Annotated in this window: 53 protein-coding genes (1 of these 53 running past the window's edge); 26 read left to right on the plus strand and 27 right to left on the minus strand. The window is 64.1% G+C overall.

The annotated features are described in order from the left end of the window. The first annotated feature begins 118 nt into the window (after nt 1-118). From ubiE to coaBC, 3 genes are all read left to right on the plus strand, one after another. A complete protein-coding gene (gene ubiE, locus CK219_RS08120) occupies nt 119-895 on the plus strand; it encodes a bifunctional demethylmenaquinone methyltransferase/2-methoxy-6-polyprenyl-1,4-benzoquinol methylase UbiE (RefSeq protein ID WP_095766266.1) in 777 nt (258 codons plus the stop codon). A 43-nt stretch (nt 896-938) separates the two neighbouring features. After that, nucleotides 939-2,513 carry a 2-polyprenylphenol 6-hydroxylase gene (ubiB, locus tag CK219_RS08125; protein ID WP_095766267.1) on the plus strand — a complete coding sequence of 525 codons (1,575 nt, stop codon included), beginning with the start codon at nt 939-941 and terminating at the stop codon, nt 2,511-2,513. 71 nt (nt 2,514-2,584) lie between these two features. After that, nucleotides 2,585-4,060 (plus strand): bifunctional phosphopantothenoylcysteine decarboxylase/phosphopantothenate--cysteine ligase CoaBC, encoded by a 1,476-nt coding sequence (gene coaBC / locus CK219_RS08130; RefSeq protein WP_210199994.1) that lies wholly within the window; start codon nt 2,585-2,587, stop codon nt 4,058-4,060. 49 nt (nt 4,061-4,109) lie between these two features. Here coaBC and CK219_RS08135 read toward each other — a convergent pair whose 3' ends face one another. From CK219_RS08135 to CK219_RS08165, 6 genes are all read right to left on the minus strand, one after another. After that, nucleotides 4,110-5,576 carry an MFS transporter gene (locus CK219_RS08135; protein ID WP_245340423.1) on the minus strand — a complete coding sequence of 489 codons (1,467 nt, stop codon included), beginning with the start codon at nt 5,574-5,576 and terminating at the stop codon, nt 4,110-4,112. Between the two features lie 222 nt (nt 5,577-5,798). Next, entirely contained in the window at nt 5,799-6,275 is a 477-nt protein-coding gene (locus CK219_RS08140) for a DUF992 domain-containing protein (protein ID WP_095766268.1), read from the minus strand. Nucleotides 6,276-6,499: 224 nt separating this feature from the next. After that, nucleotides 6,500-7,351, minus strand: a complete 852-nt coding sequence (locus CK219_RS08150) for a tetratricopeptide repeat protein (protein WP_095766270.1) — start codon at nt 7,349-7,351, stop codon at nt 6,500-6,502. Nucleotides 7,352-7,483: 132 nt separating this feature from the next. Beyond that, nucleotides 7,484-7,750, minus strand: a complete 267-nt coding sequence (gene rpsU, locus CK219_RS08155) for a 30S ribosomal protein S21 (RefSeq protein WP_027165252.1) — start codon at nt 7,748-7,750, stop codon at nt 7,484-7,486. Nucleotides 7,751-7,928: 178 nt separating this feature from the next. After that, nucleotides 7,929-8,315 (minus strand): SET domain-containing protein-lysine N-methyltransferase, encoded by a 387-nt coding sequence (locus CK219_RS08160; protein WP_095766271.1) that lies wholly within the window; start codon nt 8,313-8,315, stop codon nt 7,929-7,931. 109 nt (nt 8,316-8,424) lie between these two features. Next, nucleotides 8,425-9,183 (minus strand): SDR family oxidoreductase, encoded by a 759-nt coding sequence (locus CK219_RS08165; protein WP_095766695.1) that lies wholly within the window; start codon nt 9,181-9,183, stop codon nt 8,425-8,427. Between the two features lie 254 nt (nt 9,184-9,437). Between CK219_RS08165 and CK219_RS08170 the strand changes: the two genes are divergently transcribed. The 5 genes from CK219_RS08170 to CK219_RS08190 all read left to right on the plus strand — a co-directional run bounded on the left by CK219_RS08170 (nt 9,438) and on the right by CK219_RS08190 (nt 14,938). Next, entirely contained in the window at nt 9,438-10,691 is a 1,254-nt protein-coding gene (locus CK219_RS08170) for a sarcosine oxidase subunit beta (RefSeq protein WP_095766272.1), read from the plus strand. An 86-nt stretch (nt 10,692-10,777) separates the two neighbouring features. Further along, the gene (locus CK219_RS08175; protein WP_095766273.1) at nt 10,778-11,074 is read left to right on the plus strand and encodes a sarcosine oxidase subunit delta; all 297 of its coding nucleotides are present in this window, start codon (nt 10,778-10,780) and stop codon (nt 11,072-11,074) included. Beyond that, nucleotides 11,071-14,064, plus strand: coding sequence for a sarcosine oxidase subunit alpha (locus CK219_RS08180; protein WP_095766274.1), 2,994 nt, complete (start codon nt 11,071-11,073; stop codon nt 14,062-14,064). The genes CK219_RS08175 and CK219_RS08180 overlap by 4 nt, the downstream gene beginning before the upstream one ends. Then, entirely contained in the window at nt 14,057-14,641 is a 585-nt protein-coding gene (locus tag CK219_RS08185; RefSeq protein ID WP_095766275.1) for a sarcosine oxidase subunit gamma, read from the plus strand. Before CK219_RS08180 ends, CK219_RS08185 begins: the two co-directional genes overlap by 8 nt. 72 nt (nt 14,642-14,713) lie before the next feature. Beyond that, nucleotides 14,714-14,938, plus strand: coding sequence for a hypothetical protein (locus CK219_RS08190; protein WP_095766276.1), 225 nt, complete (start codon nt 14,714-14,716; stop codon nt 14,936-14,938). A gap of 88 nt (nt 14,939-15,026) precedes the next feature. Here the strand turns inward: CK219_RS08190 and CK219_RS08195 are convergent, their stop codons facing one another. From CK219_RS08195 to CK219_RS08220, 6 genes are all read right to left on the minus strand, one after another. Next, nucleotides 15,027-15,257, minus strand: a complete 231-nt coding sequence (locus tag CK219_RS08195) for a DUF680 domain-containing protein (RefSeq protein ID WP_095766277.1) — start codon at nt 15,255-15,257, stop codon at nt 15,027-15,029. A 168-nt stretch (nt 15,258-15,425) separates the two neighbouring features. Beyond that, nucleotides 15,426-16,070 carry a TetR/AcrR family transcriptional regulator gene (locus CK219_RS08200; RefSeq protein ID WP_095766278.1) on the minus strand — a complete coding sequence of 215 codons (645 nt, stop codon included), beginning with the start codon at nt 16,068-16,070 and terminating at the stop codon, nt 15,426-15,428. A gap of 148 nt (nt 16,071-16,218) precedes the next feature. Further along, on the minus strand, nt 16,219-16,995 hold the full coding sequence (locus tag CK219_RS08205) for an SDR family oxidoreductase (protein ID WP_095766279.1): 777 nt from the start codon (nt 16,993-16,995) through the stop codon (nt 16,219-16,221). 18 nt (nt 16,996-17,013) lie between these two features. Further along, nucleotides 17,014-18,051, minus strand: coding sequence for a phosphotransferase family protein (locus CK219_RS08210; protein WP_095766280.1), 1,038 nt, complete (start codon nt 18,049-18,051; stop codon nt 17,014-17,016). Beyond that, complete coding sequence (locus CK219_RS08215) at nt 18,048-18,533, minus strand: MaoC family dehydratase (protein ID WP_280950883.1); 486 nt, start codon at nt 18,531-18,533, stop codon at nt 18,048-18,050. The genes CK219_RS08210 and CK219_RS08215 overlap by 4 nt, the downstream gene beginning before the upstream one ends. Before the next feature lie 45 nt (nt 18,534-18,578). After that, nucleotides 18,579-19,394: an SDR family oxidoreductase gene (locus CK219_RS08220; RefSeq protein ID WP_095766282.1), complete on the minus strand. Its 816-nt coding sequence runs from the start codon at nt 19,392-19,394 to the stop codon at nt 18,579-18,581. 121 nt (nt 19,395-19,515) lie between these two features. On the opposite strand from CK219_RS08220, the gene CK219_RS08225 reads away from it, so the two are divergent. From CK219_RS08225 to CK219_RS08250, 6 genes are all read left to right on the plus strand, one after another. Next, nucleotides 19,516-20,757, plus strand: a complete 1,242-nt coding sequence (locus CK219_RS08225) for an acyl-CoA dehydrogenase family protein (protein WP_095766283.1) — start codon at nt 19,516-19,518, stop codon at nt 20,755-20,757. A gap of 5 nt (nt 20,758-20,762) precedes the next feature. Then, nucleotides 20,763-21,800, plus strand: coding sequence for a zinc-binding dehydrogenase (locus tag CK219_RS08230; RefSeq protein WP_095766284.1), 1,038 nt, complete (start codon nt 20,763-20,765; stop codon nt 21,798-21,800). A gap of 401 nt (nt 21,801-22,201) precedes the next feature. Continuing rightward, nucleotides 22,202-23,191: a glycosyltransferase 87 family protein gene (locus CK219_RS08235; RefSeq protein WP_245340424.1), complete on the plus strand. Its 990-nt coding sequence runs from the start codon at nt 22,202-22,204 to the stop codon at nt 23,189-23,191. Next, complete coding sequence (locus CK219_RS08240) at nt 23,184-24,152, plus strand: glycosyltransferase family 2 protein (protein ID WP_095766286.1); 969 nt, start codon at nt 23,184-23,186, stop codon at nt 24,150-24,152. The genes CK219_RS08235 and CK219_RS08240 overlap by 8 nt, the downstream gene beginning before the upstream one ends. After that, nucleotides 24,149-24,967, plus strand: coding sequence for a ChbG/HpnK family deacetylase (locus CK219_RS08245; protein WP_095766287.1), 819 nt, complete (start codon nt 24,149-24,151; stop codon nt 24,965-24,967). The genes CK219_RS08240 and CK219_RS08245 overlap by 4 nt, the downstream gene beginning before the upstream one ends. After that, nucleotides 24,964-25,371: a GtrA family protein gene (locus CK219_RS08250; protein ID WP_095766288.1), complete on the plus strand. Its 408-nt coding sequence runs from the start codon at nt 24,964-24,966 to the stop codon at nt 25,369-25,371. Before CK219_RS08245 ends, CK219_RS08250 begins: the two co-directional genes overlap by 4 nt. Before the next feature lie 83 nt (nt 25,372-25,454). Here the strand turns inward: CK219_RS08250 and CK219_RS08255 are convergent, their stop codons facing one another. Beyond that, the gene (locus CK219_RS08255) at nt 25,455-26,279 is read right to left on the minus strand and encodes a MurR/RpiR family transcriptional regulator (RefSeq protein ID WP_095766289.1); all 825 of its coding nucleotides are present in this window, start codon (nt 26,277-26,279) and stop codon (nt 25,455-25,457) included. A gap of 145 nt (nt 26,280-26,424) precedes the next feature. Here CK219_RS08255 and CK219_RS08260 point away from each other — a divergent pair, with 145 nt between their 5' ends. The 12 genes from CK219_RS08260 to CK219_RS08315 all read left to right on the plus strand — a co-directional run bounded on the left by CK219_RS08260 (nt 26,425) and on the right by CK219_RS08315 (nt 40,840). Beyond that, nucleotides 26,425-27,243 (plus strand): N-formylglutamate amidohydrolase, encoded by an 819-nt coding sequence (locus tag CK219_RS08260; protein ID WP_095766290.1) that lies wholly within the window; start codon nt 26,425-26,427, stop codon nt 27,241-27,243. 23 nt (nt 27,244-27,266) lie between these two features. Further along, a complete protein-coding gene (locus CK219_RS08265) occupies nt 27,267-28,802 on the plus strand; it encodes an amino acid permease (RefSeq protein ID WP_095766291.1) in 1,536 nt (511 codons plus the stop codon). A gap of 86 nt (nt 28,803-28,888) precedes the next feature. Further along, nucleotides 28,889-30,259 carry a glutamine synthetase family protein gene (locus CK219_RS08270; RefSeq protein ID WP_095766696.1) on the plus strand — a complete coding sequence of 457 codons (1,371 nt, stop codon included), beginning with the start codon at nt 28,889-28,891 and terminating at the stop codon, nt 30,257-30,259. A 188-nt stretch (nt 30,260-30,447) separates the two neighbouring features. Continuing rightward, entirely contained in the window at nt 30,448-31,836 is a 1,389-nt protein-coding gene (locus CK219_RS08275; protein ID WP_095766292.1) for an aldehyde dehydrogenase family protein, read from the plus strand. An 18-nt stretch (nt 31,837-31,854) separates the two neighbouring features. Next, nucleotides 31,855-33,027, plus strand: a complete 1,173-nt coding sequence (locus CK219_RS08280; protein WP_095766293.1) for an iron-containing alcohol dehydrogenase — start codon at nt 31,855-31,857, stop codon at nt 33,025-33,027. A 246-nt stretch (nt 33,028-33,273) separates the two neighbouring features. Continuing rightward, entirely contained in the window at nt 33,274-34,380 is a 1,107-nt protein-coding gene (locus tag CK219_RS08285) for an ABC transporter substrate-binding protein (protein WP_095766294.1), read from the plus strand. Between the two features lie 187 nt (nt 34,381-34,567). After that, nucleotides 34,568-35,362, plus strand: a complete 795-nt coding sequence (locus CK219_RS08290; RefSeq protein WP_224524636.1) for an ABC transporter permease subunit — start codon at nt 34,568-34,570, stop codon at nt 35,360-35,362. Further along, nucleotides 35,359-36,150 carry an ABC transporter permease gene (locus CK219_RS08295; RefSeq protein WP_095766296.1) on the plus strand — a complete coding sequence of 264 codons (792 nt, stop codon included), beginning with the start codon at nt 35,359-35,361 and terminating at the stop codon, nt 36,148-36,150. The genes CK219_RS08290 and CK219_RS08295 overlap by 4 nt, the downstream gene beginning before the upstream one ends. A 16-nt stretch (nt 36,151-36,166) precedes the next feature. Next, nucleotides 36,167-37,231 (plus strand): ABC transporter ATP-binding protein, encoded by a 1,065-nt coding sequence (locus tag CK219_RS08300; RefSeq protein WP_095766297.1) that lies wholly within the window; start codon nt 36,167-36,169, stop codon nt 37,229-37,231. A gap of 176 nt (nt 37,232-37,407) precedes the next feature. After that, on the plus strand, nt 37,408-38,961 hold the full coding sequence (locus tag CK219_RS08305; protein WP_095766298.1) for a sodium:proton antiporter: 1,554 nt from the start codon (nt 37,408-37,410) through the stop codon (nt 38,959-38,961). Nucleotides 38,962-39,069: 108 nt separating this feature from the next. Continuing rightward, nucleotides 39,070-39,987 carry an endonuclease/exonuclease/phosphatase family protein gene (locus tag CK219_RS08310; protein WP_095766299.1) on the plus strand — a complete coding sequence of 306 codons (918 nt, stop codon included), beginning with the start codon at nt 39,070-39,072 and terminating at the stop codon, nt 39,985-39,987. A 7-nt stretch (nt 39,988-39,994) separates the two neighbouring features. Further along, nucleotides 39,995-40,840 (plus strand): EamA family transporter, encoded by an 846-nt coding sequence (locus tag CK219_RS08315; protein ID WP_095766300.1) that lies wholly within the window; start codon nt 39,995-39,997, stop codon nt 40,838-40,840. A 10-nt stretch (nt 40,841-40,850) separates the two neighbouring features. Here the strand turns inward: CK219_RS08315 and CK219_RS08320 are convergent, their stop codons facing one another. The 14 genes from CK219_RS08320 to CK219_RS08390 all read right to left on the minus strand — a co-directional run. Beyond that, nucleotides 40,851-42,068, minus strand: a complete 1,218-nt coding sequence (locus CK219_RS08320; RefSeq protein ID WP_095766301.1) for an MFS transporter — start codon at nt 42,066-42,068, stop codon at nt 40,851-40,853. A 93-nt stretch (nt 42,069-42,161) separates the two neighbouring features. Beyond that, a complete protein-coding gene (locus tag CK219_RS08325) occupies nt 42,162-42,479 on the minus strand; it encodes a Dabb family protein (protein WP_095766302.1) in 318 nt (105 codons plus the stop codon). A gap of 10 nt (nt 42,480-42,489) precedes the next feature. Then, complete coding sequence (locus CK219_RS08330) at nt 42,490-44,118, minus strand: choline dehydrogenase (protein WP_095766303.1); 1,629 nt, start codon at nt 44,116-44,118, stop codon at nt 42,490-42,492. Nucleotides 44,119-44,124: 6 nt separating this feature from the next. Then, nucleotides 44,125-44,886 carry a 3-ketoacyl-ACP reductase gene (locus CK219_RS08335; protein WP_095766304.1) on the minus strand — a complete coding sequence of 254 codons (762 nt, stop codon included), beginning with the start codon at nt 44,884-44,886 and terminating at the stop codon, nt 44,125-44,127. A 208-nt stretch (nt 44,887-45,094) separates the two neighbouring features. Next, nucleotides 45,095-46,597, minus strand: coding sequence for a GMC family oxidoreductase (locus CK219_RS08345; RefSeq protein WP_095766305.1), 1,503 nt, complete (start codon nt 46,595-46,597; stop codon nt 45,095-45,097). Nucleotides 46,598-46,603: 6 nt separating this feature from the next. After that, on the minus strand, nt 46,604-47,719 hold the full coding sequence (locus CK219_RS08350; protein WP_095766306.1) for an ABC transporter ATP-binding protein: 1,116 nt from the start codon (nt 47,717-47,719) through the stop codon (nt 46,604-46,606). A gap of 21 nt (nt 47,720-47,740) precedes the next feature. Then, a complete protein-coding gene (locus tag CK219_RS08355; protein WP_095766307.1) occupies nt 47,741-48,685 on the minus strand; it encodes a carbohydrate ABC transporter permease in 945 nt (314 codons plus the stop codon). Then, nucleotides 48,682-49,641, minus strand: coding sequence for a sugar ABC transporter permease (locus CK219_RS08360; RefSeq protein ID WP_095766308.1), 960 nt, complete (start codon nt 49,639-49,641; stop codon nt 48,682-48,684). Before CK219_RS08360 ends, CK219_RS08355 begins: the two co-directional genes overlap by 4 nt. Nucleotides 49,642-49,765: 124 nt before the next feature. Further along, entirely contained in the window at nt 49,766-51,019 is a 1,254-nt protein-coding gene (locus CK219_RS08365) for an ABC transporter substrate-binding protein (protein ID WP_095766309.1), read from the minus strand. Nucleotides 51,020-51,077: 58 nt separating this feature from the next. Continuing rightward, entirely contained in the window at nt 51,078-52,589 is a 1,512-nt protein-coding gene (locus tag CK219_RS08370) for an aldehyde dehydrogenase family protein (RefSeq protein ID WP_095766698.1), read from the minus strand. Nucleotides 52,590-52,599: 10 nt separating this feature from the next. Further along, complete coding sequence (locus tag CK219_RS08375; protein WP_095766697.1) at nt 52,600-53,373, minus strand: enoyl-CoA hydratase/isomerase family protein; 774 nt, start codon at nt 53,371-53,373, stop codon at nt 52,600-52,602. Then, nucleotides 53,366-54,967 (minus strand): acyl CoA:acetate/3-ketoacid CoA transferase, encoded by a 1,602-nt coding sequence (locus CK219_RS08380; RefSeq protein WP_095766310.1) that lies wholly within the window; start codon nt 54,965-54,967, stop codon nt 53,366-53,368. The genes CK219_RS08375 and CK219_RS08380 overlap by 8 nt, the downstream gene beginning before the upstream one ends. Further along, nucleotides 54,964-55,980: a Gfo/Idh/MocA family oxidoreductase gene (locus CK219_RS08385; protein ID WP_095766311.1), complete on the minus strand. Its 1,017-nt coding sequence runs from the start codon at nt 55,978-55,980 to the stop codon at nt 54,964-54,966. The genes CK219_RS08380 and CK219_RS08385 overlap by 4 nt, the downstream gene beginning before the upstream one ends. Continuing rightward, nucleotides 55,977-56,751 carry the 3' portion of a LacI family DNA-binding transcriptional regulator gene (locus tag CK219_RS08390; protein WP_095766312.1) on the minus strand. It continues 269 nt past the right edge of the window, so the window shows 775 of its 1,044 coding nt (coding positions 270-1,044); the start codon falls outside the window, past its right edge; the stop codon is at nt 55,977-55,979. Before CK219_RS08390 ends, CK219_RS08385 begins: the two co-directional genes overlap by 4 nt.

Consider the following 56,751-nt stretch of genomic DNA (forward strand, 5'->3'; position numbering starts at 1 on the left):
TCATGCGTGGCCTTTCCCTGCCGGGTTTTGAAGGCGCGGCCGAAAACCGCGCCTTGGACAATAGCGTCGGCACCATCGATCGGCTATGGTCCCGCCGGTTTTATGGCGGATCAAAATAATGTCGGTTGAGAGAACCACGGCCGCGGGCGGCATGGAAACCTCCTATGGTTTCAGGAAGGTCGGGGAAGGCGAGAAGCAGCCCCTGGTCAACGACGTCTTCCATAAGGTGGCCAATCGATACGACCTGATGAACGATCTGATGTCGGCCGGGTTGCATCGGCTGTGGAAGGACGCGATGGTTGCCTGGCTGAACCCTCCCAAAAAGGTGGGTTGGAAGGTGCTCGATGTCGCCGGCGGCACCGGCGATATCGCCTTTCGCATCATCGAGGCCAGCCAGCGCCAGGCCCATGCCACGGTGCTCGACATCAACGGCTCGATGCTGGCCGTCGGCCGCGACCGCGCCGAGAAGCTGGGGCTTGCCGCAAACACCGACTTCGTCGAGGCCAATGCCGAGGAATTGCCGTTCGAGGACGACAGCTTCGATGCCTATACGGTTGCGTTCGGTATACGCAACGTGCCGCGCATCGAGGTCGCTCTTGACGAAGCCTATCGGGTGCTGAAGCGGGGCGGACGGTTTCTGTGCCTGGAGTTCTCCGAGGTCGACATGCCGCTGCTCGACAAGGCCTATGAGGCCTGGTCGTTCAACGCCATCCCCAAAATCGGCAAGGCGGTGACCGGCGATGGCGAGCCCTATTCCTATCTCGTCGAATCCATCCGCAAGTTCCCCAACCAGCAGAATTTCGCAGCAATGATCACCCGCGCCGGCTTCGACCGCGTCACCTTCCGCAACTATTCGGGCGGCATCGCCGCCCTTCATTCCGGCTGGAAGCTTTGAGGCGCGGCACCTTGCAGCAGGTCCCTTTGAAGCAGGCAGCGCTATGAGCAGCGTCGCTGCCGCCTTCAGGCTCGCCAGGGCCGGCTGGGTGTTGGTCCGCGAGGGCGTCGTCGCGGCGCTGCCGGGCGAAGAGCTTTCCGGAATGCCGAAATTCGGCTGGCGCGTGGCGCGGCTTTTCACCCGCCGCCGGGCGCTGAGCTATCAGCGGGGCGACAGGCTGGCGCGGGCGGTGGTGCGGCTCGGACCTTCCTACGTCAAGCTCGGCCAGTTCCTGGCGACGCGGCCCGATGTCGTCGGCAACGACATGGCGCTGGACCTCGCGCTTTTGCAGGACAAGATGCATACCTTCCCGAGAGCGGAGGCGGTCCATGCGATCGAAGCCTCGCTCGGTCGCAGGATCGACGATCTCTATTCGAGCTTCGGCGAACCAGTGGCGGCGGCCTCTATCGCGCAGGTGCACGGCGCCGAAATCGTGCGCGAGGGTAGCGCTTCGCAGGTGGCGGTGAAAGTTATCCGGCCCGGCGTGCGGCATCGCTTCTTCCAGGATCTCGAAAGCTATTTCCTTGCCGCCCGCCTGCAGGAGAAATACATCCCCGCGTCGCGTCGCCTGCGCCCGGTCGAAGTGACCGAGACGCTGGCACAGACCACCAGAATCGAGATGGATCTGAGGCTCGAGGCAGCCGCGCTTTCCGAACTCGGCGAGAACACCAAGGACGATCCGGGCTTCCGCGTGCCGGCGGTCGACTGGGAGCGGACCGGCCGCGATGTCCTCACCATGGAGTGGATCGACGGCATCAAGATGAACGATCTCGCCGGTCTTGCCGACGCCGGCCACGACCTCAAGGCGATCGCCGCCAATCTGGTCCAGTCGTTCCTCAGGCACACGTTGCGCGACGGCTTCTTCCATGCCGACATGCATCCTGGGAATCTGTTCGTCGAGGCGAACGGCACCATCGTCGCGGTCGATCTCGGCATTGCCGGCCGGCTCGGCAAGAAGGAGCGACGCTTCCTCGCAGAGATCCTCTACGGCTTCATCGTGCGCGACTATCAGCGCGTCGCCGAGGTGCATTTCGAGGCGGGCTACGTGCCGCGCCAACACAATGTCTCGGCCTTCGCGCAGGCGATCCGCGCCATCGGCGAGCCGATCCACGGCCAGTCGGCGGAAACCATCTCGATGGCGAAGCTGCTGACGCTGCTGTTCGAAGTCACCGAGCTGTTCGATATGGCGACGCGGACCGAGCTGGTGCTTTTGCAGAAGACCATGGTGGTTGTCGAAGGCGTCGCCCGCACGCTCGATCCGGCCTTCAACATGTGGAAGACGTCCGAGCCTGTGGTCAGCGACTGGATCGCGGGCAATCTCGGCCCGCGCGGCATGCTCACCGACGCGCGCGACGCGGGCAGAGCCCTTGTGTCGCTGGCAAGGCAGGCGCCGGATCTTGTGGCCCGCACCGAGCGGCTGTCACGCGAGATCGATTTGATGGCGGAAAACGGCCTGCGCTTCGACGAAGCGACCGCGCGCGCGATAGGCAGGGCGGAAGCGCGCCACACCCGCTCCGGCCGCGTGGCGCTGTGGGTGATCGCGCTGACGCTGGTCTATATCACTTGGAAGTTGCTCTGACCGCATGCGGCTTGTCGCCGGTTGATTGCATTGCTATCATTGCAAGCGCTACCTCATGCGAGTGCAATCACATGGCCAGCATCACGATCCGCAATCTGGATGACGAGGTGAAGGACCTGCTCCGGCAACTCGCGGCCGAAAATGGCTGCTCGATGGAGGAGCAGGCTCGGGTAATGATACGCGCCGCGGTCGAAGGCCGGGCAGGGCAGGCCGACCGTATCGGGCAGATCGAAGAAAAGCTGCGTGCGCTGACAGGCTTAAAGGGGCAGGCGGTGCCAGTTGTCGCCGCATCCGCCAAATCAGTTTCGCGAGGCTCGCTCTCCGGCAAGCGCATCCTGCTCATTATCGGCGGCGGCATCGCGGCTTACAAGGCGCTCGACCTGATCCGGCGGCTGCGCGAGCGGGGCGCTTCGGTGCGGGTGGTGATGACGTCGGCAGCGCAGGAATTCGTCACCACGCTGTCGGTCGGCGCGCTTTCGGCCGACCATGTCTTCACCGAGCTGTTCGACCGCAAGGACGAGCACGATGTCGGCCATATCAGGCTGTCGCGCGAGGCCGATCTGTTGGTTGTCGCGCCGGCCACCGCCGACCTGATGGCGAAGCTCGCCAACGGCCATGCCAACGACCTCGCCTCGACGGTGCTTCTGGCCACCGACAAGAAGGTGCTGATGGCGCCGGCGATGAACCCGAAAATGTGGGCGCATCCGGCAACGCGGCGCAATCGGGCGACCTTGCTCAAGGACGGCATCATCTTTGTCGGTCCCGGCAAGGGCGAGATGGCCGAGAGCAACGAAGCGGGCGAGGGCCGCATGGCCGAACCGCTGGAGATCGTCGCTGCGATCGAGGCTATGCTCGATGAGAAGCCGAAGCCGCTTGCCGGCCGCAGGATCATCGTCACCTCCGGTCCGACGCATGAGCCGATCGATCCGGTGCGCTACATCGCCAACCGCTCCTCGGGCAAGCAGGGCCATGCCATCGCGGCCGCGCTGGCTAAGCTCGGCGCCGATGTCAGGCTTGTCTCTGGCCCGGTCACCGTCGCCGATCCGGCCGGTGTCGCGACCACCCACGTCGAAACGGCCGCGCAGATGAAGCAAGCGGTCGAGAGCCTGCTGCCGGCGGATGCCGCCGTGTTCGTCGCGGCGGTTGCCGACTGGCGCACGGAAAACACCGCCGGCGAGAAGATCAAGAAGGTGGCGGGCAAAGGGCCGCCTTCGCTGCAGATGGTCGAGAACCCGGACATCCTGGCCGGCATCGGCCATCACGCGGAGCGACCAAGCCTCGTCGTCGGCTTCGCCGCCGAGACGCAGGACCTCATCGCCAATGCCGAGGCGAAGCTCAGGAAAAAGGGCGCGGACTTCATCGTCGCCAATGACGTCTCGCATGAAAGCGGCATCGGTCCATCCGGCGTGATGGGCGGCGACCGCAACAAGGTGCGCATCGTCTCCAGGACCGGCGTCGAGGAATGGCCGGAAATGGGCAAGGATGAGGTGGCGGCGCGGCTCGCCGCGCTGATTGCGGAGCGGCTGCAGCAGACTGTCGTCGTCTGAGACCGAGCGGCAAGCGGGCACTTCGGCCGCGGCCGCCGTGACATCCCCGTCAACCCGCTGCCAATCTCGGCCGGTTTGTCGCTGAAAATATCCTCAGCGCCGCCAGGCAGCCGAACACGCCGAGGGGCACGAAGGCCAGAAACAGCCAGCCGGCGACGCCTGCGGCCGCTTCACGGTTCAGACCTTCCGAGAAGCCGGTGGCATTGGCGACGATGCCGGCAAGCGCTGCGCCTACCGCATAGCCGATGCGCTGCATGGTCGGCACGGCGGCCGAGGCGATGGTCTGCTCACCGTCGCGGGCCGAGGCGACGATGACGCGCGTGAGGAAGGGCCAGCAAACGCCGAAGCCGCCGCCCTGCAAAAGGGCGCAGAGCAGGATCAGCGGGATCGAGCCTGCCGGGATTGTGTAGGCGAAGCCGGCGAGGCCGGAGGCGATCATCAAGGCGCCGACGACGATGATCAGCCTCTCGCGCTCCAGCGGTGCATTGGCGATGAGGATCGACAGGATCGACCAGGCGATCGATTCTGCGGCGATGATGTAGCCGGTGGTCAGGATCGGAATGCCGTGCAACGTGGTCAGAAGCAGCGGCCCGTAAATGGTGAAGGTGCAGGTCGCCACGGAGAAAGCCGCAACCATCGTCATGCCGCTGCCAAGCGGCGAGCGCCATGAAAACAGAGGCGACGGGAAGAGCCGGGATTGCGGTCTAAGCGCATCCACGTGGAAGAAAAGCGCCAGGCCGGTCAGGCCGAGGAAGAGGAGCAGCGACGAGCGCAACAGGGCGATATCGATGCCGGCGGCGGCGATCAGCACGACGCTGAGGGCGAGACAGGCAAGCGCGGGATAGGGAAAGGGCGGTGCCTTGCCGCCGCTCGCCTGCGGCTTCCTCGCTTCAGGTGTGTCGAGCACGACGAAGCTTGCCAGCGCCATCGCCGCGCCGCCGAAGGTGAATACGCCGAAAGCCCAGCGCCACGACAGGAATTCGGTCATGAGAGCGCCTAGCATCGGGCCGCTGAAGGCGGCGACGCCCCAGATCGCGGACATGATGCCGAAGAGCTGCGGCCAGATGTTGCGTGGAAACAGGCGCTCGACCGAGACGAAAGCCAGCGATACCAGCGCGCCGCCGCCAAGCCCTTCGACCAGTCGCCCGACGAGGAACAACGGCATGGAAGGCGCCGCCGCGCAGATCAGCGCGCCGGTCGCATAGAGCAGGGCCGCGACCATCATGTTGGAGCGCAGGGCGACATAACTGACCAGCCGGCCCGCAGCGGCGCCGGCGACGATCGCGCCGAGCTCGTAGATCGCCAGCGACCAGCCGACCAGCTGCACGCCCGCCAGTTCGCCGACCATGGCCGGCATCACCGTCGCCACCATTGTTTCGTTGGTGGCATGCAGCAGGATGCCGAGGCTGACGAAGCAGAAGCGCGCCAGATCGCCGCTTGCCCACAGCGCCCGCCAATCCACCCTGTTGCTGGCCACCCTGTTGCTGGCCACCTTGTTGCCGCTCGCTGCCGTCACGCCGATCTCCTGCTTGTTTTGCGCACCTCATCCGCGTTGCGAACGAGGGGCAAGATCCAGTTCGGCAGGGCTTGTAGAACCTCAAGCGCAGTTGAGCTCAAGAGGCTTTTTCGCGGATTTCGAGGCAAGCCACCATTGGCGCCGAAGGGCTTTCCAAAGCACTCGGCCCGGAACAGATGTTCCGGGCCGAGTGCGGCGCAATGAATTTGAAAAGCCGAGGGCTCACTTGTAGGAGTGGACGAGGTCCAGCGACGCTACGGTGACGGCCAGGTTGAGGCCGGTCTGTGCCTGGACGCTGAGCGGCTCCAGCATGAAGGCGCTGTTCAAGCCGCCGACCAAGACGTTGGCGCCGCCGCCGGTCACCACGCTGGCCTCGGCGTTGACGCCGTAATAGCTGCCAGCGAGATCGCCCGCGTCATGGCTGCGGGTGGCGGCAAGCACCGCCCAGACGAGTTGGCCCTGATGCGTCTTGCCGACGTCGACGCCAAGCTTGGAGATCATCCCGGTATAAATCTCGGCCGGGCCGTGATGGGAAGGGCGGAAGACGCAGGAGACGCCCTTGTTCGACGTGATGACATAGCCGACACCGCCGTCGATGGTGCAATCGAGCGTGCCGAGCCGGAGCGTGCCGGCGCTGACCGGAGAAGCGAGGACCGTGGCGGCAAGCGCGGCAGCGGCACAGGCAAGTGTCTTGATCATTGGAAAGTCCCTTTCGCGAAAATCTTGGCCCCGACTTAAATGATCGAGGTGCACGGAGCGTTCCGCCGAAACTTTGACGCGAACATGGCAAGGGTTAACGCATTGCCCGGGGCGGTTAACGGATCGCTATCGGCGTCTCCGCAGCGCATCATCGCGGCCGCCGACGGTGACCGGGAACGACGCCCAAGCGCCGTGCAATACACCCTTCCGGCGTCGGCTTGAGATCAGCTGGCGTTGCCGCCGGTGCGCGACAGACCGTCCTTGGCCGGCTGGTAGTTGGGGTCGAGGTGGACAGCCTCGCGGTAGGACTTGGCGGCCCTGCCCTTGTCGCCGCGCTTTTCGTAGATCAGCGCCTGGTTGGCCCAGGCCTCGGCGTTCTTGCCGTCGAGCTTGATGGCCATGTTGAAGTCGGAGAAGGCGTTGTCCTCGTCGCCTGTCGCCAGATAGGAGAGGCCGCGGCCGTTGTAGGGTTCGGCGGCGTCCGGCGCCAGCGAGATCGCGGTCGAGAAATCCTCGATGGCGAATTTGTGCTGGCCCTGGCTCTGATAGATCAGGCCGCGATTGTGGTAGGCGCGGGCATCGGTGGTGTCGAGTTGGATCGCCTTCTGGAAGTCGTTGAAGGCATCTTGGGTGCGGCCCGCCTTGCGGTAGAGATTGCCGCGGCCGATATAGGCTGCGTCGTAGTTGGCGTTGATCTGGATCGAGCGGTTGTAGTCGGCCAAAGCGGCTTCCTGATTGCCGAGGAAGCGCTGGATCAGCGCGCGATTCGAATAGGCCTGGTAGAAGTTCGGATTGAGCTGGATCGCCTGGTTGAAGTCCTTGAGCGCCGCCTGGTACTGGCCGCCGCGGCCATAGGCCGAGCCGCGCACGTTATAGCCCTCGGGATCCTGCGGATTGCGCTGGATGACCGCCGAAAGCGAGGAGATGTTCTCGCTCGATCCCTGCGCCTTGTCGATCGAGTTGAACTCACCCGTCGGGGTCGTCTGGCATGCTGCAAGCATCAGACCCGAAAGCAGGGCCGCCGTCAGGGCGAAGCCGCGAAAAGCGGTTTTGCGCTCCACGGTAATTGCGTTCATCTTTGTCCTCACTGCCGCAGCGCCGTCAGTCCGTTCCCTCTCCGAACCGGCTCCAATACATAAACAAAAAGGTGGCGGCGATTCCGCATCGCGCCACCTTCGGTATCCTTCGAAAAGGACGAAAAATAGGCGTTATGAGCGCGGCGAGCGCGATGCGCCGGCGGCACCAGCCGGAGCCGGGCGCGGGGTCATCGGCAGCAGGCCTTCGCGCTGAGCGCGCTTGCGGGCCAGCTTGCGGGCGCGGCGCACGGCCTCGGCCTTCTCGCGGGCACGCTTCTCGGACGGCTTCTCGTAGTGACCGCGCATCTTCATTTCGCGGAAAATACCTTCGCGCTGCATCTTCTTCTTCAGCGCGCGAAGCGCCTGATCAACGTTGTTATCGCGGACGAGTACCTGCACGGGCAATCCTGTCTTCGGGTTTGAAATCATTAGGCAAACAGCCATAGCTGACATGCCTCCGCGGCGAATTGCACCGCGAATTGTGGCGGCTGATAGCAGAATCAGGCTGGGATGTCCACCTCCGATTGCGCGAACGGCGATCAAAAACCCGAGCGCTGCGCGCGCATGTTTGCTCGCGCTACGCGGTCGCCAGATGGTGGCGCGCAAAGTCCTCGAAAAACTCACCATAATCGCAGGTGATTTCCTCGCCTGCGGCGATGTCGCGAATGGCTGTGGCGCCGCCATACTGCGAGAAATCCGTGTTCGGCCGCTCCGAATGGTTCATGAAGCGGCCATTGTCCACCTCATAAACCATGAAGCCGGGCTTGTCCGGGCTCGGATAGGCATAGCGGTCGAGCAACTCGCGCAGATGCGGCGGCGCCGCCTCATATTTATCCATCGGGATCAGCCGGTCGAAATCCGGATCGAGGCGCCAGATCGAAGCGCCCTTGCGGATCGGCTCGGCGGCGAAGACCCCGACCCCTTCGATGGCGCTCTGGGCAACATAGGTTCTGATCAGCAGCATCGTTCCGGTCCGATTTCGACGGAAACGAAAATCGTCAAAATGAACGGGAATGCAAGGCCGCATCGCAACATTTTGGCGGATGGACATTTCTGTCGTCTGCCAAAATAGATCATGTCCGGTTGATCGAGACACCGCCATCGGCAAACAGCGCGGTTCCGGTGGTGAAGCTCGACGCATCCGAGGCAAGGTAAAGCGCGGAGCGGGCGATCTCTTCCGGCTGCGCCATGCGCTTCAAAGCATGAATGCCTTCGACGAAAGCGCGCGCCTCGGGCGTGGTCGTGGTTGCGCCGGGCGTGTCGGTGCCGCCGGGCAGCAGTGCGTTGACGCGCAGCCCTTGCGGACCGTATTCGGCAGCGAGCACCTGCGTCAGGCCGATCAGTCCGGCCTTGGCAGCGGCGTAGGCCGCCATGCCCGGCATCCCGGCGGTGTAGCCGACGAAGCTCGAGGTGAAGATCAGGGAGCCGCCGCCGCGCTCCAGCATGGCCGGTATCTGGTGCCTTGCGGCGAGGTAGGCGCTGGTCAGATTGGTGTCCATCGTCTCGTGCCAGGTGGCTGGCGCCATATCGGTCACCGGTCCCATCACGCCGACGGCGCCGGCATTGTTGAAGGCGATGTCGAGGCCGCCAAACCTTGCGACGGCGAATTCGACGAGCGCCTTCGCATAGGCCTCCTCCCTTACATCGCCGGCAAGCGCGGCTGCCGTGCCGCCGGCCGCTTCGATCTCGCCGACGAGCACGTCGAGCTCGGCCTGACGCCGGGCCGCGACGACCAGGGATGCGCCTTGCTCGGCAAACAGTTTGGCGGTGGCGCGGCCGATGCCGGAGCTCGCGCCGGTGACGATGGCGACCTTGTTTGTTAGGGTGAACATGTCTTTGCATCCTTCCTCTGTACCGGGCTTGCCGGCGGTTGGATGCATAGGTCGCAAATCGACATAGATGCAGCCACCCGAAAGTTGCCTTGCCGCCATCGCAGGGGGCATTGCGCGGCACTGGCGCAAAACGGCAAGCGCCGTCGCAAACAGCGCAAGGATGGCGACGCGGTTTCGCTAGTGATACACCTCGCAAGCCGGGGCAAGGGATGCCTGGCCGCAAATCCGCGAAAGCTACTGGCGCGAGGCTTAACGTGAAGAAATACTCGGTATTCGCCATTGCCCGCGAGGCGATGCGCGGCCACAGAGGCTGGGAAGAGCAGTGGACGTCGCCCGAGCCGAGGAAGGAATATGACGTTATCATCGTCGGCGCCGGCGGACACGGCCTGGCGACGGCCTATTATCTGGCGAGCGAGCACGGCATCACCAACATCGCGGTGCTGGAAAAGGGCTGGCTCGGCGGCGGCAACACCGGCCGCAACACCACCATCATCCGCTCCAACTACCTCTATGACGAAAGCGCCGGCATCTACGATCATGCGCTGAAGCTGTGGGACGGGCTCAGTCAGGAACTCAACTACAACGTTATGTATTCGCCGCGCGGCGTCATGATGCTGGCGCACAACGTGCACGATGTCCAGGTGTTCAAGCGCCATATCCATGCCAATCGCCTCAACGGCATCGACAATGAATGGCTGACGCCCGAACAGGCGAAGGAATTCTGTCCGCCGCTCAACATCTCCAGGGAGGCGCGCTATCCGGTGATGGGTGCCGCGCTGCAGCGCCGCGGCGGCACGGCGCGTCATGACGCGGTCGCCTGGGGCTATGCGCGCGGGGCTTCGGCGCGCGGCGTGCACATCATCCAGAATTGCGAGGTCACCGGCATCAAGCGCGCGGCGAACGGCGCTGTCAGCGGGGTAGAGACGACGCGCGGCTTCATCGGCGCCAAGAAGGTCGGCGTGGTCGCCGCCGGCCATTCCTCCGTCATCATGAACATGGCGGGCGTGCGCATGCCGCTCGAAAGCTATCCGCTGCAGGCGCTGGTCTCGGAGCCGGTCAAGCCGGTGGTTCCCTGTGTGGTGATGTCGAACACGGTGCACGCCTATATCTCGCAGTCGGACAAGGGCGAGCTGGTGATCGGCGCAGGCACCGACCAGTATGTCTCCTATTCGCAGACCGGCGGCCTGCATATATTGCAGCACACGCTCGACGCCATCTGCGAGATGTTCCCGATCTTCACCCGCATGAAGATGCTGCGCTCCTGGGGCGGCATCGTCGACGTGACCCCCGACCGCTCGCCCATCCTGGCGAAGACACCGGTCCAGGGCCTCTACGTCAATTGCGGCTGGGGCACCGGTGGCTTCAAGGCGACGCCCGGCTCGGGCAATGTCTTCGCGCATACGATCGCGAGGGACGAGCCGCACGCGATCAACGCGCCCTTCACGCTCGAGCGCTTCCGCACGGGGCGTCTCATCGACGAGGCCGCCGCGGCGGCTGTGGCGCACTGACGATGGGCCAAATGACCCTTATGCCGCTTTGCGATCAACCGGCCGGCGCCCGCGTCGGCCATGGCGAGTTGTAGGATCCACCGAAAATGCTTCTCATCCGCTGCCCCTATTGCGAGGAAGAGCGCCCGGAACTCGAGTTCCGCAATGCCGGCGAGGCGCATATTGCGCGCCCGACCAACATTGCCGCCGAGAGCGACGACGATTTCGAGAAATTCTTCTTCATCCGCGCCAACCCTAAAGGCGTCGTCTATGAGCGCTGGCGGCACATCCATGGCTGCGCCCGCTTCTTCAACGCGGTGCGCGATACGGTCACCGACAGGTTCGTCATGACCTACAAGGCCGGCGAGCCGAAGCCCGCGAAGCTGCCGGGAGCCTCAAAATGAACGCCGCCTTCCGCATTTCCGGCGCCGGTCGCCTCAGCCAGGCGAAGACTGCCTCCTTCAGCTTCGACGACAAGCCGTATATCGGCATCGAGGGCGACACGCTGGCCTCGGCGCTGCTCGCCAACGGCGTGCACCTGGTCGGCCGCTCGTTCAAATATCACCGTCCGCGCGGCTTCCTGTCGGCCGGCGCGGAAGAACCCAACGCGCTGGTGCAGATCGTGCGCGACGATGCGCGCAAGACGCCGAATGTGCGGGCGACAGTGCAGGAGCTCTATGACGGGCTGACGGCCAACTCGCAGAACCGCTGGCCGTCGCTTGCCTTCGACGTCGGCGCCGTCAACGACATCGCATCACCGATGTTTTCGGCCGGCTTCTACTACAAGACCTTCATGTGGCCGAAATGGGCCTGGAAGGACCTCTACGAGCCGAAGATCCGCGCTGCCGCGGGCCTCGGCGTTTCGCCGGACAAGCCGGATCCCGACCACTATGCCGCGCGCTACGCGCATTGCGAGGTGCTGGTGCTGGGCGGCGGCGCCGCCGGCATCGCGGCCGCGCTCGCCGCGGCCGAAACGGGCGTGCGGGTGATCGTCGCCGACGAGCAAGCCGAATTCGGCGGCAGCCTGCGCTTCGAGAGCGGCGCCAGGATCGACGGCCAGGACGGCTATGCGTGGGCGCAAGCGGCGATCGCGAAGCTCAAGGTGATGGACAATGTGCGCGTGCTGTCGCGCACGACCGCCTTCGGCTATTACGCGCAGAACTTCGTCGGACTGGTCGAGCGAGTCAGCGACCATCTCAAGAGCCCGGGCCGGGAGCTTGCGCGAGAACGCCTGTGGCAGGTTCGCGCCAAGCGCGTCGTGATCGCCACCGGCGCCATCGAGCGCCACATGGTGTTTGCCAACAACGACCGTCCGGGTGTGATGCTCGCTTCGGCGGCGCGCACCTACCTCAACCATTACGGCGTCGCGGTCGGCAGGAATATCGGCGTCTATACGGCCAACGATTCCGCCTACGCCGCCGCGATCGACCTCAAGAAGGCCGGCATCAACATCGCGGCGATCGTCGACCTGCGCGACAACCCGGCCGGACCGGTGATCGACGAGGCGAGGGCGCTCGGCATCGAGATCAATTTTGGCCGTGCGGTGGTCAGCGCCGGCGGCAAATTGCGTGTGTCGTCAATGAGCGTGCAGCCGAAGAATGGTGGCGGCGAGCGGACCATCCCGGTTGACGCGATCCTCATGTCGGCCGGCTGGACGCCATCGGTGCATCTGTTCTCGCAATCGCGCGGCAAGGTCGCCTTCAACGACGAGACCAAGCGCTTCGTGCCGGGCACCTACGCGCAGGACTGCGTCTCGGTCGGCGCCTGCAACGGTACCGACGGGCTGGCCGCCTCAGTTGACGAGGCTTACGCGGCGGGCGCCAAGGCGGCGAAGGAGGCCGACGGCAAGGTTGGCAAGGGCGCCAAGCCCAAGGTCGACGCCGGCGAGAACTGGTCGCGCGGTATGTTGGGCGCCGCGCCCGGTGCCGGCCCGGGCACGACGGTCAAGGCCTTTGTCGATTTCCAGAACGACGTCACTGCCAAGGACATCCGCCAGGCGGTGCATGAAGGCATGCACTCGATCGAGCACGTCAAGCGCTTCACCACCAACGGTATGGCGACCGACCAGGGCAAGACGTCGAACATGCACGGCCTGGCGATCGCCGCCGAGACGCTCGGCAAGCCGATCCCGCAGGTCGGCCTCACCACCTTCCGGGCACCTTACACGCCGGTGACGTTCGGCTCGATCGTCGGCCACGCGCGCGGCGCCTTGTTCGACCCGACCCGCCGCACGGCAACGCATGGCTGGGCCGCGTCGCAAGGTGCGGTGTTCGAGGATGTCGGCCACTGGAAGCGCGCCTGGTATTTCCCCAAAGCGGGCGAGGACATGCATGCCGCCGTCGACCGCGAATGCGTGACGGTGCGCAAGGCCGCCGGCCTGTTCGACGCCTCCACGCTCGGCAAGATCGAGGTGGTCGGGCCGGACGCGGCGAAGTTCATGGAACTGCTCTACACCAATCCCTGGGAGAAGCTGGAAACCGGCCGCTGCCGTTACGGCATCATGCTGCGCGAGGACGGCTTCATCTATGACGATGGCGTCGTCGGCAGGCTGGCGCCGGACCGCTTCCACGTGACGACGACCACCGGCGGCGCGCCGCGCGTCATGAACCACATGGAGGATTACCTCCAGACCGAGTTCCCGCATCTCAATGTGTGGCTGACCTCGATCACCGAGCAATGGGCTGTCATTGCCGTGCAGGGGCCCAAGTCGCGCGACATCATCGCGCCGCTGGTCGAGGGCATCGACATGTCGGACGAGGCGATGCCGCATATGTCGGTGCGCGAGGGCAAGATCTGCGGCGTGCCGACAAGGCTGTTCCGCATGTCCTTCACCGGCGAGCGCGGTTTCGAGGTCAACGTGCCGGCCGATTACGGCGAGGCCGTCTGGGAAGCGCTGTGGGCCGAAGGCCAGAAGCATGGCGCGACCGCCTACGGCACCGAGACGATGCACGTGCTGCGCGCCGAAAAGGGCTACATCATCGTCGGCCAGGATACCGACGGCACGGTGACGCCGAACGATGCAGGGCTCGACTGGGCGGTCGGCAAGAAGAAGACCGATTTCGTCGGCATCCGCGGCCTGACCCGGCCGGACCTTGTAGCCAAGGGCCGCAAGCAGCTGGTCGGCCTGAAGACCAAGGACCCGAAGGTCGTGCTGGAAGAGGGCGCGCAGATCGTCGCCGACCCGAAGCAGGCGATCCCGATGAAGATGATCGGCCACGTCACCTCCAGCTACTGGTCGGAGAATTGCAGTCGCTCGATCGCGCTGGCGCTCGTCGCCGGCGGCCGCGACCGCATGGGCCAGACGCTCTATGTGCCGATGCCGAACGGCACGATCGAGGTGGAAGTCACCGGCATGGTGTTCGTCGACGAGAAGGGAGAACGCCTCAATGGCTAAGGCCGCTGCCAAGACAAAAGCCGCTGCTGCTTCCACCTCCGTCGAGCGTCGGCCCGCGCTTGCCGGCCGCACGCTGTCGGCGCCGGGCGTCAAGGTCGAGATGCTGCCGCCGGCTGAACGCATCTCGCTGCGCGCCCCCCAGGCGTCGCTTGCCGCGCTTTCCAAGGCGCTCGGCCTCACGCTGCCGACAAAGCCCAAGACTTCGGCAACCAAGGACGGGCGCACGGCGCTGTGGCTCGGGCCCGACGAATGGATGATCATCGACGAGGCGGGCAAGGATCCGCTCGCCGACTGCGCCAAGGTGACAATGCTGCATTCGGCGGTCGGCATCTCGCATCGCAATGTCGCGATTTCGGTTGTCGGGCCGGCGGCTGCAGCGGCGGTCAATTCGGGTTGCCCGCAGGACCTGTCGCTCGAGGCTTTCCCGCTCGGTGCTGCCTCGCGCACCATTCTCGGCAAATCCGAGATCGTGCTGCTGCGCAGCGCGGCCGATACATTCCGGGTGGAATGCTGGCGTTCCTTCTCGGACTATGTCTTTACTCTGCTTTCGGAAGCGGCGGGCGACGCGGCGAACTGAGCTTCGCGGCGTCGTTTCCAAGGAACCATCGCCAGTCAATGCCGTTTCTGCGGCTTGCGAGGGAGAGTGCCGATGCCGTCCAAATCCGCGCCGAAGTCGTCCAAGAAGACAGCTGCAGTCCGTTCGCTGGAGCAGGAGCGGCGCCATGAGGTCGAGGAAGAGGAACTCGAGGAAGGCCTCGAGGACACATTTCCCGCCAGCGACCCGGTATCGATCACCAGCACTTCCATTCCCGGCAGACCGGCAAAGCCGAATAAGGCCAGGACCGCGGCAGGAACGAAACCGAGCAAGAAATAGGCTTGAGCAGGTCCTCAGGGGCGCGGGCAGAAACGAAAAAGGGCGGCCAAATGCCGCCCGTTTTCGTTCGAAGTCTTGCCAATAGTGCTCAGAGGCCGGGCACGAACCAGGGGCTGACATCGATGCCGAGCCGCGGGCTCTTCGTCGTCTTGTTGGCGTCGGCCTTTTCCACCGAACCGGTCGAGGTGCAGTCGAGCTTCACGCTGGCGTTGGTCTGAGCGCAAGCCGCGGGAGCGTGCTTGGCCGGCTGGCTTGCGCCGGCGAAAGCGGTACCCGAGAAAGCTAGCACGGTGGCGAGAGCAAGGATGGTCTTCTTCATTTTCCGTCTCCAGTCAATCTTTTTCGTACACGTACGATGCAGTGTACAAATACGGTTAATGAAGTCGGAATTCAAGGAGGAATCTGTACGTGTACGACAAATTTTTTTGAACACAGGAATCCGGCGCCGCAAATCAAGCGAAGCGGTGCAAGCCGACGATCAAAGAGATCAGCAGTTGACGGGCGTTGCGGTCAGCGGCGGAATATCCTGTGCCTGCAACCCCGCCAGCGTGAAATCGCACATGCGCTTCACATAGGCCTGGGCGTCGCCGAACGGATAGAAGGGAAAGGTGATCAAGAGCGAGATCGTACCGTGGCCGACGGTCCACAGCATGGTGGCGATGGCGCGCGGGTCGCCCTTGAGCCTGCCGGCGGCAACGCAGGCCTCGACGCGTTTGATCAGCACCTTCATGGCCGGATTGCCTTCTTCCATGTCCGCGTAGCTGCGTCCTTCAGGCAGCTTGGTCTTCTCGGTCATGAAGACGGTGCGATATTCGTTGGGGTTGCCGAGCCCGAAAGCCGCGTATTCGGTCATCACCGCCTTGAGCGCCTCGATCGGATCGTCGGCGGGATGCTCCTCGATGCGCCGCGCGAGCGTTTCGAAGGCGTCTTCGGCGAGCGCGAACAGAATGTCCTGCTTGTCGGCGAAATAGGAATAGACCGACATCGGCGCATAGCCGACCCGCTTGGCCAGCTTTCGGATGGTCAGGCCCTCATAGCCTTCTTCCTGAACCAGCTTGTGAGCCGCCGCGACCAGTTCGGAGCGAAGCTCCGCCTTCTGTTTTTCGCGGCGTTTCTGAACGCTTAGCGCCAATATATGCTTGCCTTTGTGATTGGTTGCCTGACGAAATTATATACGCCGTACGGAAACGGACAAGGGCGCCTCCAGTTCCCTTGCGTGCGCTCTGCGTTTTAACGCAATTGCGGACGAAAAACCGCTAAGGCACTTTTCCTGAAATTGCTCAGATAGCGCCAATGCCGCCGTCGAGCGCCAGAGCGTGGCCGGTCATGAAGGAATTGGCCGGGTCGGCGAGGAACAGGATGCCGGTGGTGATCTCGTCGACCTCGCCGACACGCTTCATCGGCACGCCGCGCGTGAGCTCGGCCATCGCTTCGGCTTCGGGCGCTCCGGTGAAACGCACGAAGCCGTCGACCATCGCGGTGCGGGTGTGAGCCGGGCAGACCGCGTTGATGCGTATGCCCTTGCTGGCGTATTCCACGGCAGCCGAGCGCGTCAGCCCGACGACGCCGTGCTTGGCGGCGGCATAGACCGAAAGCTTCGGCGCGCCTGAGAGGCCGGCGACCGAGGCGATGTTGACGATGACGCCGCCCTTGCCGCTTTCCCGGAATTGCCGTTCCAACTGAGGAATCTGGTGTTTCATGGCATAGAAGACGCCGAGCAGGTCGACCTCCACCACGCGGCGCGCTTCCTCCGAGGTGACCTGCGGCAGGCGTACGAAGGAGTGGACGATGCCGGCATTGTTGACGGCGATGTCGAGCCGGCCGAACTTTTGCACGGCCAGCTTCACCAGATCCTCCGAGAGCTTTTCGTCGGCGATGTTGCCGGCAAGGTGAGCCGTCTCGGCGTCGAGCGTTGCGGCGAAATCGCCAAGCGCAGACTCGTCGAGGTCGGACAGAACGAGCCGTGCCCCTTCCGCGGCGAAGGCCTTTGCCGCGCCGCTGCCGAGACCGCCGGTCGCGCCGGTGATCAGCACCGTCATCCCATCGAAACGGCCCATTCCCCGGCTTCTCCGCGTTCAGCTGTTCTCGTCAATCAGTTCCACTGCGAGCGCGGAGAGCAGTTTTACCGCCTGGCCGTAGGTCCTTGCCTTTTCCGGATTGGAGGCGTTGCCGTCCAGCGCGCGGCGGTAGACGCCCTGGCAGATCGCCGCCAGCCGGAAGAAGGAGAAGGCGAGGAAGAAGGTCCAGTTGTCTATCTTCTCGATGCCGCGCCGTCTGCAGTAGGCCTCGACATAGGCTTGCTCGGAAGGCAGGCCGGCAGCGGCGCGGTCGATGCCACCGAGGCCGCGAAAGCCCGAGGCATGCGGCAGACGCCACTGCATGCATTGATAGGCAAGGTCGGCGAAGGGATGCCCGAGCGTCGACAGCTCCCAGTCGAGCAGCGCGATGATCTTCGGCGCGCCCGGCGCGAACATCATGTTGTCCAGCCGGTAATCGCCATGGACAAGCGAGACGCGGCCGTCATCGGCAGGCATATGCGTTTCGAGCCAGGCAATCAGCCTGTCCATGTCTGTTATGGTTTCGGTTTCGGAGGCCTTGTACTGGCTGGTCCAGCGCGCGAGCTGGCGCTCGAAATAGCTGCCGGGCCGGCCGAAATCGCCAAGTCCGACGGCGTCCACATCGATATCGTGCAAGGCGGCGAGCGTCGCATTCATGGCATCGTAGATCGCGGCGCGCTCGTCATTGCCGGATGCGTCCGGCAGTGACGGATCCCAGAAGATGCGGCCGTCGAGGAACTCCATGACGTAGAACATGCGGCCGATCGGGGAGTCTTCGCCGGAAAGATGCAGCATGCGCGGCACCGGCACCGCCGTGCCGGCAAGCGCCTGCATCACCCGGAATTCCCGGTCGACCTGATGCGCGGATTTCAGCAACTGTCCCGGCGGCTTGGCGCGCAACACGTAGCGGCCGCTGGCGACTGTCAAAAGATAGGTCGGATTGGACTGCCCGGACTTGAATTTTTCAATCGCCGACAGGCCGGCAAAACCCGGGATATGCGCCTCGAGGTAGGGCGCAAGGGCCGCCTGGTCTATGGCACCGGCCTCGCCGCTCATGCGTTCTCGGGTTGGCGCTCGATCAGCGTCAAGGTCAGCCAGCGCGCCGTCAGCGCCGGCTTCTTCGAGCCTTCGATCTCGATGGTCACGTCATGCGCCGTCTGCACCCAGCCGGACGGCCTGACCTTGACGTCAGCCAGCACGAAGCGGGTGCGGATGCGCGAACCCGTCTTCACCGGCGCCAGGAAACGCAGCGTGTCGAAGCCGTGGTTGACGCCCATCTTGCTGTTTTCCAGCGGCGGCATGGTCTCGAAGGTCATTGCCGACAAAAGCGACAGCGACAGGAAGCCATGCGCGATGGTGCCGCCAAACGGCGTCTCGCGCGCGGCGCGCTCAGGATCGCAATGGATGAACTGATGGTCGTCGGTCGCATCGGCGAACTGGTCGATCATGCGCTGCGTCACCGTTCGCCAGGGCGAGACGCCGACCTCCTTGCCGACGCTTGCCAGAAGCGTATCGAGACTGATCGGTTCCACACTGATGTCCTCCGCAACCCGCCCGGATCGCGATTCCTCGAACCGGGCACCTTATTCCTTGAACAAAGTCATGCCATGCTGCACCGACTGGCCGCCGTCGATAGGCAGGATGGCGCCGGTGACATAGCTTCCGGCTCGGCTGCACAAATAAAGCGTTGCGCCGGCAATGTCATCCGCCACGCCGATGCGGCCAAGCGGAACATGGTTACCGACATGTTTCGCCTGCTCCTCGGTCGCGGTGGCAAAGGCCGTCATGCGGCTCTGGAAAGGACCGGGCGCAAAGGCGTTGACGGTGATGCGGCGGGCGGCGAACTCGATCGCCAGCGTGCGCGTCAAATGATGCACCGCCGCTTTCGAGGCGGCGTAGGAATAGGCGTCGTCGGCCAACGGCTGGGTGCCCATCACCGAGCCGAGATTGATGACGCGGGCAGGATCCTCGTCGCTCGCGGCGGCATCGAGAAGCGGCAAGAGCTCCCGCGTCAGGTGGAAGACGGCGGTGACGTTGACGCCGAACACCTTGGCCCAGGCGTGGTAGGGGAAATCCTGCAGCGGCGCGCCCCAGGAAATGCCGGCATTGTTGACCAGGATGTGCAGGCGTTCCGTGCGTGCCTTGACCTCGGCGACGAGTGCCGCAATGCCCGCTTCGCTCGACACGTCGCCGGCAAAGCCCTCGGCATGGCCGGAGCCGCCGAGCGCGTTCAATTCGTTGGCGACTTTCGCGCAATCCTCGCCCTTGCGCGAAGCGATCATCACATGAGCGCCGGCGCGCACCAGACCGGTCGCCACCATACGGCCGATGCCGGTCGCCGCGCCCGTCACCAGCGCGGCCTTGCCGGTGACGGAGAACAGCCAGTCCAGATAGCTCATCGTGTTTCTCCGCATCCTGCCCGGCAGGGGAACTCGCCCAAGGACTCGCGTTGACAAGGCTAGCCGAAGTACGGTCATCCTTGCCACGGGTAAAGATTTATCTTCGGGAAAGGCGGAAGCGATGGCGGACATGAATCTCGGCATGACCGAGCGGCTGAAGCCGATCCATCAGCGCGTGGCGGCGATGGTGCGCGACGAGATCGCGCCGCTCGGCGAAGAGTTTCTCGCCGAGGTCGGCAAGAATGGGGACCGCTGGGCCTACACGGCCAGGCAGACGGAAATCCTGGAAGGCTTGAAGAAGACGGCGCGCGAGCGCGGCTTGTGGAATTTCTGGCTCACCGATTCCAAGCGCGGCTACGGCCTTTCCACCGTCGAATACGCCTATCTGGCGGAGGAGATGGGCAAGGCGCATCTCGGCGCCGAAACCTTCAACTGCTCGGCGCCTGACACCGGCAACATGGAGGTGCTGGAGCGATACGGCTCGGAAGCGCACAAGCGCGACTGGCTGGAGCCGCTGCTCGAGGGGAAAATACGCTCGGCCTATCTGATGACCGAGCCGGACGTGGCGTCCTCGGACGCCACCAACATTTCGATGCGCTGCGAGCGCCGCGGCGAGGACTATGTGCTGAACGGCGAAAAATGGTGGGCTTCCGGAGCGGGAGATCCGCGCTGCGCCATCTATATCGTCATGATCAGGACGGGATCGGACGAGGAGCCGCAACATCGCCGGCATTCGATGATCCTGGTGCCCTCCGACAGCAAGGGCATCGCCAAGCTGCGGCCCATGCAGGTCTATGGCGATGACGACGCGCCGCATGGGCATATGCATCTGAGATTCGAGAATGTGCAGGTGCCGGCGGAGAATTTGATCCTCGGCGAGGGCAGAGGTTTCGAGATCGCGCAGAGGCGGCTGGGGCCTGGCCGCATCCATCACTGCATGCGCGCGATCGGCCAGGCCGAGATGGCGCTGGAGATGCTGTGCCAACGCTCGGTGCGGCGCGAGGCCTTCGGCCAGCCGCTGGCAAAGCTCGGCGCCAATTTCGACATCATCGCCGAATGCCGGATGGAGATCGAGATGGCGAGGCTCTTATGCCTCAAGGCTGCCTGGATGATCGATCAGGGGGACGCTCGCGCGGCCGCGCCCTGGATCAGCCAGATCAAGGTGGTGGCGCCGCGCGTCGCGCTGAAAGTCACGGACGAGGCAGTCCAGATGTTCGGTGCGCAAGGCATCAGCCAGGACACGCCGCTCGCCCGCTCGTGGACGCATTTGAGGACATTGCGGCTGGCCGACGGGCCGGACGCGGTGCACCGGCGGCAGGTGGCGCGCACGGAACTGAAGAAATACACGCAGGAAAAGGTCTGACGGCCATGACGCTTCCTTCGCAAATGCAGGGTCTGCTGCTTGTCGGCGACGGTTACACCAGGACGCCCTCGGCGGCTGCGCTGGAGGCGATGGAGCCTTACCTCCAGCCCGGCAGCATCGAGGTGCCGGCGCCCGGTCCCTCGCAGGCGCTGATCAAGGTCAGCCTCGCCTCGATCAACCCGTCCGACATCGCCTTCATCAAGGGCCAGTACGGCCAGCCGCGGGTCAAGGGCCGTCCGGCGGGCTTCGAGGGCGTCGGCATCGTCGTCGCCACGGGCGACGATCCCTATGCAAGGAGCCTTGCAGGGAAACGCGTCGCCTTCGCCACCGGCGTGTCGAACTGGGGCGCTTGGGCGGATTACGCGGTTGCCGAGGCCGTGTCCTGCATTCCGCTTATCGACACCGTGCGCGACGAGGACGGCGCAGCGATGATCGTCAATCCGCTGACGGCCTTGGCCATGTTCGACATCGTCAGAGAGGAGGGCGAAAAATCCTTCATCATGACCGCGGGCGCCAGCCAGCTCAGCAAGCTGATCATCGGCCTAGCGAAGGAGGAAGGTTTCCGCCCGATCGTCACCGTGCGTCGCGACGAGCAGATTCCGCAGCTGAAGGAGCTCGGCGCCGCCCATGTGCTCAACGAGAAAGCGGCGGATTTCGAGGCGGTCTTGCGCGAGGCGATGAAGGCCGAGCAGCCGCGCATCTTCCTCGACGCGGTCACCGGCCCGCTGGCTTCGACCATCTTCAATGCCATGCCGAAACGCGCGCGCTGGATCGTCTATGGAAGGCTCGACGCCGAGCCGACGGTGATCCGCGAGCCCGGCCAACTGATCTTCCAGCACAAGCGCGTCGAAGGGTTCTGGCTGGCCGAATGGATGCGCCAGTTCCGCGACAGGCTCGGCCCGGCGGTGCTGGAAGCGCAGAAGCGCTTTTCCGATGGACGCTGGTCGACCGACGTCACCGCGGTCGTGCCGCTCGACGAAGCGATGGCGAGGCTGCCGGCCGAGCTCGCCAAGCCAAACGGAAAGGTGTTCATCAGGCCGTGAGGCAATCGAGCGCCGATCACAGCTGTTCAGACCAGGCCAAAGCCTTGAACACAAAGCTGTGATCGACCCGACAGCGGCGGAAAAAAGCCGCTGTTGCGCCGTCATTGCCTCGCGCCGGTAACAGCCACGTTCGGATGTTTTATTCCATTCGATGTGATATCTCGCCGGCGGCGAAAACCAGGCGGCGATGGGAAAGCCGTCCTGGTCGGAATTCGGGGTGCGCTATGATGGTAACCAAGCCGGTTTTCGACCGTTTGGGGCTTTGGCTTTGGGTCGGGTCGTTTCTGCTTGTGCTTGGTCTGGCGCTATGGTCGCCCGATGCGCGTTCGGTGGTCCATATCTACAGGCATGGCAGTGAAGCTTTTCTGGATCGTCAACCGCTGTATCAGGTCGAAGTTGCCATGGGGTATCTATACGCTCCCGCCTTCGCCGTCGTCTATGTTCCCCTGCTGAAGCTCGGGCCGTATCTGGGCAATATCTTGTGGCACATGCTGGGCTTCAGCGTCCTGACCTTTGCCGCAATGCGTCAGGTGCGCAAGCTTGGCGGCCAGGAACAGACATGGCTGCTGTCCTTCGGTCTTTTCCTTGCCTTGCCGGTGGCGCTTGCAGCGCTTCGCAACGGCCAGGCGACGATCCTGCTCACCGGGGCATGCTGGTTTCTTACACTGTCGACACTCGAGGGGCGCCGGGCCGAAAGCTTCTTCTGGGCCATGCTTGCGATCATCGCCAAGCCGACCGCGATCATCATGCTGCTTCTGACGGGGGCGCTGCGTCCCCGGCTGATACCGGTGCTGGTGCTGGCGGTGCTGGTCGCGCTCGCGATGCCCTATGGCTTTGCGTCGAGCGACTACGTCAACGCGCAATATCATGATTTCTTCCGGCTTCTGACTTCGATGACGGTGGACCCGACCGGCCCATTCGTTCCGGCCGACTTCACGGCGCCTTTCATGCGATTTGGCATCCCGATTTCCGAGTTTGACGCGACGATCGTGCGCGTCGTCGCGGGTTTGCTCACGCTTTGGCTGGTGCTCCAGCTCGATCGCAGGCTGGACGCCAACATCAGCGGACTCGCCATCTTCCTCGCCGCGGCATTCTACATGTGCGTCTTCAATCCGCGGGTCGAGCAGAACACTTACGCCATGGTGGCGGTGCCTGCCGGTCTCTCCATCGCCCTACTTTGGCGGGAGAAGGGAGCCGGGGCCATATGCTGGTTCTTGGCGGCGTTCCTCTTCGTCACCGGACTGACCAGTGCCGACCTGCAACTGCACGATCTTTTCCACCCGTGGTTCCGGCCGATCAGCATCACCATAATTGGCTGCGTGCTCGTCGGCTGGTTCTGGACGCAAGACAGACAGAAGGCGCCTGCCGCCGGAGCCGTCGCGCATGGCTGAGATGCTCGACATCATCGCGCCGTTCTTCAACGAAGCCGAATCCGCCATCGCGTTTGTCGGGCTGCTCGACAAGCTGGAAGTGGCCGTGGCGGAGCGCTTCGGCATGACGGTCCGCAAGATACTCGTCGACGACGGCAGCCGCGACGGCAGCGCCGAGACGTTCGCGGCCGCGCTCTCCGGCTCCTGGGAGATCGTGCGGCTCAGCCGTAATTTCGGCAAGGAAGCGGCGGTGCTCGCCGGGCTCGATCATTCCCGTGGCGACATGGTCCTGATCATGGACTCGGACCTCCAGCATTCCATGGATATCAGCCTGAGGATGATCGGCGAGCTGGTCGAGCATCCGCAGATCGACGTCGTCTACGCGCAGAACGACCGGCGCGAGGGGAGCTGGCGGCGCAGCCAGCTGGCGCGGCTCTTCTACAGGCTGATCAACAGCAGCCAGCGCTTCGATATTCCCGAGAATGCCGGAGATTTCCGTGTCATGCGCGGCGCGGTGGCGCGTGCCTTGACCAGCGTGCGCGACAAGCGCCGCTTCAACAAGGGTCTGTTCGCCTGGGCCGGCTTCCGCCAGAAGGCTGTGCTTTACTCGCCGGAAAACCGCGGCGGCGGCACGTCGAAATGGACAAGGTTCAACCTGATCGCGTTCTCGCTTGAAGGGTTCACCTCGTTTTCCGTGATCCCGCTGCGCGTCATCAGCCTCATCGGATTGCTCGCTGCATTCGCGGGTCTGGCCTATGGCGTGAAGGTGCTCTTCGAGGTGCTGTTCTATGGCATCGCCGTGCCTGGCTACCCCAGCATCATGGTCGCCGTCGTGCTTTTTGGAGGCCTCAACCTGGCGCTGCTCGGCCTGATTGGCGAGTATGTCTGGGTCACGCTCAGCGAAAGCAAGGACCGGCCCGTCTATATCGTGCGTGACGTGCTGCATGGCAATGCCGCCGAGCAGGTTGCCCCCGGCAAATGACCCGGCCGATCCGCCTGATCGCCGACGATTACGGGCTTGCGCCGGGGGTATCGAGCGCGATCCTCGACCTCATCGAGCGCGGCCGCCTGACCGGGACCAGTTGCATGACCGGCTTTCCCGAATGGGAAGAGGCGGCGGCGCGCATCAGGCCGTTGCGTCAACGGGCCGCCATCGGGCTGCACCTGACCCTCACCGATCAGATAGCCGCAACCGGTTCGTCCAGCCTGGCGCCAGACGGCAAATTGCCCGGCCTTGCCTCTCTCGCGCTGCCGGTGCGGCGCGGGCGCATCGACGAGCGGGACGTTCATGCCGAGCTCGACGCCCAGTATGACCGTTTCACCGAAGCGCTCGCTGGCCCGCCCGATCACATCGACGGGCACCAGCATGTGCATTTTCTTCCCGTGGTACGGAATTGGTTGCTCGCCCGGTTTGGGGAGAGCGCGCGCAGGCCCGCACTGCGCGGCGCGCCCGGGCTTGCCGGCCTGGACGCGGCGGCCAAGATCGCGGCGATCGCCACGCTGGCCGCGGGTTTCAACAGGTCGATGCAGCGGGCCGGCTTTAACGTGATGACGCCGCTCTGCGGCATCTATAACTGGCGGCAGCCGCAAAAATTCGGTCCGACGCTGCGCGCGGCGGTCGACACCTTGCCCGAACAAGGGGTGTTCATGTGTCATCCGGGTCAAGTCGATGACATTTTACGGGCGCGAGACCCGATGCAGGGCGCGCGTGAGGTCGAGTTCACGATTCTCACTTCTGAGGATTTCGGCGCCAGCCTCGAACGGGCCGGAGTGCGCGTCATGGACGGCAAAGCATGAGCGCCGGTCAGCCGCGGCGTTCGACCGGCAACAAGATCGTCCGCTTCGCCTTGGTCGGGCTGGTCAACACCGGGATCGATCTCACCGCATTTTTCCTGCTGCTCAAGCTCGTGGTGCCGGCTCTGGCCGCCAATGTCGGTGCCTGGTTCGTCGCGGTGCTATTCTCCTTCGTGGCGAACCGCTTCTGGTCGTTCGAGCGGGACCCGGACATCCGGCTGCATCGGTCCTTCCTGCGTTTCGTCTCGCTCGGGGCGCTGATTTCGCTCGGTGTTTCGAGCCTGTCGATCGCTGTACTGGCGGGGGTTGTCGGCGTCTGGCCGGCCAAGATCCTCGGCGTCGTGGTGGCCGCCGTGCTGAACTTTTTGGCGGCGCGCTGGTCGATAGAGGGCAGGATCGTAAAGTAGCTGCTCGGCCGGCTCCGCGTCGATATAGGCGGCTTGGGGACGGATTCAGATTTCAGGTCTGTCCGACCTGAAATCATCCGGCTCTATCGCAAGCTCTCCAGGTCGCGCATGCGCTTGGCGCCGGCGGCTTCCAATTGCCTCGTCACGGCGGCGATCAGCGTTTCTGCGACGACGAAGAGTGCGGCGGACGAATCCCAGGCCGAGGGCACGGCGGTGCGTCCGGCGATCACGTGTCGGGCGAAGCGGGCGATCGGCGAAAGCCACTGGTCGGTGAAGAGAATGATCTGCACGCCGCGATGGTGAGCCTTCTCGGCAAAGCGCACGAGACTTTCCTGATAGCGGCGGATATCGAAGATCACCAGGACGTCGCGCTTGCCCATGTCGATCAGCCGGTCGCGCCAGATGCTCTCCTGGCCGGCGAGGTGATAGACATCCGGCTGGATGATGGCCAGGTGAGCGGCCATGTAGCGCGCCAGCGGATCGGTGAAACGGCCGCCGATGAGGAAGGTCTTGCCGCGCCGCTCGGCAAGTCTCGTGGCAATGTCCGCCAGCTGTCTGTCGGTGAGGTGCCGGAAGGTCTCGCGCATGTTGTCGAGCGTTGCCTCGAGCATCGGCGAGACGGCGCCGCCGGCCGAGCTTGGATTGAGCGTTCGCGAAGCGGGCGACTGCAATTGCGCCGCCAACTCATCCTGCAGCGCCGACTGGAATTCAGGGTAGTTCTGGAAGCCGAGCCTGGCGACGAAGCGCAGGATCGTCGGCGAGGACACACCGGCCGCGGCCGAGAATTCGGCGACCGTCTTCAGCCCGGTCAAGGGATAGTTGGCAATCAGCGTCTGGGCGGCGCGGCGCTCGCCGGCCGGCATCGTACCGATACGGTCCGAGATCAGTTCGGCAATGCTGGAAATCATGGTTTTCCCCCGCCTGTTCGCCCGTCGCCGCCGTTTTCCCGAATTCGCGTTTGACAAAGCCGGTCAAACTGTATGAAATCATTCATAGGGACGCAATGAGACAAAATACGTAACATTCGATACAGCGCCCCCAGGGGACGGCAGTATGGAGAGAGCACGGCCCGCCAGCCTTGCACCGTCTGAAACCGTGAGGGTGACGAACCCCGGCGGCTCAAGCCCCTTTGTCTTCACCTGCGATCACGCTTCCAACGTCCTCCCCGCCGAGTTCGGGACGCTCGGCCTGCCGGCTGCGGAGCTTTCGCGCCATATCGCCTGGGACCCGGGCGCGCTTCCCGTCGCCCGCCGCATGGCCGAAGCGCTCGATGCGACTTTGATCGAGACCCGCGTGTCGCGGCTCGTCGTCGATTGCAACCGGCCGCTCGACGCGCCGGACCTCGTGCCGCCGATTAGCGAGACGACGGCCATCCCTGGGAACACAGATCTATCCGACAAGCAGCGCGCCGCGCGCGTCGACCTTGCCTGGCGCCCGTTCCACGACACGATCGCCCAGATCATCGACGGGCGGCTGGCGCGCGGCCAGGAGACGCGGCTGGTGTCGGTGCACTCCTTCACGCCGGTCTATAAGGGCAAGAGCCGGCCATGGCATATAGGCATCATCCATGACGAGGATCGCCGGTTGGCGGCGCCGCTGATATCGGCGCTGCAGCGGCTCTCCGGCGTCACCGTCGGCGTGAACGAACCCTATTCGCCGGCCGACCGCGTCTATTTCACGCTGGAACGGCACGCGCGTTCGCGCGGCCTTGCCTGCGCGATGATCGAAATCCGCAACGACGAAATCTCCGGCGAGACCGGGCAGCGGAAATGGGCGGATCTGCTCACCGGCATATTCTCGAATCTGGAGCCTGACGAGGCCAGGGGCTCCCGACAACGCGCAATGGGAAAGTCAGTACAATCGGCCAGCTAAGAACCAGATAGGGGACTTCCAAAATGAGACCTGAAGAAATCGACAAGTCTGAGGACGTAAAAGTCCTTCACAGCATGGGATATGCCCAGGAATTGGCTCGCCGCATGAGCGGCTTCTCCAACTTTGCCATTTCCTTCTCGATCATTTGCATCCTGGCGGGTGGCATCACCTCGTTCCCGCTGGCCATGGCCACCGGCAGTGGTTTCGAAGCGACCATCGGCTGGGTTATAGGCGGTCTGTTCGCCCTTGTGGTCGCGGCTTCGCTCGGCCAGATCGGTTCGGCCTATCCGACCGCCGGCGGGCTTTACCATTGGTCGTCGATCTTGGGCGGGCGCGGCTGGGGCTGGGCGACGGCCTGGATCAACCTGCTTGGGCTGATCTTCGTTGTCGCTTCGGTCAATGTCGGCGTCTATGCGCTCTTCAAGGACCTCGTTTGGGCCGGCGTGTTCGGCCACGATGTGTCGGCTTGGGGTTATCAGGAGCAGGTGATCGGGGTCGTGATCATCACGGTGACGCAGGCGCTATTCAACCATTTCGGCATCAAGTTGACCACCGCGCTGACCGACTTTTCGGGCTATCTCATCCTGGTCGTTGCGGTGGTGTTGACCGCGATGTTCCTGATCTGGGGCGCGAGCTGGGATTTCTCGCGACTGACCACTTTCGTCAACAACACGGGTGATGCGGGTGGCGGCTATGTGCCGACGGCACGGACGGCGCTGGTCGCCTTCCTGATCGGTCTTCTCTATCCACTATACACCATCACCGGTTTTGACGCCTCCGCCCATACCTCGGAGGAGACCCACAACGCGCGGGTGGCAGTGCCGCGCGGCATGATCCATTCGGTCCTCTGGTCATTGGTCTTCGGCTTCGTCATGGCCGTCTCTTTCGTACTGGCAAGCCCGGATCTGGCGGCGACTGCCAAGGACGGCGCGAACGCCTGGTTCAATCTCTTCAATAATCTGCCGGCGCCGTTTTGGTTGAAGAGCATCATCGCCATCGCGATCGTGGTAGCAAACTACATCTGCGCGCTGGCTGGACTGACCTCCACCTCGCGCATGATATTCGCCTTCGCGCGTGATGGCGGGCTGCCCGGCTCCTCCATGTGGAAAACCGTCAGCCCGACATGGCGCACGCCGGTGGCGGCGATCTGGCTTGGAGCCGTCCTCTCGGTCGCAGCGACGCTTTACTCGCCGGCTTTCGCGGCTTTGGCGGCCGGCTGTGCCCTGTTCCTCTATGTGTCCTATGCGATGCCGGTGGCGGCTGGCCTTCTTGCTGAAGGCAAGAGCTGGACCGAATTCGGCCCGTTCCGTCTGGGCGTGTGGTCCAAGCCGTTCGCCATCATCACCATCCTCGGCGTTCTGGTTTTGATGTACGCGGGTATCCAGCCGCCCTTCGATATCTTGATCAACTATGCCATCGGTTTGATCATCCTTCTTGCGGTGCTGTGGTTCGGCATAGAATCCAAGCGGTTCAAGGGCCCGCCGATCGGGGCCGACATTGCTCGCCGTCAGGCGGAAATTGCGGCTGCCGAAGTGGCGGTTGGCGAGACCGGCCACTGATACTTCGCGTCATGGCCATGGCCGGCGCAACGCCGGCCATGGTTTGTTTCTCCCTTTCAATCGACAAGCGCTGGAGTGCCAAAGGAATGGCCGGGAATTTCTCGTTCGATCAGTTGAAGAAAGCGGTCTCTAACGGCGAGATCGACACGGTGCTGGCCTGCATCGTCGATATGCAGGGCCGGCTCTCGGGAAAACGCTTCTTGGCTCAGTATTTCGTCGATTCCGCGCATGGCGAGACGCATGGCTGCAACTATCTCTTGGCCTGCGACATCGATATGGAGCCGGTGCCGGGCTACAAGGCGGCGAGCTGGTCAAAGGGCTATGGCGACTTCGTCATGAAGCCGGACCTGTCGACGCTGCGGCGCATTCCCTGGCTGGAGAAGACGGCGCTGGTCATCTGCGACGTGCTCGACCATCACGACCATGAGGATTTGGCACACTCACCCCGCGCGATTCTGAAGAAGCAGGTCAAGCGCCTGCAGGAGCGCGGCTATATCGGCTATTTCGCCTCCGAGCTCGAATTCTATTTGTTCAGCGAAACCTACGATTCCGCGCGCAAGAAGCACTGGCAGGGGCTCGACAGCGCCTCGCCCTATATCGGCGACTACCAGATCGGCATCACCAGCAGGGAAGAGGGCGTCATGCGCCGGCTTCGCAACGAGATGGAAGCCGCCGGCATTCCGATCGAGAATTCCAAGGGCGAGTGGGGTCCCGGCCAGGAAGAGATCAATGTGCGCTATGCCGAAGCGCTCGAGATGGCCGACCGCCACGTCATCCTGAAGAACGGCGCCAAGGAGATCGCCGATTCCGAGGGCAAGGCGATCTCCTTCATGGCCAAGTACAATTACGGGCTGGCCGGCAATTCCAGCCATATCCACAATTCGCTGTGGAGCGCGGACGGCAAGACGCCGCTGTTCTTCGACAAGACGGCCGACTGGACGCTGTCGAGCCTCGGCCAACAATGGGCGGCCGGGCAGCTCAAATACGCCAAGGAATTCACCTGGTTCCTGGCGCCCTACATCAATTCCTATAAGCGCTTCCAGGCCGGCACCTTCGCGCCGACCAAGATCATGTGGAGCGAGGACAACCGCACCGCCGGCTTCCGGCTGTGCGGCGAGGGCACCAAGGGCATCCGCATGGAATGCCGCATCGGCGGCGCCGATCTCAATCCGTATCTCGCCTTCGCCGCCCTGATCGCGTCCGGCCTTGCCGGCATCGACGAGAAGCTGGAGCTGCAGAAGCCGTTCGTTGGCGACGCCTATCAGGCCTCGCGTCTGCCCGAGATCCCGAAGACGCTGCGCGACGCCACCGAGACACTTTCGAAGTCGAAGATGCTGAAGCAGGCCTTCGGCGACGACGTGATCGAGCACTATGTGCACACCGCCCGCTGGGAACAGTTCGAATATGACCGCCGCATCACGGATTGGGAGCTGCACAGGGGCTTTGAGAGGTACTAGGGGGCTGGGTTAGCGTCGGCGCCGCCCTCACTCTTCCCCTTCCCCCGGGAAGAACGGGGAGAGGGGGTCGCCCGCGCAGGAGCTTCTCCCTTCTCCCCGTCACTATACGGGGAGAAGGTGCCGGCAGGCGGATGAGGGGCGGCGCCAAGCCAAGTGATTTTCGATTGTTGTAAAACTGCGAGGAAGAAATGACCGAAACGGTCAAACTCAAATCCCCCATCGACGGATCGATCTATGCCGAGCGGCCGGTCGCGAGCGATCAGGCGATCAACGCGGCGGTCGAGCGCGCCAGGGCGGCGCAAGAAAAATGGGCCGAGACGCCGGTCGTCGAGCGCGGCAAATACATGTTGGCGATGCTGGAAGCCCTGGTTGCGATGACCGACGAGATCGTGCCCGAGATCGCCTGGCAGATGGGCCGGCCGGTACGCTATGGCGGCGAGTTCGGCGGCGTCAAGGAACGCACCAACTACATGGTCGAGATCGCCGAAGCCGCGCTGAAGCCGGTGCTGGCCTCCAACCCGAAGGACGGCTTCCGCCGCTATGTGAAGAAGGTGCCGCTCGGGGTCGTGCTGGTGATCGCGCCTTGGAACTATCCGTATCTCACCGCGGTCAACACGATCGTGCCGGCATTGATGGCGGGCAGCGCCGTTATCCTCAAGCATGCCGCGCAGACGCTGCTGGTCGGCGAGCGCTTCCAGCAGGCTTTCGACAAGGCCGGCCTGCCAAAGGGGCTCTTCCAGAACCTGGTCATGAACCACGCCCAGACCGAGAAGCTGCTCGGCTCCGGCAAGATCGATCATGTCAATTTCACCGGCTCGGTCGGCGGCGGCCGCGCCATCGAGAAGGCCGCGGCCGGCACCTTCATGACGCTCGGCCTCGAACTCGGCGGCAAGGATCCGGCCTATGTGCTGCCCGACGCTAAGATGGATCATGCGGTCGCCAATCTGGTCGACGGTGCTTTCTTCAATTCCGGCCAGTGCTGCTGCGGCATCGAGCGCGTCTATGTGCACGAGAAGGTCTATGACGCGTTCATCGAGGGTTTTGTCGCCGAGACCAGGAATTATGTCGTCGGCAATCCGCTGGAGCAGGCGACGACCATGGGGCCGATGGCGCAGCCACGCTTCGCCGACCTGATCCGCGAGCAAAAGGCCGAGGCGCTGCGCAAGGGCGCCAAGGCCCATATCGGCATGAAGGTCGAGAACGACAGGCCAGGCTCGCCCTATCTGGCGCCGGAAGTGCTGACCGGGGTCGACCACCAGATGAGCGTCATGCGCGAGGAAAGTTTCGGGCCGATCGTCGGCATCATGAAGGTGCGCAATGACGAGGAAGCGATCGCGCTGATGAACGACAGCCCCTACGGACTGACGGCGTCGATCTGGACGCGCGACACGGAGCGCGCGGTGGCCATCGGCGACCGCGTCGAGACCGGCACGGTGTTCATGAACCGCTGCGACTATCTCGACCCGGCGCTGGTCTGGACCGGCGTCAAGGACACCGGCAAGGGCGCCGCACTCTCGGCCATCGGCTATGACAATCTGACCCGGCCGAAATCCTATCACCTGCGCGAAGCAATCTGACTTTTTGAAAGACAAGACATGTCCAAGCTGATCTCCAAATGGAACTACCCCACCACCGTCCGTTTCGGCGCCGGGCGTATCAAGGAACTGCCGGACGTGCTGGCTGCCGCGGGCATCAAGCGCCCGCTCTTCGTCACCGACCCGGGCCTGGCGAAGCTGCCGGTCGTCGCCTCGACGCTGAAGATCCTCGACGACGCCAAGGTTCCCTATGGCGTGTTTTCGGAGGTGAAGCCGAACCCGGTCGAGTCCAACCTCACTGCAGGCATCGCCGTGTTCAAGAAGGGCAGGCATGACGGCGTCATCGCCTTCGGCGGCGGCTCGGCGCTCGACCTCGGCAAGCTGATCGCCTTCCAGGCCGGGCAAACGCGCCCGGTATGGGATTTCGAGGATGTCGGTGACTGGTGGACCAGGGCCAACTCGGACGCGATCGCGCCGATCATCGCGGTACCGACCACGGCGGGAACCGGCTCCGAGGTCGGCCGCGCCGGCGTCATCACCAATGAGGAGACCCACACCAAGAAGGTCATCTTCCATCCGAAGCTTCTCCCGGCGATCGTCATTGCCGATCCGGAGCTGTCGGTCGGCATGCCGGCCTTCATCACCGCCGGCACCGGCATGGATGCGCTTGCACATTGTCTCGAGGCCTATTGCGCGCCGGGCTATCACCCGATGGCCGACGGCATCGCGGTGGAAGGTATCCGGCTGGTTTTCGAGAACCTGCCCAAGGCCTTTGCCAACGGCAAGGATCTGATCGCCCGCGCCCATATGATGAGCGCCGCCGCCATGGGCGCCGCCGCCTTCCAGAAGGGGCTGGGCGCAATCCATTCGCTGTCGCACCCGATCGGCGCGCTCTACGACACCCATCACGGCATGACCAATGCCGTGTTCATGCCTTATGTGCTGGCCTTCAACCGCGAGGCGATCGACGAGCGTATCGCCAGGCTCGCCGCCTATTGCGGCATCAAGGGCGGCTTCGACGGCTTCGCCAAGGCGATCGTCAAGCTGCGCAAGGAACTCAAGGTGCCGCATGCGTTGCCCGGCCTGATCAAGGGCCTCGACATGGACAAGAAGCGCAAGACGCTGATCGCCGACATGGCGGTGGTCGATCCTACGGCCGGCGGCAACCCGATCAAGCTCACCAAGAAGGCGGCGCTGACGCTGCTCGAAAATGCGATCGCCGGCTCCGTCTGAGAGCCGGCTTTCAATGCCGAAGAGTTGACTGAAGAGGCGTTCCAAAGGGGAAGGGAGAGGGCAAAGGGCAAGGTGAATAACCATTAGCCGGAAAATTAAGTGCGGGCTAATTGCTACAGTCCGTTAAAAAGAGTTAACTTTTTTCGCCGCGGGGATCGGGTTTCAAAAAGCCTTCATCCGGCTGTCACACGAAAACGATACCCGCATCGCAGGCGCTTAAACGCGCCAGTTCAACGGAGAGAACACATGTTCAAGTTCACGGGGAAAGTGCTTTCCCTCTCGGCCGCGGCGCTCTTTGCGTCGACGGTGATTTCGTCCGCGGATTCGCTGGACGATCTCGTCAAGGCCGCGAAGGCTGAAGGCCAGCTCACCACCATCGCGCTTCCGCATGACTGGTGTGGCTACGGGGCAGTGATCGACGGTTTCAAGGCTAAGTATCCGGGGATCACCATCAACGAGCTCAATCCCGACGCCGGCTCGGGCGACGAGGTCGAGGCGATCAAGGCCAACAAGGACAACAAGGGCCCGCAGGCGCCCGACGTCATCGACGTCGGCCTGTCCTTCGGCCCGACCGCCAAGGCCGACGGCCTGCTGATGCCTTACAAGGTGTCGACCTGGGACTCGATCCCGGACAGCGCCAAGGATGCCGATGGTGCCTGGTATGGCGATTATTACGGCGTGCTGTCGTTCATGGTGAACAAGGACCTGGTCAAGGAATCGCCGACCGACTGGGCCGACCTGCAAAAGCCGGAATTCGCCAATTCGGTTGCGCTCGCCGGTGACCCGCGCGCGTCGAACCAGGCCATCCAGGCGGTCTATGCCTCCGGCCTGTCGTCGGGCGCCGCCGCTGGCGAAGCTGCCGGAAAAGCCGGCCTCGAGTTCTTCAAGAAGCTCAACGCCGCCGGCAACTTCGTTCCGGTCGTCGGCAAGCCGGCGACGCTGGCCCAGGGCCAGACGCCGATCCTGATCAACTGGGACTACAACGCGCTTGCCGGCCGCGACACGCTGAAGGGCAACCCGCCCGTCGACGTGATCGTGCCGAAGACCGGCGTCGTCGCCGGTGTCTATGTGCAGGCGATCAGCGCCTTCGCGCCGCATCCGAATGCCGCGAAGCTGTGGATGGAATACCTCTATTCCGACGAAGGCCAGATCGGCTGGCTGAAGGGCTATTGCCACCCGATCCGTTTCAACGATCTCGCCAAGAACGGCAAGATCCCGGCGGACGTGCTGGCCAAGCTGCCGCCGGCTGAGTCCTATGCCTCGGCGGCTTTCCCGACGCTCGACGAGCAGGGCAAGGCCAAGGAAGCCATCAGCAAGAACTGGGACGCCACTGTCGGCGCCAACGTCAAGTAAGACTTGAAATGCACCGGGCGGCCGCCTGGCCGCCCGGCTTTCCCTCGAAGACGGTGCCGGGCACATGACCGATCTATCGCTTTCAAATCAGTCTATTGCCACCAAGCCCGCGCCGCCGACCGAAGCGACTGCTTTCCGCCTGCCGACGCAATGGATCGGCGTGGCGCCGTTCTTCGTCTTCGCCCTTATGTTCCTGATCATGCCGACGCTGTATCTCGTCATCGGCGCGTTTCAGACCGGGGAAGGCGGGTTTACGCTCGACAACGTCCTGCAGTTGGTCAGCGATCCTTCGATCGCCAATTCCTATTGGGTTTCGATCAAGATCAGCTTCTGGTCGGCCATCGTCGGCGCTTTTGCCGGACTGGCGATTGCCGTGGCCATCGTGCGCGGCGGCCTGCCCAGCTGGGTTCGCTCCGCGACGCTGACCTTCTCGGGCGTCGCCTCGAATTTTGCCGGCTTGCCGCTTGCCTTTGCGTTCATCGCAACGCTCGGCCGCGTCGGCATCGTGACGGTGCTGCTGCGCGACATTTTCAATCTCAACATCTATGCCCTGGGGTTCAATTTCCTGACCACGTGGGGGCTGATCGTCGTCTATCTCTTCTTTCAGATCCCGCTGATGGTGGTGATCATCGTGCCGGCGATCGACGGCTTGAAGAAGGAATGGAACGAGGCGGCCGCCACGCTTGGCGCCACCCAGTGGCAGTACTGGCGCATGGTGGTGATACCGGTGCTGTTTCCGAGTTTCCTCGGCACCGTTATCCTTCTGTTTGCCAACGCCTTCGGCGCCATCGCAACGGCCTATGCGTTCGCCGGCCCGCAGCTCAACATCGTTCCCATCAAGCTCTATTCGCAGATCAACGGCGACGTGCTGCACAACCCGCAACTCGGCTACGCGATCGCCTTCGGCATGATCGTCATCACCGGACTGGCGAATGTCTTCTACATCTGGTTCCGGACCCGTTCCGAGAGGTGGCTGAAATGAAGTCGGGCAAATTCTGGGCCTGGGTCGTCTTCGGTATAGGCACGGCCTATTTCTTCATCCCGCTGCTGGCAACGTTCGAGTTTTCGCTGCGCATGCGGCGCGGCGTCCATTCCTTCGACGCCTATCAAGTCGTGCTCGGCGATCCGCGCTTCCAAGCGACGTTCCTGTATTCGGTGGTCGCCGCCATCTTCACCATCATTCTCGGCGTGCTGATCGTGGTGCCGGCCGCCTACTGGATCCGTCTCCGATTGCCTCAAATCAGGCCGATCGTCGAGTTCATCACGCTGCTGCCGCTGGTCATTCCGGCGATCGTCATCGTCTTCGGCTATATCCGTATGTATGGCTCGAATTCGCCGCTGCCGTTCCTGGCCAGCGATCTCGGCGCCAGCGCGTTGCTGGTGATCGGCTATGCGACGCTGGCGCTACCCTACATGTACCGCGCCGTCGACACCGGTCTTCGGACCATCGATGTCAGAACGCTGACGGAAGCAGCCCAAATCCTCGGCGCCGGCTGGGGCACGATCATCACCCGCGTCATCCTGCCCAATGTGCTGATCGCGGTGCTGTCGGGTGCCTTCCTGACCTTCGCCATCGTCATCGGCGAATTCACCATGGCAAGCCTGCTCAATCGGCCGGCATTCGGCCCTTACCTGCAGAATATCGGCGCCAATCGTGCCTATGAGCCGGCTGCGCTTGCGATCATCGCCTTCGCCATCACCTGGGGCTGCATGTCGCTGATCCAGATCCTGTCCCGCTTCGCGCCGAAATCGGCGAACCGCCCAAATTGATCGAGAGAACCACGCCATGGCCGACCCATTCCTCTCCATCCAGCACGTTCGAAAATCCTTCGGTGCCACCACGGTGGTGGAGGACTTCAATCTCGACGTCGAGCCGGGCGAATTCGTCTCCTTCCTGGGGCCGTCCGGCTGCGGCAAAACCACGGTGTTGCGTATGGTCGCCGGCTTCGAGGAGCCCTCGGCCGGCAAGATCGTCGTCGGCGGCAAGGACATAACCAGGCTGAAGCCCAATCAGCGCAATGTCGGCATGGTGTTCCAGGCCTACGCGCTGTTCCCGAACCTGACGGTGGCGCAGAACATCGCCTTCGGGTTGAAGGTCGGTGGCATGCCGAAGGCCGATGCCGACAGGCGGGTCGCCGAGATGCTCGACATCATCAAGCTGCCGCAGATGGCCGACCGCTATCCCTACCAGCTTTCCGGCGGCCAGCAGCAGCGCATCGCGCTCGCGCGGGCGATTGCGCCGAAGCCGAAGCTGCTTCTGCTCGACGAGCCGCTGTCGGCGCTCGACGCCAAGGTGCGCGTGTCGCTGCGCGAGGAAATCCGCTCGATCCAGAAGAAGCTCGGCATCACCACCATCTTCGTCACGCATGACCAGGAAGAGGCGCTGTCGATCTCCGACCGCATCGCGGTGATGTATGGCGGCAGGGCCGAGCAGGTGGGCACGCCGTTCGAGATCTACAACCGGCCGGCGACCAAATTCGTCGCCAATTTCGTCGGCACGCTCAACGTGCTGGAGGGCAAGGTCACCGACGCCGCTTCCGGCAAGGTGCAAGTCAACTCGCAGGAAGTCTCGCTGAAGGGCAAGCTCAACGGTTCGAAGTCAGGCGACACGCTGTCGCTGGCGCTGCGGCCTGAAGCCATCTCGCTGGGGCGCCAGCCCGGCCACGACACCAGCCTGTCGGGCGAAATCGCCGAAGTGCATTTCCTTGGCTCAGTCATCCGCGTGCGCGTCGGCATCGGCGGCAACACGGTATCGCTCGATACGTTCAACAACTCGGCGACACCGCCGCCTGCCGTAGGCGACAAGGCGGACATCTCCTTCTCATCGGGCGACATGCTGGTTCTGCATTGACGGCTCTGGCACGTCCTGATGCCGATAAGACATGCCAGACGGTTCTCGGTGATATACGGCCGTCATCGGCATGTCCTGCGAGCACCCCTATGAGGCGGCGCGGGTTTGCCGGATAAATCAACAGTATCCTGTCTCAGGGTACTGACAAGCTTCGCGCTTCGCCGCTACGATGAGCCATGGCGCTGTTCGAACTCACCCTTGTCCTGCTGCTCATCGCCGTCGCGCTGACGGCGGTATCGCGATGGCTGGAGGTACCTTACCCGTCGCTGCTGGCGCTTGCCGGCGTTGGGCTTGCCTTCGTGCCGGGCGCGCCGATGATCGAGATCGATCCGGAACTGGCGCTGGCGCTGTTCATCGCGCCGGTGCTGCTCGATGCCGCCTATGACACTTCACTGCGCGACCTGAAGCGCTACCGGCTGTCGCTTGCCCTGCTGGCGCTTGGCGCGGTCGTCTTCACCGCGGTGGTCGTTGCCTTTGTCGGCTGGAAGATGGCCGGCCTGCCGATCGCGGCGGCGATCGCGCTCGGCGCCATCGTCGCGCCGCCGGACGCAGTCGCCGCAAGCGCGGTGCTCAATCAGTTCAAGGTGCCGCACCGGCTGACTGCGATCCTGCAGGGCGAGAGCCTGCTCAACGATGCCACGGCGCTGCTGATCTACCGGATATCGGTTTCAGCCGCCATCGGCACACTCATGCTCAAAGACGCAGTGCCCGTCATCCTGCTTGCAACGGTCGGCAGCGTTATCGCCGGCTATCTGTTCGGCCGAGTGTCGCGGCTCACGCTGACACGCATCGAGGACGCGGCAAGCAGCACCGTGGTTCAGTTCGCCGGAACTTTCGCCGTCTGGATCATTGCCGACAAGCTCGGCCTCTCCGCCATCATCACCATCGTTGTCTATGCCATCACCATCGCGCGCACCACGCCGCGCCGCATGTCGGCCAGACGCCGCGTCAGCGCCTATTCGGTCTGGGAATCGGCGGTGTTCGTGCTCAACGTGCTGGCGTTCGTGCTGATGGGCCTGCAGGCACGGTCGATCATCGGTCGGCTGGCCGGCGATGGGCAAGGCGAGGCATTCGTCTTCGCCGCGACGGTTCTTGCCGTCGTCGTCGTGGCGCGCCTCGTCTGGGTGGCGGGATATGTCGCGATCATCCGATGGTTTGCCCGCAACGACGGCGAGGAAGAAAGGCGGGATGCGCCGACATTTGCCGGTGCCGCGCTTGTCGGCTGGTGCGGCATGCGCGGGCTGGTGACGCTGGTCGCCGCCATTGCCTTGCCGGCCGGCTTTCCCGGGCGTGACCCGATCGTGCTTGCCGCTTTCGCGGTCGTGCTCGGCACGCTGGTGCTGCAAGGCATGAGCCTGAAGGTTCTGCTGCGCTGGCTCAATTTCCCGCGCGATACGACGATCGATCGCGAGGTGGCCGAAGCGCGCGTCGCCATCATGCAGGCAGCGCTCGATGTGCTGAGCCGCAAGACCTCGTCGGCTGCCGCCGTCGTGCGCGAGCAGTACGAGGCGCAGCGGCGGATCGCCGAAAATCCCGACGACGCGCAGGCCGCGACGGAATACGACCGGTTGCGCCTCTACGCCATCAAGCGGCAGCGCGACACGCTGGAGGAACTGCGCAGCAACGGCACGATCGGCGACGAAGCCTATCACCGGCTGGAGGAGGAGATCGACTGGTCGGAACTTGCGGCGTCGCCCGCCGGAAGCTTCCAGCCGCTGACGACTTATTAGAGCGCCGGTTCGCCGATTTCCACTGGACTATTCCGCTTGCCCCGCCGGTCCATTGCAACGCAAGGGGCGGGGCGCTACTGCGATCACCAGAAGTGAGCCGGTTAATCAATGAAGCTGATCAGCTACAATATCCAGTATGGCTACGGCAGCGACGGGCGCTACGATCTCAGCCGCTGCGCCAGGCTGGTGGACGGCGCCGACATCGTCGCGCTGCAGGAGGTGGAGCGGCATTGGCAGCGCAGCAAAGAGGACGACCAGCCCGAGATCCTGTCCAGCTTGCTGCCCGCCTATTACTGGGCCTACGGCCCCGCCTTCGACATGGATGCCAGCGAGAAGCGCGATGGCCGTGTCGTCAACCGCCGGCGGCAGTTCGGCACGATGGTGCTGTCGAAGCTGCCGATCGTCTGGTCGCGGCTGCACACTTTGCCGCAGCGGCGCACGCTGAGGCCGCTCAACACCCGCAATGCGGCGCTCGAATGCATGATCCGCACGCCGGCGGGACCGGTGCGGGTGCTTTCGTTGCATCTGGCGCATATCGCGGCTGAAGAGCGGCTGGAGCAGATCGATTACCTGCTTGCCGAACATCGCCGCGCGCCGTCCGACGGCGGCCCCTGGAGTGGCGTCGATGACGAGCCGCAGCGCAACTGGTCGAACGGCCAGCCGGAACCGGAGAACCCGTTGGCGGCGATCTGGCTGGGCGACTTCAACATGGAGCCGGGCAGCGCCGAATACCGGCGCATCGTCGGCAATAGGCCCTACCATCGCGGCGCTGCCTATATCGACGGCTTCGTTGACGCCGCGGCCGTCGCCAGCGAGCAGGGGCCGGACTTCCATACGCACGAAAAGATCATCGACGGCAGGCTGGCGAAACGACGGCTCGATCATTGCTTCGTCGGCGGCATGCTGGCCGGGCGGGTGCGTTCTGTGAGCGCCGATATCGGCGAGGTGGCTTCCGACCATTTCCCGCTCAGGATCGATATCGATCTGGAAATGCCGGGCATCGCGTCAGGCCTGGCGGGCAGGTGAGGCAGGCATGACGCTGTTCGTCGTCCTGGCGGTGCTTTCGGCGGCGGCCATGCATGCGATCTGGAACGCGCTGGTCAAGGTGCATCTCGACCGCTTCCTGTCGATCACACTGATGACGCTCGGCATGGGCTTTGCGGCGCTGGTCGCGCTTCCCTTCGTCGAGGTGCCAAAGGCCGAAGTTTGGCCCTACATCTTCGCCTCGGTGATCTTCCACATGGGCTACCGCACTTTCTTGATCGGCGCCTACAAGGCCGGCGATTTCGCTCAGACCTATCCGCTGGCGCGCGGCACCGCGCCATTGCTCTCGGCGCTCGGCGGCATCGTCCTGATCGGCGAGGTCCCGGCGCCGTTCGCCATCCTCGGCATCGTGCTTCTGTCGGCGGGCACGCTGGTCATGTCGTTCCGCGGCGGCGCGCATCTGGAGAAGCTCAATTTGCGCGCGGTCGGCTTTGCGCTCGGCACATCGATCTTCATCGCCAGCTACACGCTCTCCGACGGCAGCGGCGCGCGGCTGGCGGCAACTGCGCAAAGCTATGCGGCCTGGCTGTTCGTCTGCGATGCGACGTGGGCGCTTTTGCTGTGCATCTTCTTTCGCGGGCCGCGGTCGCTTCCTGTGTTGGCGCGCGACTGGAAGGCCGGGCTGTTCACCGGCGTGCTCAGCGGCGCGGCCTATTGGATCGTGATGTGGGCAATGACCAAGGCGCCGATCGCCTCGGTCGCGTCGCTGCGCGAGACCTCGATCCTGTTCGCCATGCTGATCTCAGTGCTGGCGCTGGGCGAGAAGATGACCGTCTGGCGCGCGGCCGCGGCGCTCGGCATCGTTGCCGGCGTCGCGGCGCTCAGGATGGGTTAAAAACAGACCCTCAACCGAGCACGGTCATCACCTGGCCGCGCTTTTCCGGACTGAAGCGGATGACGACGATGAGGCAGACGGCGACCACGCCGGCAAACAGGGCCAGCGCAAAGCCGTAGCTGCTTCCCGGCGCTTCGGCGATGCCGGCCTGATAGGGACCGCCATAGGAAGCGGCGAGGTTGCCGGCCTGATAGATGAAGCCGGGCAGCGTCGCCCGCACCGAGCCCGGCGACAATTCGTTGAGATGCACCGGGATAACGCCCCAGGCGCCCTGCACCGCGACCTGCATGATGAATGCGCCGATCGCCAGCATGAAGGGCGTGGTCGTGTAGGCCCAGAGCGGGATTGCCGGCAGGGCGATCACGCAAGCGAGCGTGATGGCGTTGATGCGGCCAATCTTCTCGGACAGCGCGCCGAAGGCCAGGCCGCCGACGATCGCGCCGATATTGGCGACGATGGTGATCCAGCTCACCGTGTGCGTGTCGAAGCCGTGCTGCTTCTTCAGGAAGGTCGGATAGAGGTCCTGCGTGCCATGGCTGAAGAAGTTGAAGAACATCATCAGCACCACGGCGTAGAGCGCGATCCGCCAGTGCTTCCGCAACGTTTCTAAAAGGCCGGGCCGCGTCTGGGCGCGGCCTTCGACGAAGGCCGGCGATTCCGGCACATGCGAGCGGATGAAGAGCACGATCAGCGCCGGCAGGAAGCTCAGGAGGAACATGGCGCGCCAACCGAAGGTGAAGTCGCCGATCTTCTGCCCGTAGAGCAGCCCGTAGACCACCGCGGCCAGCAGATAGCCGGCCGGATAGCCGCATTGCAGAATGCCCGAGACCGTGCCGCGCGCGCTTGGCGGAATGGATTCCATGGCGAGCGAGCTGCCCAGACCCCATTCGCCTCCCATGGCTATGCCGAACAGGGCACGCAGCGCCAGGAATATGCCGAGATTGGGCGAGAAGGCGGCCAAGGCGCCGATCACCGAATAGCTGACGATATTGAGCATCAGAATGGGCTTGCGGCCATATCTGTCGGCAAGCACGCCGAAGAAGAACGCGCCGATGAAACGCGTCGCCAGTGTCAGGAACAGTGCTTTGGAGACCGCCGGCACGTCGGTCTGGAATTCAGCGGCAATATCGGTGAGCAGGAATGTCAGAAGGAAGAAATCAAAAGCGTCGAGTGTCCAGCCGAGGAACGACGCGGTTACGGTTTTCTTCTGCTCGGGGGTGAGGTTCAAGGCAGTGCTCCTTTTGCATCCCCCGAAAGCACGATATGTTCCAGGGCGGGCAAAAGAGAACGGGACGGCCGCCGGATTTGAGCCGGCGAGCGGTCACATTTGCGTCACCTCCAGATCGATGACCATCAGCCCGTCGGTGCCGCCTTCGAGCGCGGCGACCAGGCGCGCGCCGGCGCGCTGATGCGCCTCGTGAACGAGGTAGGCGTCGCGGGCGGCGGCATCGCGGAAGTCGATGGTGAAACCGTGACCGAAGCCGCGCCCGAACGGCTCCGGGCTGACATTGGCGCTGAATTGGACCCTGTCCATGCCGGCGATAACGGCGCGCAAGGCTTCGAGATCAGCGTGAATCGCCGCGCGCTCGATTTCAGGGACGTCGTCGCGAAAGCGGACAAAGACGCAATGCCGGATCATCGTTGATGCCTCATGCCGCCTGGTTGCCCTTGAACACGGCCGGCGGCAGCGGCTCGCGGCCGAGGATGAGATCGGCGCCTTTTTCCCCGACCATGATCGTCGGCGCATTGGTGTTGGAGGAGGGAACGCGCGGCATCACCGACGCATCGCAGACGCGCAGACCTTCGATGCCGCGCAGCCTCAAATCCGGCGTCACCACGGCCATCGCATCATGCCCCATGCGGCAGGTGCCGACGGGGTGGTGGTCGGTCTTCGACGTGCGGCAGGCGTAGTCGAAAAGGTCCGCGTCGCTTTGCAGGGCAGGGCCGGGCAGCACCTCGCGCAGCACATAGGGCTGCAGCGCCTTCTGCCGCATGATCTCGCGAGCCAGCCGCAGGCCCTTGATCGACATGTCGCGGTCGTAAGGATCGGACCAGTAGTTCGGATCGATCAGCGGGTGGTCGGCCGGGTCGGCGCTCTTCAGTCGCACCGTGCCGCGCGAGCGCGGGCGCAGGAAGGCGGAGTTCAGCGTCACGCCCGGATTCTTCAGCTTCTCGACGCCGGCCTCGATGCCGGAGCCGAGGCCGAGATGGAACTGGATGTCGGGCGAGGCGGCGGTCGGGTCGGCGTACCAGAAGCCGCCGGTCTCGAACAGGCTCGAGGCGACGGGGCCCTTCTTGAGCAGCAGATATTGCAAGCCGGCCCACATCGTGCGGTGCAGCTTGGCGTAATTGTCATAGGTGTGGTCGCCGGTGCATTCGGCGATGACGAACAGGTCGAGATGGTCCTGCATGTTGGAGCCAACGCCGGGCAGGTCATGCACCGGCGTGACGCCGACCGATTTCAGATGGTCGGCCGGGCCGATGCCCGATTGCATGAGGAGCTTGGGCGAGCCGATCGCGCCCGACGAGACAATCACCTCGCGTTCGGCGCGCAGGATCGTCTTTTCGCCACCCGGCTTGCCGACGATCTCCACGCCGACGGCGCGACCCTTCTCGACGACGACGCGGGTGACGAGCACATCGGTCCTGAGCGTCAGGTTCTTGCGGCTGCGGATCGGCTTGAGATAGGCCACGGAGGCCGATGAACGCCGCGCATCCTTCTGCGTCAGCTGATAGTAGCCGACGCCTTCCTGGCTGGCGCCGTTGAAGTCGGGGTTGAACGGAATGCCCATTTCCTGCCCGGCGCGAAAATAGGCCTCGCAGATCGGCAGCGGCGAGATCGGGTTGGAGACGCCGAGCGGTCCCTGGTCGCCATGGAAATCGTTGGCGAAGCGCTGGTTGTTCTCGGCGCGCTTGAAATAGGGCAGCACATCGCGATAGCCCCAGCCGGCCAGTCCCTCTTCCTTCTCCCAGGCGTCATAGTCGCGGGCATTGCCGCGCGTGTAGATCTGGGCGTTGATCGATGAGCCGCCGCCGACGACCTTGGCCTGTGTGTACCAGAAGACGCGGTCCTTCATGTGCCTCTGCGGCACTGTCGACCAGCCCCAGGAGGCGATGCCCTTGGTCATTTTGGCAAAGCCCGCCGGCATGTGGATCAGCGGATGCCAGTCCTTGCCGCCGGCCTCCAAAAGCAGAACGGAATTGGACGAATCCTCGCTCAGCCGGTTGGCGAGAACGCAGCCGGCCGGACCGGCGCCGACGATGATGTAGTCAGCCATGGTTCCTCACAAGCGTGGCACGGAGAGCGCGCCGTCGACATCGATGACCGATCCGGTCGAAAAGGCGAACTTTCCGGAGGCAAGCGCGGCCACGACAGTGCCGATATCGCCTGCCTCGCCCCAGCGTTTTGCCGGCACCAGCCCACCCTCGATCAGCGCGTCATATTTGGCGGAAACGCCAGCCGTCATATCGGTTCGGATGATGCCCGGCCGGACCTCGAACACGCCGATATTTTCGGGTGCGAGCCGCAGCGCCAGGTTCTTCACCCACATGGACAAGCCGGCCTTGGAGATGCAGTAGTCGGCACGTTCCGGCGAAGCCATGGCGGCGCTCACCGAGGTGATGGTGATGATCGATCTGGCATGGTCGCCCGGTGTTGCGAGCATCGCTTTGCCGACGGCCTGGCTGAGGAATACCGTGCCGCGCAGGTTGATGTTCAAGGCGCGGTCGAAATTCTCCGGCTTCAGCTCCAACAGGTCGCCGCGCACCACAGCGCCGACGCCGGCATTGTTGACCAGGCAATCGATGCGGCCGAAGGCGTCCATGGCTGCTTCGATCAGTTTCGAATGGCGGGCGAGGTCGGCGATATCGCATTGAGCGTAGGCGAATTTCACGCCGCGTGCGCCGATATTCTCGGCAAGGCCCTTGGCGGGCTTCTCGGCAAGGTCGGCGACAAGGACGTCGAAGCCGGCGTCCGCCAGCGCCTCGGCGCAGGCGAGGCCAATGCCCCGAGCGCCGCCGGTGACAATGGCCGCGGGGCGGGTCATTGGAGACTAGCCTTTTGAACGTTGGCGCTGCCCCTCATCGCCCTGCCGGGCACTTCTCCCCGTATAGTGACGGGGAGAAGGATGCTGTCGCCGGCGCTTTCGCCAATCGCCAGAGCTGCAGAGTGGGTGCCGGCGTTGCAGCCAGCCTTCTTCTCCCCGTTTACGGGGAGAAGGTGCCGGCAGGCGGATGAGGGGCGGCGCCGACCTATCATGAAGAAAGCTCCGTCTTGCGGATGTAGTCCGCCACGCGCAGCGCTTGCGCCGCGATCGACAGCGCCGGGTTGACGGCGGCCGATGTCGGCAGGAAGCCGCCGTCGACGACGAACAGGTTTTGATGGTCCCAGGCGCGGCAGAAGGGATCGAGCGGCGACGTTGCCGGGTCGTTGCCCATCTTCACCGTGCCGCACTGATGCGAAGGCGTGCGCTTGTCGAAGGGCCGCGACAGCACGATCGGATAGCCGCAGGCGCGAAGGTTCTCGCGCATGACCTTGGTCAGGCCATCCAGCGACTGCATGTTGGAGCGCCGCCATTGCATGATGATCTCCTTGCCGTCGACCATGATGCGGCTTTCGGGATCGGGCAGGTCCTCGCACATCAGGTACCAATCGACGGCGTGGCCGGCCATGAAGTCGAGCACGAATTTCGGCATCCTCTTCACATTGGCCTTCAGCATGTTGCCGTCGATCTTGCCGAGCAGCTGCACATTGCCGAGCGGCTTGCCGCCCTTGCCGTCGGACAGATAGTAATCGTTGAGCATCAGCGTCTTCTGGTAGACGCTATCGTTGCGGCGGCGCGGGTCGATCGCCAGCATCGCGCTCGAATTGTGGTTCATGAAATTGCGCCCGACCTGGTCGGAGCTGTTGGCGAGGCCGTTGCCGGCAGCGGAGGGCGAGCGCAGCAGGATGGCGGCCGAATTGATCGCGCCGGCGGACAGGACGACGAGCTTCGGCGACAGCGTCTTGTGGGCGCCGTTCTGGGTGTAGTGGATGGCGGCGATCGACTTGCCGTCCGGCGCGGTTTCGAGCCAGTCGACATGCGCGCCGGTCTCGAGCCGGATGTTCTTGTCGGTGAGCGCCGCCGTCAGCGGTCCGGTCTGGGCGTCGATCTTGCCTTGGCCGGTGTTGGGGAAGGCGTCCCAGCCCGTCCTGCCGTCCTTCAGCCAGGTCTCGATGTCGACGCCCAGCGGCAGCGAAGCGGGGTGCAGTCCAAGGCTCTTCAGCTCGGCGCGGGCGCGCGCGATCGGTGGCTCGTCCGGCACCGGCTTGAAGGCATAGGGGATCGAATGGAACGGCTCGGTCGGGTCTTCGCCCAGCGTGCCGCGAACCCGAAACAACTGCTCGGCCTTCGAATACCATGGCTCGAATTCGTCATAGGAAAACGGCCAGGCCGGCGAGACGCCGCCGAAATGCTCGAGCTCGGAAAAATCCTCCTTGCGATAACGGATCAGGACCGCGCCGAAGAACTTCGAATTGCCGCCGACATAGTAGTAGTTGCCCGGGTTGAAGGCAGCGCCGCCAGCCTCGCGCCACATCTCCTTCGGCCGGTAGTGCTCGTCGATGAAGATGGAACGCGTCGAGCGCGCATGCGGCGTCGCGGGCAGCGGCTCGCCGCGCTCCAGGATCAGGATCGAGGCGCCGCTGCCGGCCAAGCCGGAGGCGATCGTGGCGCCGCCGATGCCGGAGCCGATGATGACGATATCCGGGTTTGCCATAGCTTTTTAAAGAATGCGCTTCTCGGTCGCCGGGTCGAAGAACACCGCCTTGCTGAGGTTGAAGGCCAAGGGCGTGCTGGTGCCGGGCTGGATATTCGCATCAGCTCTCAGCCGCGCCACCACGCCCTTGCCGCCCAGATTGGTGACAGCGAACGTATCCGATCCCGCCGGCTCCACCACTTCGATATGGCAGTCTGCGGTGGCGATGTTCGAACCGTTGCGTTCCGCACCTTCCGGGTCGGTCAGCGCTTCGGGGCGCACGCCGAAGATCACCGGCTTATCCTTGAAGGCCGCAAGGCCGGTGGGCGCGCCGGGCATCGGCAGCACGATCGGCTGGCGCGCTTCGCGGTCCAGAACCACCGACAGCCCGCTGCCGTTAGCATCGATCTTGGCCGGGATCAGGTTCATCGCCGGCGAGCCCATGAAGTCGGCGACAAAGATGTTGGTCGGGTTGTTGTAGATTTCGGCCGGCGTGCCGAATTGCTGCACCTCGCCGTCGCGCATGACGGCGATCTTGGTCGCCAGCGTCATCGCCTCGATCTGGTCATGCGTGACATAGACGATGGTCGTGCCGGTCGTGGCATGCAGGCGTTTGATCTCGATGCGCATGTCGACGCGCAGCTTGGCGTCGAGATTGGAGAGTGGTTCGTCGAACAGGAAGAGTTTCGGGTCGCGCACCAGCGCCCGGCCCATGGCGACGCGCTGCCGCTGGCCGCCGGAAAGCTGACTGGGCTTGCGGTTGAGGAGATGGCCGATCTGCAGGATCTTCGCCACCTTGTCGATCGCCGCCTGGCGTTCCGCCGCCGGCACGCCGCGCATCTCCATGCCGAAGGCGATGTTGCCGGCAACCGTCATATTCGGGTAGAGCGCATAGCTCTGGAACACCATGGCGATGTCGCGCTTCGAAGGATGCAGGTCGTTGATCGCGCGGCCGTCGACGCGGATCTCGCCCTCGGTGATCTGCTCCAGGCCGGCGATCGTGTTGAGCAGCGTAGACTTGCCGCAGCCGGAAGGGCCGACGAGCACCAGGAAGCCGCCCTTTTCGAGCTCGACATCGATGCCCTTCAGGATCTCGACATTCCCGAAGCGCTTCTTCAGCCCATCAATTTCCAGAAAAGCCATGGTCGTTCCTTCCGAATGTGGTCAGCCCTTGACCGCGCCCGCCATCAGCCCGCGCACGAAATAGCGGCCGGCGACGACATAGACGATCAGGGTGGGGAGCGCGGCAATCATCGCCGCCGCCATGTTGACGTTGTATTCGACGACGCCGGTCGAGGTGTTGACGACGTTGTTCAGCGCCACCGTCATCGGCATCACGTCGCCGGAGCCGGCATAGGCAGAGGCGAACAGGAAGTCGTTCCAGATGTTGGTGAACTGGTAGATCACCGTCACAACGATGATCGGCAGCGAATTGGGCAGCATGATGCGCCGAAATATCTGGAAGAAGGACGCGCCGTCGACCTGTGCCGCCTTCACCAACTCGGTCGGGAAGGCCTCGTAATAGTTGCGGAAGAACAGCGTTGTGAAGCCGAGGCCGTAGACCACATGGACGAAGACCAGGTTCACGGTCGAATTGCCGAGACCGAAGTTGAACCCGGTCGCGTTCTGCAGGGTGACGCCGAAGCGGCCGAGGCTGCCGAGGATCGTGGCCATCGGCAACAGCACCGACTGGAACGGGATGAAGCAGGCGAACAGCATCATGGCAAAAACCAGCGTATGGCCGCGGAAGCGCCATTTGGTCAGCACATAGCCGTTGAGCGCGCCGAGCAGCGTCGAGATCAGCACCGCCGGCACGACCATTTTGATGGAGTTCCAGAAATAGCCCTTCATGCCGACGCAGGTCAGGCCCGAGCAGACTTCGCTCCACGCCTTTATCCATGGCGCGAAAGTCGGCTCATGCGGCAGCGACAGCATGTTGCCGTTCTGGATCTCGTCCATGGTCTTGAACGAGGTGACCAGCATGACGAAAAGCGGCATCAGATAGAAGATCGCGAACAGCCCAAGCAGGCCGTAGATGACGATGCGGTTGATTGTCCTCGCACGGGCGCCGCTTGCGGCTTGGCTGGCGGGTGAAGCGACGGCGCTCATCGCGACTTCTCCCTGAGCTCGGAATAGAGATACGGAACGATGATGGCGGTGATGGTCATCAGCATGATCACCGCGCTGGCCGAGCCGACCGCCATCTCGTTGCGCTTGAAGGTGAACTCATACATGAAGTTGGACGGCAGCCAGGCTGAGCCGCCGGGGCCGCCGCTGGTCAGCGCCACGACAAGGTCATAGGACTTGATGGCCAGATGCGCGAGCACGATGAAGGCCGACAGGAAGACGGGCCTGAGCAGCGGAATGACGATGCGGCGGTAGAGCTGGAAGGTGGACGCGCCGTCGATCTGCGCGGCCTTCATGATCTCGCCGTCGATGCCGCGAAGGCCGGCCAGGAACATCGCCATGACGAAGCCGGACGCTTGCCAGACGCCAGCGATGACCACCGTGTAGATGACGAAATCCTTGTTCTTGATCCAGTCGAAATGGAAGCTCGTCCAGCCCCATTGGTGCAGCGTCTGTTCCAGCCCGAGGCCGGGATCGAGGAACCACTTCCAGGCGACGCCGGTGACGATGAAGGAGAGCGCCATCGGGTAGAGGTAGATCGGCCTGAGCATGCCTTCGCCGCGGATCTTCTGGTCGAGCAGGATGGCCAGGAACAGGCCAAGCGCCAGGCAGATCAGGATGTAGAGGAAGCCGAATATGCCCATATTGGTGATCGAGGTGTACCAGCTCGACGGCGGGTCGCTCTCGAAGGTCCAGCGCCACAGCCGCTGATAGGCGCGGGCTCCGGTGACGGCATAGGACGGGAATGTCTTGGAATTGGTGAAGGACAGATAGATCGTCCACAGGATGAAGCCATAGACGAAGACGATCGTCGCCGCGAAACTCGGCGCCAAAACGATCTTCGGCAGCAGATCCTGCAGCCGCGACCGAACCGACGCGCCAGGACGGGCGTCATGCTCCGGTGTCAGCTTGATCCGGGTTTCGGCAACTGTGCTCATAGGCTCGTCCAGTACCGGTTGGTCGGAAACCGCCCGGCGCGAAACGCGCCAGGGTCTTTCCCGCGCCTTTGTCGACGGGAGACCTCCCCCACCGAAGCGGGGGAGATCCGAGTTCAAGCAACGGCTACTTGGCGTCGTCGATAGCCTTGACCAGCTCGGTCACGGCCTCGTCGGAGGTCTTGATCTGACCATGGACGAACTTCGACACGACATCCTTGTAGGCGTTCGCGACGGCCGGTGGGGCGCCGTAGCCCTGGGCCAGCGAGCCGAACAACGTGCCGCCCTCATTGGCCTTCTTCAGGTCGGCGATGCCCTTCTTGCCGCAAGCGTCGAAGTCGGTATCAGGCACGTCGGTGCGGGCCGGGACCGAACCCTTCACGACGTTGAAAGCCGACTGGAAGCTCTTCGACAAAGTGGCGGTGGCCAGAGCGACCTGAGCGGCCTTGCGGTCCTCCGGCACGTTGAACATGCCGAACATGTCGGAGTTGTAGATCACCGAGCCGTCGGTGCCCGGGAAGCGGTAGCAAAGGAAGTCGGTGCCCGGGGTCTTGTTGGCTGCGTGGAACTCGCCCTTGGCCCAGTCGCCCATGACCTGAACCAGCGCATCGCCTTTGATCACCATGGCGGTGGCGAGGTTCCAGTCGCGGCCCGAGAAGTTCGGGTCGACATATTTGACGAGCTTGGCGAGGTTGTCGAACGACTTCTTCATCGTGTCGGACTTGAGCGACTCCTCATCGAGGTCGTTCATCGCCTTCTTGTAGAATTCCGGTCCGCCGGTCGACAGCACGACGGAATCGAACATGGTCGCTTCCTGCCAGTTCTGCCCGCCGAGCGCCAGCGGGATGACGCCCGCGGCCTTGGCCTTGTCGAGCAACGCCACGAAATCGTCGAAGGTCTTCGGCTCGGTGCCGCCGATCTTCTCCATCACCGCCTTGTTGATCCACAGCCAGTTGACGGAGTGGACGTTGACCGGGGCCGCGACCCACTTGCCGTCATAGACGGAGAATTTCTGCAGGGCGGCCGGAACCGACTTGTCCCAGCCTTCCTTCTTGGCGGTCTCGGTGAGGTCGCCCATGACGCCGGCGGCGGCATAGTCGAGCACGGTGTAGCCGAGCATCTGCGAGGCGGTCGGATAGTTGCCGGCCGCGACCATCGCCTTCAGCGCGGTCATGGCGGCATCGCCGCCGCCGCCGGCCACCGGCACGTCCTTCCAGGCATAGCCTTCCTTGGCCAGATCCTGCTTCAGCACGTTCAGAGCAGCCGCTTCGCCGCCCGACGTCCACCAATGCAGCATCTGCACTTCCTTGACGTCCGCGGCGTGCGCCGAGAACGCAAAGCTCGTCGCAAGAGCCGTTCCGATAAGCAGTTTGCGCAACATGTACTACCTCCCTTGTTGCATTCACAGAACCGGCGGGTGTCCGCCGGGGTCTCCCAACTCAGCCGACCCACCACCCGGTGCGCTGGCCGCGATGAAACTGGATAGTCTTTTCCTCGGTATAATCCTCGACAGCGCGTTTGCCGAGTTCGCGTCCCAGACCCGACTGCTTGTAGCCGCCGAAGGGCAGTTCGGGATAACCTTCCATGAACGTATTCACCCAAACCGTCCCCGAACGCACGCCGCGCGCCACCGACATGCACGTGTCGATACCGGCGCTCCACACCCCTGCAGACAGACCATAGGGCGTGTTGTTGGCAATGCGCAATGCCTCTTCAATCGTTTCAAAAGTGAGCACGGACAGCACTGGCCCGAACACTTCCTCGCGCGCGATCGCCATATCCTCCGTGACGTCACGGATGATGGTCGGATCGAGATATTGACCGGCGTTGGATGGAAGCCGCGCGCCACCGGCGAAAACGCTGCCGCCGTCGGTTTTCGCCGCTGTCACATAGCCGGCTACCTTTTCCATATGGTCGGCCGAGATCATCGCGCCGACCTTGGTGCGGTCGTCGAGCGGATCGCCGACGCGGACCTTCTGGGACAGCGCCTTGACCGCGTTGAGGAAGTCGTCGGCGATCGCCTCATGCACGATCAGGCGGCTGCCGGCATTGCAGCATTCGCCGGCGTTGAAGAAGCCGCCGAACACTGCGGCATCCGCAGCGGCCTCGAGGTCGGCGTCGGGGAAGACGATCTGGCCGTTCTTGCCGCCGAGTTCCATCGAAACCTTCTTCAAGGAATCGGAAGCGGCGGCCATGGTTGTCTTGCCGACACGGGTCGAGCCGGTGAAGGAGACCATCTCGACCAGCGGATGGGCGACCATCGGCGCGCCGACATCGGCGCCGTAGCCTGCGAGAATGTTGACGACGCCGGCCGGCAGCCCGGCCTCGAGCAGGATGTCGCCGAGCACGAAAGTGGAAGCGGACGTCATCTCGCTCGGCTTCACCACCGCCGTGCAGCCGGCGGCGAGCGCGAAAGGCAGCTTTTGGCTGACGATCAGGAAAGGGAAATTCCACGGCGTGATGATCGAGACGACGCCGAGCGGCTCGCGCAGCACGACGCCCAGCATGGAATCGCCGAGATTGGCGTAACTTTCGCCATGCAGCGTGCGGGCAAGCGAAGCGGCATAGCGCCAGATGTCGATCGCGCCGCCGATCTCGCCGCGCGCCTGAGCGATCGGCTTGCCGGATTCCAGCACGTCGAGACGGGCGATCTCTTCCAGCCGGGTCTCGATCAGGTCGGCCGCCTTCAGCAGAACCGCCGCGCGTTCCGACGCCTTCATGCGCGGCCACGGGCCGGTCTCGAAGGCCTTGTGCGCGGCCTGCACCGCCGCCTCGACTTCCGCGGCGCCCGCTTGCGCATAACGGGACACGACGAAGCCGTGGCCTGGGCTGGCGCGCTCTATGCTGCGGCCGTCGCAGGCATCGACATGCCTGCCGTCGATCAGCAGCTTGTAGGCCTTCGGCGCCTCAGACGCCTCGGCCGGCATGGCAATGTTGAGCGGTGCGTTCATCATGTCTTCTCTAGAATCTCGAAAAGGCCGGCTTCTGCTTGGCCTTGAAGGCACCGACGCCGGCTTTGAGGTCGGCGGTGAGCGCAATGAAACCGCTGGCCAGCGCCTCGGTCGCGGCCGCACCTTCCTCGCCCTCGGCAACGCCGATCATCAGCTTCGCGGCCTCCGTCGCCAGCGGACCGCGCTCGGCGATCTTTTCGGCCCAGGCTTTGGCTTCGTCGAAAGCCTTGCCTGTTTCGGCCAGTCGGTCGACGACGCCGTGCGCGAGCGCGTCGGATGCCAGGAAAATCTCGCCGCCGATCGCCATCCGGCGCACGATCTGTGCACTAAAGCGGCGCACGGCGCGCTGCGTGCCCGACCAACCGGGAACGACGCCGATCGAGGTTTCGGGGAAGCCGAGTTTGACCTGCATTTCGGCGACGCGGAAATCGCAGGCCGCCGCCAGTTCCAGCCCACCGCCCAGCGCATGACCGGAGAGCACGGCGATGGTCGGCTGCCTGAGCCGCGCCAGCCGATCGAAGACGCGGTGGCCGTAGCGCACCCATTGCACCTGGAAGTCGGCGGCGCTCATGGCACCCCAGGCCTCGACGTCGCCGCCGGCGCAGAAGCCCTTGCCGTCGCCGCGGATAAGCACGGCGCGAACGCCCTCGGCCAGTTCCGCTTCGTCAAGCGCCGTCTCGAGCGCGCGCAGCATCGGGATATCGAGGGCGTTGAACTTTTCCGGCCGGCGCAGCGTGACGATGCCTATGGCGTCGTCCCGCTCGAAGGTGACAAGCTCAGCCATGCGCGCCTCCGAGCGAAGCGCCGCCATTGAGCGACAGGCCGATCGGCCGGTCCTGATAGAGCGCCGCAGGCGTGACCTTGAGGTCGTTCGCCACAGCGAGCGGGATCTCGGCCTGCGCCAAGACATCGCGTTCGAGATCGATGCCGGGCGCCAGTTCCGTCACCATCAGCCCGTCCGGCGTCAGCTTCATCACGCAGCGCTCGGTGACATAGGTGATGTCCTGCCCTTGGGTGACCGCCCGCTTGCCGGAGAAGGAGATATGCTCGACCTCCTCGACCACCTTCTTGACCTTGCCTTCCTGGTCGATGCGGATGGCGCCTCCGGCCAGCGACAGCTTGGCGCCGGCGTTGAAGAAGCCGGAAAAGACGATCTTCCTCGCCCGCGCGGTGATGTCGACGAAGCCGCCGGCGCCGGCGGTCACATGCGGCCGCGCCGAGAGCTTCGAGACGTTGACCGAGCCATGCCGGTCGATCTGCAGAAAGGAGAGCAGCGAGGCGTCGAAGCCGCCGGCCTGGAAATAGATGAACTGGTGCGGCGAGGGCATGATCGCCTCGGCGTTGGAGGCGCAGCCGAACTTGAAGTCGAGCAGCGGCACGCCGCCGACCGCGCCCTGCTCGATCACCCAGGTGACCTTGCCGTGCTGGCCTTCCTCGAGAAGGATGCGCGGCACGTTGGCCGAGATGCCGAAGCCGATGTTGACGGCCATGCCGTCGCGCAATTCCATGGCGACGCGGCGCGCGATGACCTTCTGGATGTTCATCTCCGGCGTGCGGAAGGTCGACAGCGGCCGGAAGATCTCGCCCGAGATCGCCGGGTCGTAAGGCGTCTGCGTCGTCTGCAACTGGTCGGGCGCTACCACAACATGGTCGACCAGCACGCCTGGCACCCGCACATCGTGCGGCTTCAGCGTGCCGTTCTCGACGACGCGCTTGACCTGCGCAACGACGATGCCGCCATTGTTGCGGGCGGCCAGTGCCTGCTCCAGCCCGCCGAGATAGGCGCCCTCGTGCTCGTAGGTGAGATTGCCGCGTTCGTCGGCCGTGGTGGCGCGGATGATCGAGACGTTGGGCACGATGGCGCGGAAATAGAGCCATTCCTCGCCGTCGAACTGCTCAACCGAGACGATCGGCTCGCTGGCCGCGGCGTTCATGGCGCAACCCTGGTGGCGCGGATCGGCAAATGTGTCGAGGCCGACCTTGGTCAGCACGCCGGGACGTTTGGCGGCGGCCTCGCGATGCATGTCGAACAGGATGCCGGACGGCACGTTGTAGGCGGCGACCGAATTGTCGCCGATCATCTTCCAGATCTGCGGCGGCTCGGCAGAGGAGGGGCCGGACGGATAGGAGCCGCAGAGCGTGCGCTTGAGCAGGCCTGGCTTGGCGAGATGGTCGATGCCCTTGATGCCGTACATGTCGCCCGCGGCGATCGGATGCAGCGTGGTGATCGCCTGCGGATGGCCTTCGGCGTCGAAACGCTCGCCGATCGCGGCAAGCACGGCGTCGGGGCAGCCGAGCCCGCTCGACGACGACACCGAGACCACCGTGCCGTCCTTGATCAGGCTGGCGGCATAGGCCGCCGAGACGAGCTTGCTCACGTGAGGCCCCCAAGTTGCGGGTCGATGGCGACGGCCTTGCCGGTGTTCGACGATTGCAGTGCTGCTTCGGCCGATGCCAGCGACCAGACGCCGTCCTCGCCGGTGGCGGCAGGCCGGCCTTCGCCGCGGATCGCGGCATGGAAGTGGCGCAGCGAGCGGGTGTATAGATCCTCGCGGTCGAAGCTCAGCTCTTCTTCTCCGCTCGCGCTGCGCAGATGCACCGAGCCGACCGGCTTCTGCGTCATCACATTCGTGGCGATCAGCGACCCTTCCGAGCCATGCACCTCGAAGCCGGTGCCGGCGAATTTCGTGGTGAAGCCCTCATGCGACTGCGCTATGACGCCAGACTTGAAGCGCCAGATGCACATGGCGCCGTCCTCCAAGCCGCCGGCTGCCATCCCAGCCGACTGCGTGAAGGCGGAGATCTCGACGGGGTCGTCGTCCAGCACGAAGCGCAGCGTGTCGGCATCATGCACAGTGATGTCGAGCACAACACCGCCACCGGCTTCGGGCTTGGTTATGCGCCAACCCTGCAGGTTTTCCGGCAGATAGACGGAATGAAAGACGCGCACCGCGATCGGCTTGCCGATGCGGCCGGCGGCGATCGCCTCCCGCATGGCGCGGTGGGCGCCGGCATTGCGCAAATGGTGGTTGGTGCCGAAGACGATGCCGGCGGCTTTCGCGGCGACAACCATCTCACGCGCATCGGCGCTGGTCAGCGCCAGCGGCTTCTCGCACAACACATGCTTGCCGGCCTTGATCGCGGCAAGCCCCTGCTCGAGGTGCAATTCGTTGGTGGTCGAGATGTAGACGGCGTCGATGTCCGAGTTGAGCAGCGCGTCGAGAGACGAGACGGCGCGTGCGATGCCGTTTTCCCTCGCATAGGTCTCGGCCCGCTCCGGGCTGGAGCTCATCACGGCGGCGACCTCGCCGTCGGCCTGCGCGCGGATGGCATCGATCATGAACTGTCTGGCGATCGTGCTGGCGCCGATCAGTCCCCATCGCACGCTCATGCCGCGTCTCCCGCTTGGCTGTTGCGGTCCGGGCCGCTGCTTTCCCGCACGACCAGGCTGACGGCACCGATATGGTTCTCGGCGCGCGTGGTGCGCGACTGGATCATCTTCAGCATGACGTGCGCCGCGCGCTCGCCGAGGCCCGCGGTGTCGACGGCGACGCTGGTCAGCGCCGGGCTGTAGTGCTCGGCCTCGGCGACGTCGTCGAAGCCGACGACGGCAAAGTCTGCGCCCGCCTCGAGACCGCGTTTGCGCAATGCCAGCATGACGCCGAAGGCTACCGCATCGTTGAAGCACAGCGCTGCGGTCGGTGGCTGCGGCACGGCAAGCGCCGTCTCCAGGCAGGCCATGCCGCCCTTGCGGCTGGTCTCGCCCTCGACGATCAGCCGGTCGGAAGCTGGGATGCCGAGCGTTTCGCAGGCTTCGAGGAAGCCTCCCAGGCGCTCCTGATAAACAACGAGATCGGATGAACCGCCGAAGAAGGCCAGGCGGCGATGGCCCTTGCGGATCAGATGTTCGGCGGCAAGCACCGCGCCGCGACGATTGTCCGGCGCGATCACCGGAATGCGGCTGTCCGGCAGCCTGCGCATGGTGAAGACGATCGGGACGCCGGCCGTCTCGATGCGGCGGAAGGTACCGGGCGTGGTGCCGCGCGCTGGCGAGACGATCAGGCCGGCGACGCCCTGTTCCATCAGCGACTTCAGCACCTCTTCCTGACGTACCGGGTTCTCCGCCGTGTTGGCGATGAAGGGGACGACGCCCGCCGCCTGG

It is taken from the genome of Mesorhizobium sp. WSM4313, assembly GCF_002294725.1.
Classification (GTDB): domain Bacteria; phylum Pseudomonadota; class Alphaproteobacteria; order Rhizobiales; family Rhizobiaceae; genus Mesorhizobium.

What these genes read in the sequence shown, in the direction of transcription:
- ubiE (WP_095766266.1), top strand. Translation starts at nt 119, where the DNA reads ATGTCGGTTGAGAGAACCACGGCCGCGGGCGGCATGGAAACCTCCTAT.
- ubiB (WP_095766267.1), top strand. Translation starts at nt 939, where the DNA reads ATGAGCAGCGTCGCTGCCGCCTTCAGGCTCGCCAGGGCCGGCTGGGTG.
- coaBC (WP_210199994.1), top strand. Translation starts at nt 2,585, where the DNA reads ATGGCCAGCATCACGATCCGCAATCTGGATGACGAGGTGAAGGACCTG.
- CK219_RS08140 (WP_095766268.1), bottom strand. Translation starts at nt 6,275, where the DNA reads ATGATCAAGACACTTGCCTGTGCCGCTGCCGCGCTTGCCGCCACGGTC.
- CK219_RS08150 (WP_095766270.1), bottom strand. Translation starts at nt 7,351, where the DNA reads ATGAACGCAATTACCGTGGAGCGCAAAACCGCTTTTCGCGGCTTCGCC.
- CK219_RS08160 (WP_095766271.1), bottom strand. Translation starts at nt 8,315, where the DNA reads ATGCTGCTGATCAGAACCTATGTTGCCCAGAGCGCCATCGAAGGGGTC.
- CK219_RS08165 (WP_095766695.1), bottom strand. Translation starts at nt 9,183, where the DNA reads ATGTTCACCCTAACAAACAAGGTCGCCATCGTCACCGGCGCGAGCTCC.
- CK219_RS08175 (WP_095766273.1), top strand. Translation starts at nt 10,778, where the DNA reads ATGCTTCTCATCCGCTGCCCCTATTGCGAGGAAGAGCGCCCGGAACTC.
- CK219_RS08180 (WP_095766274.1), top strand. Translation starts at nt 11,071, where the DNA reads ATGAACGCCGCCTTCCGCATTTCCGGCGCCGGTCGCCTCAGCCAGGCG.
- CK219_RS08185 (WP_095766275.1), top strand. Translation starts at nt 14,057, where the DNA reads ATGGCTAAGGCCGCTGCCAAGACAAAAGCCGCTGCTGCTTCCACCTCC.
- CK219_RS08190 (WP_095766276.1), top strand. Translation starts at nt 14,714, where the DNA reads ATGCCGTCCAAATCCGCGCCGAAGTCGTCCAAGAAGACAGCTGCAGTC.
- CK219_RS08195 (WP_095766277.1), bottom strand. Translation starts at nt 15,257, where the DNA reads ATGAAGAAGACCATCCTTGCTCTCGCCACCGTGCTAGCTTTCTCGGGT.
- CK219_RS08205 (WP_095766279.1), bottom strand. Translation starts at nt 16,995, where the DNA reads ATGGGCCGTTTCGATGGGATGACGGTGCTGATCACCGGCGCGACCGGC.
- CK219_RS08210 (WP_095766280.1), bottom strand. Translation starts at nt 18,051, where the DNA reads ATGAGCGGCGAGGCCGGTGCCATAGACCAGGCGGCCCTTGCGCCCTAC.
- CK219_RS08220 (WP_095766282.1), bottom strand. Translation starts at nt 19,394, where the DNA reads ATGAGCTATCTGGACTGGCTGTTCTCCGTCACCGGCAAGGCCGCGCTG.
- CK219_RS08225 (WP_095766283.1), top strand. Translation starts at nt 19,516, where the DNA reads ATGGCGGACATGAATCTCGGCATGACCGAGCGGCTGAAGCCGATCCAT.
- CK219_RS08230 (WP_095766284.1), top strand. Translation starts at nt 20,763, where the DNA reads ATGACGCTTCCTTCGCAAATGCAGGGTCTGCTGCTTGTCGGCGACGGT.
- CK219_RS08235 (WP_245340424.1), top strand. Translation starts at nt 22,202, where the DNA reads ATGGGGTATCTATACGCTCCCGCCTTCGCCGTCGTCTATGTTCCCCTG.
- CK219_RS08240 (WP_095766286.1), top strand. Translation starts at nt 23,184, where the DNA reads ATGGCTGAGATGCTCGACATCATCGCGCCGTTCTTCAACGAAGCCGAA.
- CK219_RS08245 (WP_095766287.1), top strand. Translation starts at nt 24,149, where the DNA reads ATGACCCGGCCGATCCGCCTGATCGCCGACGATTACGGGCTTGCGCCG.
- CK219_RS08250 (WP_095766288.1), top strand. Translation starts at nt 24,964, where the DNA reads ATGAGCGCCGGTCAGCCGCGGCGTTCGACCGGCAACAAGATCGTCCGC.
- CK219_RS08255 (WP_095766289.1), bottom strand. Translation starts at nt 26,279, where the DNA reads ATGATTTCCAGCATTGCCGAACTGATCTCGGACCGTATCGGTACGATG.
- CK219_RS08260 (WP_095766290.1), top strand. Translation starts at nt 26,425, where the DNA reads ATGGAGAGAGCACGGCCCGCCAGCCTTGCACCGTCTGAAACCGTGAGG.
- CK219_RS08265 (WP_095766291.1), top strand. Translation starts at nt 27,267, where the DNA reads ATGAGACCTGAAGAAATCGACAAGTCTGAGGACGTAAAAGTCCTTCAC.
- CK219_RS08270 (WP_095766696.1), top strand. Translation starts at nt 28,889, where the DNA reads ATGGCCGGGAATTTCTCGTTCGATCAGTTGAAGAAAGCGGTCTCTAAC.
- CK219_RS08275 (WP_095766292.1), top strand. Translation starts at nt 30,448, where the DNA reads ATGACCGAAACGGTCAAACTCAAATCCCCCATCGACGGATCGATCTAT.
- CK219_RS08280 (WP_095766293.1), top strand. Translation starts at nt 31,855, where the DNA reads ATGTCCAAGCTGATCTCCAAATGGAACTACCCCACCACCGTCCGTTTC.
- CK219_RS08285 (WP_095766294.1), top strand. Translation starts at nt 33,274, where the DNA reads ATGTTCAAGTTCACGGGGAAAGTGCTTTCCCTCTCGGCCGCGGCGCTC.
- CK219_RS08290 (WP_224524636.1), top strand. Translation starts at nt 34,568, where the DNA reads ATGTTCCTGATCATGCCGACGCTGTATCTCGTCATCGGCGCGTTTCAG.
- CK219_RS08295 (WP_095766296.1), top strand. Translation starts at nt 35,359, where the DNA reads ATGAAGTCGGGCAAATTCTGGGCCTGGGTCGTCTTCGGTATAGGCACG.
- CK219_RS08300 (WP_095766297.1), top strand. Translation starts at nt 36,167, where the DNA reads ATGGCCGACCCATTCCTCTCCATCCAGCACGTTCGAAAATCCTTCGGT.
- CK219_RS08305 (WP_095766298.1), top strand. Translation starts at nt 37,408, where the DNA reads ATGGCGCTGTTCGAACTCACCCTTGTCCTGCTGCTCATCGCCGTCGCG.
- CK219_RS08310 (WP_095766299.1), top strand. Translation starts at nt 39,070, where the DNA reads ATGAAGCTGATCAGCTACAATATCCAGTATGGCTACGGCAGCGACGGG.
- CK219_RS08315 (WP_095766300.1), top strand. Translation starts at nt 39,995, where the DNA reads ATGACGCTGTTCGTCGTCCTGGCGGTGCTTTCGGCGGCGGCCATGCAT.
- CK219_RS08325 (WP_095766302.1), bottom strand. Translation starts at nt 42,479, where the DNA reads ATGATCCGGCATTGCGTCTTTGTCCGCTTTCGCGACGACGTCCCTGAA.
- CK219_RS08330 (WP_095766303.1), bottom strand. Translation starts at nt 44,118, where the DNA reads ATGGCTGACTACATCATCGTCGGCGCCGGTCCGGCCGGCTGCGTTCTC.
- CK219_RS08335 (WP_095766304.1), bottom strand. Translation starts at nt 44,886, where the DNA reads ATGACCCGCCCCGCGGCCATTGTCACCGGCGGCGCTCGGGGCATTGGC.
- CK219_RS08345 (WP_095766305.1), bottom strand. Translation starts at nt 46,597, where the DNA reads ATGGCAAACCCGGATATCGTCATCATCGGCTCCGGCATCGGCGGCGCC.
- CK219_RS08350 (WP_095766306.1), bottom strand. Translation starts at nt 47,719, where the DNA reads ATGGCTTTTCTGGAAATTGATGGGCTGAAGAAGCGCTTCGGGAATGTC.
- CK219_RS08355 (WP_095766307.1), bottom strand. Translation starts at nt 48,685, where the DNA reads ATGAGCGCCGTCGCTTCACCCGCCAGCCAAGCCGCAAGCGGCGCCCGT.
- CK219_RS08360 (WP_095766308.1), bottom strand. Translation starts at nt 49,641, where the DNA reads ATGAGCACAGTTGCCGAAACCCGGATCAAGCTGACACCGGAGCATGAC.
- CK219_RS08365 (WP_095766309.1), bottom strand. Translation starts at nt 51,019, where the DNA reads ATGTTGCGCAAACTGCTTATCGGAACGGCTCTTGCGACGAGCTTTGCG.
- CK219_RS08370 (WP_095766698.1), bottom strand. Translation starts at nt 52,589, where the DNA reads ATGAACGCACCGCTCAACATTGCCATGCCGGCCGAGGCGTCTGAGGCG.
- CK219_RS08375 (WP_095766697.1), bottom strand. Translation starts at nt 53,373, where the DNA reads ATGGCTGAGCTTGTCACCTTCGAGCGGGACGACGCCATAGGCATCGTC.
- CK219_RS08385 (WP_095766311.1), bottom strand. Translation starts at nt 55,980, where the DNA reads ATGAGCGTGCGATGGGGACTGATCGGCGCCAGCACGATCGCCAGACAG.